Annotated in this window: 48 protein-coding genes, 4 pseudogenes and 1 riboswitch; of the genes and pseudogenes, 32 read left to right on the plus strand and 20 right to left on the minus strand. The window is 28.2% G+C overall.

Annotated elements, in window-relative coordinates; all coding sequences use genetic code 11:
* Window positions 1–67 precede the first annotated feature (67 nt).
* From KGF39_RS00560 to KGF39_RS00575, 4 genes are all read left to right on the plus strand, one after another.
* A complete protein-coding gene (locus tag KGF39_RS00560) occupies window positions 68–223 on the plus strand; it encodes a hypothetical protein (RefSeq protein WP_227820782.1) in 156 nt (51 codons plus the stop codon).
* A 143-nt stretch (window positions 224–366) separates the two neighbouring features.
* Window positions 367–1,302 (plus strand): CDD family class D beta-lactamase, encoded by a 936-nt coding sequence (blaCDD, locus tag KGF39_RS00565; protein ID WP_227820783.1) that lies wholly within the window; start codon window positions 367–369, stop codon window positions 1,300–1,302.
* 347 nt (window positions 1,303–1,649) lie between these two features.
* Window positions 1,650–2,333 (plus strand): ABC transporter ATP-binding protein, encoded by a 684-nt coding sequence (locus tag KGF39_RS00570; protein WP_227820784.1) that lies wholly within the window; start codon window positions 1,650–1,652, stop codon window positions 2,331–2,333.
* A complete protein-coding gene (locus KGF39_RS00575) occupies window positions 2,330–4,990 on the plus strand; it encodes an FtsX-like permease family protein (RefSeq protein ID WP_227820785.1) in 2,661 nt (886 codons plus the stop codon). The genes KGF39_RS00570 and KGF39_RS00575 overlap by 4 nt, the downstream gene beginning before the upstream one ends.
* 191 nt (window positions 4,991–5,181) lie before the next feature.
* Here the strand turns inward: KGF39_RS00575 and KGF39_RS00580 are convergent, their stop codons facing one another.
* From KGF39_RS00580 to KGF39_RS00590, 3 genes are all read right to left on the minus strand, one after another.
* Entirely contained in the window at window positions 5,182–6,363 is a 1,182-nt protein-coding gene (locus KGF39_RS00580; RefSeq protein ID WP_227820786.1) for a sensor histidine kinase, read from the minus strand.
* A complete protein-coding gene (locus KGF39_RS00585; RefSeq protein WP_054272412.1) occupies window positions 6,363–7,025 on the minus strand; it encodes a response regulator transcription factor in 663 nt (220 codons plus the stop codon). Before KGF39_RS00585 ends, KGF39_RS00580 begins: the two co-directional genes overlap by 1 nt.
* Window positions 7,026–7,157: 132 nt before the next feature.
* On the minus strand, window positions 7,158–7,796 hold the full coding sequence (locus tag KGF39_RS00590; RefSeq protein WP_227820787.1) for a TetR/AcrR family transcriptional regulator: 639 nt from the start codon (window positions 7,794–7,796) through the stop codon (window positions 7,158–7,160).
* A gap of 170 nt (window positions 7,797–7,966) precedes the next feature.
* On the opposite strand from KGF39_RS00590, the gene KGF39_RS00595 reads away from it, so the two are divergent.
* The 7 genes from KGF39_RS00595 (at window position 7,967) to KGF39_RS00625 (ending at window position 16,551) form a co-directional block, all read left to right on the plus strand.
* Window positions 7,967–8,530, plus strand: a complete 564-nt coding sequence (locus KGF39_RS00595; RefSeq protein ID WP_227820788.1) for an ABC transporter permease — start codon at window positions 7,967–7,969, stop codon at window positions 8,528–8,530.
* Window positions 8,531–9,125: 595 nt separating this feature from the next.
* Complete coding sequence (locus tag KGF39_RS00600; RefSeq protein ID WP_227820789.1) at window positions 9,126–9,875, plus strand: MurR/RpiR family transcriptional regulator; 750 nt, start codon at window positions 9,126–9,128, stop codon at window positions 9,873–9,875.
* Window positions 9,872–10,636: a MurR/RpiR family transcriptional regulator gene (locus tag KGF39_RS00605; protein WP_227820790.1), complete on the plus strand. Its 765-nt coding sequence runs from the start codon at window positions 9,872–9,874 to the stop codon at window positions 10,634–10,636. Before KGF39_RS00600 ends, KGF39_RS00605 begins: the two co-directional genes overlap by 4 nt.
* Before the next feature lie 98 nt (window positions 10,637–10,734).
* Complete coding sequence (locus KGF39_RS00610) at window positions 10,735–11,556, plus strand: Cof-type HAD-IIB family hydrolase (RefSeq protein ID WP_227820791.1); 822 nt, start codon at window positions 10,735–10,737, stop codon at window positions 11,554–11,556.
* Window positions 11,557–11,569: 13 nt separating this feature from the next.
* The gene (locus tag KGF39_RS00615) at window positions 11,570–13,234 is read left to right on the plus strand and encodes an alpha-glucosidase (protein ID WP_227820792.1); all 1,665 of its coding nucleotides are present in this window, start codon (window positions 11,570–11,572) and stop codon (window positions 13,232–13,234) included.
* Window positions 13,235–13,238: 4 nt separating this feature from the next.
* The gene (locus KGF39_RS00620) at window positions 13,239–15,104 is read left to right on the plus strand and encodes a PTS beta-glucoside transporter subunit IIBCA (RefSeq protein ID WP_227820793.1); all 1,866 of its coding nucleotides are present in this window, start codon (window positions 13,239–13,241) and stop codon (window positions 15,102–15,104) included.
* Between the two features lie 13 nt (window positions 15,105–15,117).
* Window positions 15,118–16,551: a glycoside hydrolase family 32 protein gene (locus KGF39_RS00625; protein ID WP_227820794.1), complete on the plus strand. Its 1,434-nt coding sequence runs from the start codon at window positions 15,118–15,120 to the stop codon at window positions 16,549–16,551.
* A gap of 183 nt (window positions 16,552–16,734) precedes the next feature.
* Here KGF39_RS00625 and KGF39_RS20135 read toward each other — a convergent pair whose 3' ends face one another.
* The 5 genes and pseudogenes from KGF39_RS20135 to KGF39_RS00650 form a co-directional block, all read right to left on the minus strand.
* The gene (locus tag KGF39_RS20135) at window positions 16,735–16,902 is read right to left on the minus strand and encodes a CatA-like O-acetyltransferase (RefSeq protein ID WP_413927057.1); all 168 of its coding nucleotides are present in this window, start codon (window positions 16,900–16,902) and stop codon (window positions 16,735–16,737) included.
* A complete protein-coding gene (locus KGF39_RS00635) occupies window positions 16,856–17,170 on the minus strand; it encodes a CatA-like O-acetyltransferase (RefSeq protein WP_227820795.1) in 315 nt (104 codons plus the stop codon). Before KGF39_RS00635 ends, KGF39_RS20135 begins: the two co-directional genes overlap by 47 nt.
* Window positions 17,163–17,459, minus strand: coding sequence for a hypothetical protein (locus KGF39_RS00640; protein WP_227820861.1), 297 nt, complete (start codon window positions 17,457–17,459; stop codon window positions 17,163–17,165). Before KGF39_RS00640 ends, KGF39_RS00635 begins: the two co-directional genes overlap by 8 nt.
* A 451-nt stretch (window positions 17,460–17,910) precedes the next feature.
* Window positions 17,911–19,701, minus strand: a pseudogene (locus tag KGF39_RS00645) (BlaR1 family beta-lactam sensor/signal transducer).
* 2 nt (window positions 19,702–19,703) lie between these two features.
* On the minus strand, window positions 19,704–20,090 hold the full coding sequence (locus KGF39_RS00650; protein WP_227820796.1) for a BlaI/MecI/CopY family transcriptional regulator: 387 nt from the start codon (window positions 20,088–20,090) through the stop codon (window positions 19,704–19,706).
* 229 nt (window positions 20,091–20,319) lie between these two features.
* Between KGF39_RS00650 and KGF39_RS00655 the strand changes: the two genes are divergently transcribed.
* A complete protein-coding gene (locus tag KGF39_RS00655) occupies window positions 20,320–20,745 on the plus strand; it encodes a MarR family transcriptional regulator (RefSeq protein WP_079739905.1) in 426 nt (141 codons plus the stop codon).
* A 59-nt stretch (window positions 20,746–20,804) separates the two neighbouring features.
* On the plus strand, window positions 20,805–21,584 hold the full coding sequence (locus tag KGF39_RS00660; RefSeq protein ID WP_227820797.1) for an EFR1 family ferrodoxin: 780 nt from the start codon (window positions 20,805–20,807) through the stop codon (window positions 21,582–21,584).
* Window positions 21,585–21,837: 253 nt separating this feature from the next.
* On the opposite strand, the gene KGF39_RS00665 is transcribed toward KGF39_RS00660, so the two are convergent.
* The 4 genes and pseudogenes from KGF39_RS00665 to KGF39_RS00675 all read right to left on the minus strand — a co-directional run.
* The gene (locus KGF39_RS00665; protein WP_227820798.1) at window positions 21,838–22,464 is read right to left on the minus strand and encodes a uracil-DNA glycosylase family protein; all 627 of its coding nucleotides are present in this window, start codon (window positions 22,462–22,464) and stop codon (window positions 21,838–21,840) included.
* Between the two features lie 161 nt (window positions 22,465–22,625).
* A complete protein-coding gene (locus KGF39_RS00670; protein ID WP_227820799.1) occupies window positions 22,626–23,294 on the minus strand; it encodes a sensor histidine kinase in 669 nt (222 codons plus the stop codon).
* Window positions 23,295–23,336: 42 nt separating this feature from the next.
* A pseudogene (locus tag KGF39_RS20140) lies at window positions 23,337–23,423 on the minus strand (hypothetical protein); the annotation flags it as partial.
* Window positions 23,398–23,694 (minus strand): annotated as a pseudogene (locus KGF39_RS00675) (response regulator transcription factor); the annotation flags it as partial. The pseudogenes KGF39_RS20140 and KGF39_RS00675, both read right to left, overlap by 26 nt.
* Between KGF39_RS00675 and KGF39_RS00680 the strand changes: the two are divergent.
* Window positions 23,600–23,959: an EFR1 family ferrodoxin gene (locus KGF39_RS00680; protein WP_227820800.1), complete on the plus strand. Its 360-nt coding sequence runs from the start codon at window positions 23,600–23,602 to the stop codon at window positions 23,957–23,959. The pseudogene KGF39_RS00675 and the gene KGF39_RS00680 overlap by 95 nt on opposite strands.
* A gap of 52 nt (window positions 23,960–24,011) precedes the next feature.
* Here the strand turns inward: KGF39_RS00680 and KGF39_RS00685 are convergent, their stop codons facing one another.
* Window positions 24,012–24,839 carry a carbon-nitrogen hydrolase family protein gene (locus KGF39_RS00685; protein WP_227820801.1) on the minus strand — a complete coding sequence of 276 codons (828 nt, stop codon included), beginning with the start codon at window positions 24,837–24,839 and terminating at the stop codon, window positions 24,012–24,014.
* A 203-nt stretch (window positions 24,840–25,042) separates the two neighbouring features.
* Window positions 25,043–25,149, plus strand: a riboswitch (guanidine-I (ykkC/yxkD leader).
* Window positions 25,150–25,218: 69 nt separating this feature from the next.
* Between KGF39_RS00685 and sugE the strand changes: the two genes are divergently transcribed.
* A complete protein-coding gene (gene sugE, locus KGF39_RS00690; RefSeq protein ID WP_054272443.1) occupies window positions 25,219–25,539 on the plus strand; it encodes a quaternary ammonium compound efflux SMR transporter SugE in 321 nt (106 codons plus the stop codon).
* A gap of 131 nt (window positions 25,540–25,670) precedes the next feature.
* Here sugE and KGF39_RS00695 read toward each other — a convergent pair whose 3' ends face one another.
* Window positions 25,671–26,351, minus strand: a complete 681-nt coding sequence (locus KGF39_RS00695) for a phosphoribosylaminoimidazolesuccinocarboxamide synthase (protein ID WP_227820802.1) — start codon at window positions 26,349–26,351, stop codon at window positions 25,671–25,673.
* 391 nt (window positions 26,352–26,742) lie between these two features.
* Here KGF39_RS00695 and KGF39_RS00700 point away from each other — a divergent pair, with 391 nt between their 5' ends.
* The 8 genes and pseudogenes from KGF39_RS00700 to KGF39_RS00735 all read left to right on the plus strand — a co-directional run.
* Window positions 26,743–27,795 carry a galactitol-1-phosphate 5-dehydrogenase gene (locus KGF39_RS00700; protein WP_227820803.1) on the plus strand — a complete coding sequence of 351 codons (1,053 nt, stop codon included), beginning with the start codon at window positions 26,743–26,745 and terminating at the stop codon, window positions 27,793–27,795.
* Between the two features lie 50 nt (window positions 27,796–27,845).
* On the plus strand, window positions 27,846–28,262 hold the full coding sequence (locus tag KGF39_RS00705; RefSeq protein ID WP_054272446.1) for a PTS sugar transporter subunit IIA: 417 nt from the start codon (window positions 27,846–27,848) through the stop codon (window positions 28,260–28,262).
* 28 nt (window positions 28,263–28,290) lie between these two features.
* Window positions 28,291–28,764, plus strand: coding sequence for a PTS sugar transporter subunit IIB (locus KGF39_RS00710; protein WP_227820804.1), 474 nt, complete (start codon window positions 28,291–28,293; stop codon window positions 28,762–28,764).
* A gap of 43 nt (window positions 28,765–28,807) precedes the next feature.
* Window positions 28,808–29,566, plus strand: coding sequence for a PTS mannose/fructose/sorbose/N-acetylgalactosamine transporter subunit IIC (locus KGF39_RS00715; RefSeq protein WP_054272448.1), 759 nt, complete (start codon window positions 28,808–28,810; stop codon window positions 29,564–29,566).
* A gap of 23 nt (window positions 29,567–29,589) precedes the next feature.
* On the plus strand, window positions 29,590–30,429 hold the full coding sequence (locus KGF39_RS00720) for a PTS system mannose/fructose/sorbose family transporter subunit IID (RefSeq protein WP_227820805.1): 840 nt from the start codon (window positions 29,590–29,592) through the stop codon (window positions 30,427–30,429).
* A gap of 417 nt (window positions 30,430–30,846) precedes the next feature.
* Window positions 30,847–31,494, plus strand: a complete 648-nt coding sequence (locus tag KGF39_RS00725) for a response regulator transcription factor (RefSeq protein ID WP_227820806.1) — start codon at window positions 30,847–30,849, stop codon at window positions 31,492–31,494.
* Window positions 31,487–32,881, plus strand: a complete 1,395-nt coding sequence (locus tag KGF39_RS00730; protein ID WP_227820807.1) for a sensor histidine kinase — start codon at window positions 31,487–31,489, stop codon at window positions 32,879–32,881. The genes KGF39_RS00725 and KGF39_RS00730 overlap by 8 nt, the downstream gene beginning before the upstream one ends.
* A 428-nt stretch (window positions 32,882–33,309) precedes the next feature.
* A pseudogene (locus KGF39_RS00735) lies at window positions 33,310–34,752 on the plus strand (cell wall-binding repeat-containing protein); the annotation flags it as partial.
* 713 nt (window positions 34,753–35,465) lie between these two features.
* Here the strand turns inward: KGF39_RS00735 and KGF39_RS00740 are convergent.
* Together KGF39_RS00740 and KGF39_RS00745 are read right to left on the minus strand one after the other, a co-directional pair.
* Window positions 35,466–36,710 carry a D-alanyl-D-alanine carboxypeptidase family protein gene (locus KGF39_RS00740; RefSeq protein WP_227820808.1) on the minus strand — a complete coding sequence of 415 codons (1,245 nt, stop codon included), beginning with the start codon at window positions 36,708–36,710 and terminating at the stop codon, window positions 35,466–35,468.
* 42 nt (window positions 36,711–36,752) lie between these two features.
* A complete protein-coding gene (locus tag KGF39_RS00745; protein ID WP_227820809.1) occupies window positions 36,753–39,587 on the minus strand; it encodes a sigma-54-dependent transcriptional regulator in 2,835 nt (944 codons plus the stop codon).
* 671 nt (window positions 39,588–40,258) lie between these two features.
* On the opposite strand from KGF39_RS00745, the gene KGF39_RS00750 reads away from it, so the two are divergent.
* The 7 genes from KGF39_RS00750 (at window position 40,259) to KGF39_RS00780 (ending at window position 50,484) form a co-directional block, all read left to right on the plus strand.
* Window positions 40,259–41,020 carry a threonine/serine exporter family protein gene (locus KGF39_RS00750; protein ID WP_227820810.1) on the plus strand — a complete coding sequence of 254 codons (762 nt, stop codon included), beginning with the start codon at window positions 40,259–40,261 and terminating at the stop codon, window positions 41,018–41,020.
* Window positions 41,021–41,515: a threonine/serine exporter family protein gene (locus KGF39_RS00755; protein ID WP_227820811.1), complete on the plus strand. Its 495-nt coding sequence runs from the start codon at window positions 41,021–41,023 to the stop codon at window positions 41,513–41,515.
* Between the two features lie 224 nt (window positions 41,516–41,739).
* Window positions 41,740–42,918, plus strand: coding sequence for a hypothetical protein (locus KGF39_RS00760; RefSeq protein WP_227820812.1), 1,179 nt, complete (start codon window positions 41,740–41,742; stop codon window positions 42,916–42,918).
* A 263-nt stretch (window positions 42,919–43,181) separates the two neighbouring features.
* A complete protein-coding gene (locus KGF39_RS00765; RefSeq protein WP_054272465.1) occupies window positions 43,182–44,789 on the plus strand; it encodes an ATP-binding protein in 1,608 nt (535 codons plus the stop codon).
* Entirely contained in the window at window positions 44,780–45,484 is a 705-nt protein-coding gene (locus tag KGF39_RS00770; protein ID WP_227820813.1) for a response regulator transcription factor, read from the plus strand. The genes KGF39_RS00765 and KGF39_RS00770 overlap by 10 nt, the downstream gene beginning before the upstream one ends.
* A 547-nt stretch (window positions 45,485–46,031) precedes the next feature.
* Complete coding sequence (locus KGF39_RS00775; RefSeq protein WP_227820814.1) at window positions 46,032–49,145, plus strand: bifunctional diguanylate cyclase/phosphodiesterase; 3,114 nt, start codon at window positions 46,032–46,034, stop codon at window positions 49,143–49,145.
* A 52-nt stretch (window positions 49,146–49,197) separates the two neighbouring features.
* Window positions 49,198–50,484, plus strand: a complete 1,287-nt coding sequence (locus KGF39_RS00780; RefSeq protein WP_227820815.1) for a transcriptional regulator — start codon at window positions 49,198–49,200, stop codon at window positions 50,482–50,484.
* Window positions 50,485–50,716: 232 nt separating this feature from the next.
* Here KGF39_RS00780 and KGF39_RS00785 read toward each other — a convergent pair whose 3' ends face one another.
* The 4 genes from KGF39_RS00785 to KGF39_RS00800 form a co-directional block, all read right to left on the minus strand.
* Window positions 50,717–51,823 (minus strand): M20/M25/M40 family metallo-hydrolase, encoded by a 1,107-nt coding sequence (locus KGF39_RS00785; protein ID WP_227820816.1) that lies wholly within the window; start codon window positions 51,821–51,823, stop codon window positions 50,717–50,719.
* 33 nt (window positions 51,824–51,856) lie between these two features.
* Window positions 51,857–53,398 carry an AbgT family transporter gene (locus tag KGF39_RS00790; RefSeq protein ID WP_227820817.1) on the minus strand — a complete coding sequence of 514 codons (1,542 nt, stop codon included), beginning with the start codon at window positions 53,396–53,398 and terminating at the stop codon, window positions 51,857–51,859.
* 574 nt (window positions 53,399–53,972) lie between these two features.
* Window positions 53,973–55,283, minus strand: coding sequence for a M20 family metallopeptidase (locus tag KGF39_RS00795; protein ID WP_227820818.1), 1,311 nt, complete (start codon window positions 55,281–55,283; stop codon window positions 53,973–53,975).
* Between the two features lie 12 nt (window positions 55,284–55,295).
* A complete protein-coding gene (locus tag KGF39_RS00800; protein ID WP_227820819.1) occupies window positions 55,296–55,529 on the minus strand; it encodes a hypothetical protein in 234 nt (77 codons plus the stop codon).
* A 496-nt stretch (window positions 55,530–56,025) separates the two neighbouring features.
* Between KGF39_RS00800 and KGF39_RS00805 the strand changes: the two genes are divergently transcribed.
* Both KGF39_RS00805 and KGF39_RS00810 read left to right on the plus strand, forming a co-directional pair.
* On the plus strand, window positions 56,026–56,949 hold the full coding sequence (locus KGF39_RS00805; RefSeq protein WP_227820820.1) for a helix-turn-helix transcriptional regulator: 924 nt from the start codon (window positions 56,026–56,028) through the stop codon (window positions 56,947–56,949).
* Between the two features lie 200 nt (window positions 56,950–57,149).
* Entirely contained in the window at window positions 57,150–57,650 is a 501-nt protein-coding gene (locus tag KGF39_RS00810) for a GyrI-like domain-containing protein (RefSeq protein WP_227820821.1), read from the plus strand.
* Window positions 57,651–57,671: the final 21 nt, after the last annotated feature.

A 57,671-nucleotide genomic window follows, 5' to 3' on the forward strand; every position in this document is an offset into this window, starting at 1 on the left:
TACTATTGTAATATTTAAATATTACAATAGTAAGTTTTAAAAATGGAATCAATTATTACCTAACAAATTGAAAGGAGGAAGTATAGGTACTATATTTATTTCTAGTACAAGTGAAAAGCTTAGATTTAAACTTTATAAAGAAGACTATAATACAGTAGTTAAAGCTATTTTGAAAGCTTATGATGAAAAAGAGCTGAGTTACAATCTGTTGATGTCATTGTAATTTTTAAAGATTTAAAAGGTGAGAAACCAGAAGTCGATTTTATCAACAGAAATATTGAAGCTCCTAGATTGGAGTATATTATAAATAATGTCTTCTATTTTAAGGATGGACTATAAATTTACATATGGGAGATGATATAAAGTATGAAAAGAAAAAAGAATTTTATTTGGATAGCTATCTTGTTAGTTGGTATAGTTATGGTAATGTATTACGTAGGAAAAAAACATAATGATATAAATCAAAAAACTGATAAGAATTATACAAAATCTGAATTAAATAAATCTGAAATTAAAAATAATGATAACAATAAAAAAGAAAGAGTTAATATAGTTAACTATAGTGATTCTTTTGAGGGTATTAGTGGAGGAGCTATTTTTTATAGTAGCAAAAATCAAGAATATAATATATATAATAAAGATTTAATTGAAACAAGAGCTTCACCTTGTTCTACCTTCAAAATAATTTCAACATTAATTGGTCTAGAAAAGGGGGTAATAACCTCAAAAGAATCAGTTATGGGGTATGATGGTACAAATTACCCAAATAAAAATTGGAATAAAAATCTTACTTTAGAAGAGGCATTTAAAGAATCTTGTGTCTGGTACTATAAAAAATTGATAAATAAGGTTGATTCTAAATCTGTCCAAAGTATTTTAGATGATTTAAAGTATGGGAATTGCGATATTAGTGAATGGGAAGGGGATTTAAAAAATGGAAAGGGACATTTAAATGGGTTTTGGTTAGAATCTTCATTACAAATATCTCCGAAAGAGCAAGTGCAAACAATGGCAAAAATATTTGAGGGAGATACAAGCTTTAAAAAAGAGCATATTAATATTTTAAAGGATATTATGAAAATAGATGTAAATGATAAAAACATAAATGTATATGGAAAAACTGGAACAGGATTTGATGGAAAAAATAAACGTGTAGATGCCTGGTTTGTAGGTATGCTAGAGAGCAAAGGTGATACTTATTATTTTGCTATTAAATCAGATGATTCCAATAAAGAAATTACAGGTCCAAACATAAAGGAAATTGCAATTAATATAATTAAGAAATATTATAGTACAATATAATAAACTTAATTTTATTTGCAAATATTAGTTACTTAGAGTCTGGAAATATTTATTAAATAATTTTAATAAATTGAATTTATATAGAGTAAAATTCCTGTAGTACATAAAATACTTGCTGTTGATTACTAAGTTAAATACTTATAGATATTAAAGTTAATATCTTTTAAAGACTATGCGATATATTAAAAGTATAAATAAAATATATTGCATAGTTTTTATTTTATATTATAATCTTAAATAATATGCAAAAACTAAACAAGATTTTAATAGTAATCGATATTTATATTTATGTCACTATAATGTCATTTTAGGTTGCTAAAATTTAACCATGAAGGAGATGATTATATATGGAAATATTAAAATGTGAAAATCTCACAAAAATATATGGTTCAAGTCAAACCAGAGTGACAGCTCTTAATAATGTAAATTTATCAGTTCAAAAAGGTGATTTTGTGTCCATTGTAGGAGCATCTGGTTCTGGTAAATCTACATTACTACATATGCTTGGGGGAGTAGATAGACCTACATCTGGAAAGATTTATGTTGAAGATACAGAAATATCAAGCTTAAAAGAAGAAGCTCTTGCAGTTTTTAGACGCAGAAAAGTGGGTCTTATTTATCAATTTTATAACCTTATACCTACTCTTGATGTTAGAAAAAATATATTATTACCCATGTTACTTGATAAAAGAAAGGTGGACGAGGATAGATTCTCTGAGATTGTATCCATACTGGGATTATCTGATAGATTAAATCATCTCCCAAGTCAACTTTCAGGTGGACAACAACAAAGGGTATCTATAGCTAGAAGTTTAATCTATAGACCAGCTATTTTATTAGCAGATGAGCCAACTGGTAATCTCGATAGAAAAAATTCAGAAGAAATTGTAGATTTGTTAAACTTATCAAATAAACGATTTAATCAGACAATACTTCTTATTACTCATGATGAGAAAATAGCACTAGAGGCAAATCGTATTGTAACTATGGAAGATGGAGTGATTGTCTCTGAAAAGGTGGTGAAGAGATGAATATTCTCCAAGAATACACCTTAGACTTTGTACGACGCAATAAACGTAGTAGTATAGCTATAATGTTAGCTATATTACTTACTACAACAATGATGTCTTCCTTGTGTGGACTGTTGTATACCATGTGGACTGATTTTATAAGACTTTCAATTGAGAAAGAAGGTAACTGGCATGGTGAATTGTTTGACGATACTTATGGAAGTGATTTACCATTAATTGAAAACTTTTCTTCAGTTGATGATGTAATGGTAAAAGGACAATGGTATGTAGGCAAAATTAATAATGACAAAAGAGATTATATAGTTTATAGAAATGCTACATCAGAGTATTGGAATTCTATGCCAGAAAAAGACACTATAATAGAGGGTCGTCGACCAAATAAAGCTAATGAAATTGCACTATCAAAACAATATTTTGAGAATAATCCAAGTGTAAAAATTGGTGATAAAATTACTCTCCCAATAGGAGATAGAATCCTAAATGGAAATCCTCTTGAACCCATAGCTCCAAAATCGAAAGGTGAAAGTTTTAAAAAGGTTTCAGAGGCTACGTTGACAGTAGTAGGAAAGATAGATGTTACTACTTCATCAGTAGTACCTGCATATACGGCTCTTGGTTATCTTGATAAAACAAGTATAAAACCTAATGATAGTATAACTGTGTACTTGCGATTTAAAAATATAAGAGACACATATAAGGAACTTCCAAAACTTGCTAAATCATTGGGGTGGAAGACCAATGAGTATGGAAAATACAATCTTAAATACAATAGTAATTATCTTTTAAAGATGTTAGTCTTTTCTCCAGAACAGAAAGCATCTATGAGTAGTATATCAAAATTTTCAACTCCTATTATGTATCTCACAATAGCAATTTTTACAGTAGCCGTGTTTGTAATGGTGATTTACAACGCATTTTCACTATCTGCAAATGCTAGACTTACTCAATTAGGGATATTATCTAGTGTTGGGGCATCGCCAAAACAGATTAAAAGGTCTGTAGTGTTTGAAGGTTTTTTATTGACTATTATACCGTTACCAATAGGTTTATTTTTAGGATGGTTATTGTGTAATAGGCTTGTAATCTATATTAATTCGGTTAATTATCATACTGATGCTCCAGAGGTGGTATTTACTTATGGTGTTCCTGCTTTTCTGCCAGCAGTTTTACTTACAATAGTAACAGTATGGATTTCTGCACTTATACCAGCACGAAAAGTATCAAAAATATCTCCTATAGAAGCAATACGACAAGGAGATAGTGTTAAAATTAAAAAGTCACATAGATATTCATTAGGAAAGATATTTGGAATAGAAGGAGAACTTGCATCAAACGCACTGCGTGCTCGTAAAAAATCTTATCGTACTGCAACAATATCCTTAACACTATCTTTTTTATTACTGACAGGCTTTTTGCATATAATTGCAAATCAAAAAGGGGCAGAAGCTGTTTATGGAAGTGACAATTATAAAGACCAAAGAGATATAGCAGTTTATTTAGAAAATAGTGAACCTGTAGAACCTGCTTTTATGGAAAAATTAGATAACACAGAAGGTGTAAAGAGCTCACTATATTATCTGAAAATGTCTGCTACTACTTGGCTGACTGAAAAAGATGCTTCAAAAGAACTTGCTGAAAAAGGAGGATTTAAAAGTATAGTTTCATCTAAAAAATACTCTCCTATAGAACGTGATGGCAAGTTTCGTATAATTTCAAATATAATTGGGCTTGATGATGAGAGTTTCACAGAATATTGCAGACAAATTTCTGTAGACCCAAAGTTATTTTATGATACAAAAAATCCAACTTCAATTGTATACAATAAGGAAGAAGATGTTAATCGTAGCACACGTAGAAATAAAGTATATATAGATTATTTAAATCTTTCAATAGAAGATAATATTAAATTAAATGAAAAAGTATATGATGAAGATAAAGGTGATTATACTTACAACATGAAAGTGGGAGCTATTACAAATACACTTCCTCAAATAATAGATACTAGCTCAAGATATACATTAATGCAAATAGTACCAATGTCTGTAGTGCAGGAAATATCTAAAAATTATGATGAAGTAGGTAGGTTACGTTCAAATAGGCTGATGGGATTATTTAAAGTAGATAATCGTGATGATATTCCTAGGGTAAGAGAAAAATTAGAGTCCATTTGTAATAAAGATTATGGGTCAGGAGACTATAGTATTGAGGATGTTTTAGAAGGTAAAAAACAAAATGCTAGTGGAAGAAAGACCATGAATTTAATAGTAGGCTTTATTACAGGTTTATTGGCTATGATTGGATTATCAAATGTACTTGCTACAGTGTCAGGAAATATTAGAAGTAGACGACAAGAGTTTGCTATGTTGCGTTCTGTTGGATTATCCCCAGATGGTATAAAAAAGATGCTTGTTTTGGAAGGTTTATTCTTAGGAATCACACCATTATTACTTAGTATTCCTGTGCAAATAGGAATAGTGTATACTTTTCTACGTATAAATGAAATATATTTTATAGAGTACTTACCATTTGCACCTATATCTACAATAATAGGTTTTACTATATCGATACTTTTTATTGTAATAGCATCATATATGACAGGATACAAGCAGTTGAAGAATGAAAATATAGTAGAATCTATAAAAAATGAAACAATATAAACAAAAACTATCTGAACTTATTTAAGGGTTTTAATTCAAGATTACTTACAAGTACAGGGATAGTTAAGTTGTTTATTTAATAAAATCTTAAATATAACTTAAATATAAATAGAGGTATATTACTAAAATAATAGATAATATAGAATATAGATATGGCTGGATTATAGGTATTTTACCTATAATCCAGTGTTTTATGTGTAAAACTTAATTATGAATCTTGCACCACCATTATGGCAATTTTCTGCATGTAGAGTACCATTTTGACGTTCTATAATAGACTTTGATAGAGCAAGTCCTATACCAATACTGTCCTTATTAGCGTTTTTACCACGATAAAATCTATTAAAAATATATGGGAGTTCTTCTTGAGAAAATCCTTTACCATTATCCTCTATAATAATCTCAACATATAAAGGATTTTGACTGTAATAAGCAACGATATGCCCACCATCTTCTATATGCTCACTGCAATTTTTGAAAATATTTAAAAGAGCTTCTAAGGTCCAATTAATATCAATCTCAAATTCTACTGAAGGAGAACCTTCAATAGCAAATGTCTGATGTTTTTCTCTTAAAGAACCTTCTATAGGCTCAATTGCATAAGTAAGAAGAGAATGTACATCTATAAGTTTGCTTTCAAATACTAAAGTACTTGCATCCAATTTTGATAAAGTAAGTAAAGATGAAACTAGTCTCTCAAGTCTTGATATTTGATTTGTAAGCCTGTTAATATAATCTATTTCTTCATCTGGACAATTTTCTGAAAGTAATTGTGCCATAAGTGACATAGAAGTAATTGGAGTCTTAAGTTGATGCGCAATATCTGCAAGGTTATCTGAAAGAGTTTGTCTTTCTTTTAAAGCAAATTCTTTTGAACAACGAAGTTCCCCAACTGTCTTATATATCTCATCTTCAAGATGAGAAAATTCATCTTCACATCGTAAAAGCACAGACTCTTTTCCTGAATTTACTTTTTCTAAGTATTGAGTAAGCTTGTTTATTCTACTCAGTTTTTGTCTATTTGCTCTATGTTTGATTATATATACAACTAGAGCCATTGTTGAAATTATACTAAACGATACTACTAGAAAGTAAAAAAAGTTTTTACTCCAAAATGTACTTTTAGAATATCCATGCTTTAATAAAATTTCATTTCCTGTATTAAAGTCATTATCACTAGAATTTTTCATGGATTTTAGTATACGTTCTGTAGATTTAGGATTGTACTCATATGATGTACCAAGAGCTTTAGACATCATCTTGTATTCATCAAAAGAAGTTACAGTTGTTAGAATTACACTTAATAAAACAGTTGCAGCTAAGCAGAATATTATAAAAACAACTGTATTGTTGATATTTCTTGGAGTTTTCACTAGCTATCCTCCATTCTATATCCTATGCCTCTTAATGTCTTTATACAAGGTGGATTTTTTAATTTTTCTCTAAGACGCTTTATTGTAACTGTAAGAGTGTTGTCATTTACGAAATTACCATCTACGTCCCAGAGCATTTCTAGTAATTTTGTACGAGTCATAGCTCTATTTTTATTTTCCATCAGACTTAGAAGAAGCCTATATTCTCCTGCTGTCAAAGGTACTTCAACATTATCTAAATATGCTTTGACTTCAACTTTATTCAAGCTTATATTTCCACATGTAATAGTATCGTTAGTATTAGAATGAGTTCGTCTAAGAACTGCATTAATTCTAGACTGAAGCACTGAAAGTAAAAATGGTTTAACCACATAGTCATCTGCACCCATATCTAATCCACGGATAATATCTTTTTCATCATCACGGACTGTCAAAAATATCACTGGAGTGTTTTCTATACTTTTAACGTATTGGCAAAAGTCATATCCAATACCATCAGGTAGATTTAAGTCAAGTAGAATTAAATCAATAGTTTTATCAAAATTTTTTTTAGCCTCAGCAATCGTATTATAACAACATACTGTGTGATTTTTCTTTTCAAGGGAAGTCTTTATCCCAAATGTAATTGTATCATCATCTTCTAGAAGAAGTATTTTAGCCATTTACTTTTAGTCCTTTCGTTAATTTAGTTATTTCATTAATTTAAATTATTAATTTTATATTTAATATTTTTTATATTATAGATAGAAAAAATTATCATTTAAGTATATAAACTTTAATTTATAAACTTAAGTCTATGCCCTAAGTGAATCTATAAAAAGAGCAAGTATTGTTTCAATAAATTTTTCCTCGTCTATATTAAAATTGTTTAGGTATGATTTTCCTGTTACAGATAATAAATTAAAAAATCCTGTAAGTGTAAATATTGATGAATACATAAGAGTAGGTATGTCAATATCATTCCTAATACTTCCATCATTTTTTCCAATTTCAAACATTTCTTGTATTTCATCAAACATAAATTTATTAAAAGAAAAAAACTTTTCTTTAAATGATATCTCAGTATATGAGTTTTTAGATTTTACAACCCCAATCATTCCCATAAGTGACAGTAGAGAGGGTTCTACACAGTAAAATTTATGAAAAGCAAAGTATGAAAATTTTATTTTTTCAAACCCTGTTTTACCTTTTGCACTTTCTATTTTAACACTATGCCAAAGTTTTTTATATCCTCTTAAAATGACAGCAAAGAATAAATCTTCTTTACATGAGAAATACTTATATATGGTACGTTTAGTGTATTCAACTTCCTTTGCTAATTCATTCATAACTGTATTATCAAATCCATTAAGACAAAATAATTTTTCTGCTTTATCAATAATCTCATTTTCTCTTTGTATTTTTTCTTTATCTCTTTTTGATAATTCTGACATATAAATTATTCCTTTCTATTAATAATAAAGTATACCGATGGTATACTTGTGTAATTATAATATATTTGTATACAATTAGTATACTTTAATAAAAAATAAAATTAATATTAGGTATTATAACTTCACTAATTAATTATATAGGCAAAATACCAAATAGGGGGAATTTATTTATGAAAATAAAAGAAAATGTATTAATGTTAGACAGTACTCGTGGCTTAAATTGTTTTATTGTTTTTCCAGTAATAATCATAGTGCTATTAGGATATTTGACATCAAAGTCCTATGGGGAAGAATTTACATCATATAATTATTATACTATTGTTACAATACCATTTTGTGTTCTTATGGGAATCATTAGTGTTTCATATGTGGCACAAGATGAAAAAATTTCTAACACATCATATCGTTATATGATTTCTCCTATTTCAATAGCAGATTTAGTTCTTTCAAAACTTTTCTCTTGTACAATAGTACTTTCGATATGCAATTTGATAACTTTAGTGGTGTTAAGAGGAATTTTTCATATGAGTTTTGGTGGAAAATTTTTAGCTGTTATTTTTCTTTTAATGTGTGAATCTATTGCAGTAGTATCTATAGGTTTGTTTTTGGGTCTTGTTTGCAAAAATTTAGATATGTTACGTAATATCATTAATATACCAATAGTTATTTTTGGTTACACTTTTGTTTCCTATAATTATAGTAATTCTGGGAGTACTGGCAAATTATATAAGTAAACCATCTTTTAATATTGGTATTTTAGATGAGTACAAAAATGAACGAGTTCTAAAGGAATCTGAAAAAAGAACTAATGAAAATACAATAATGGCTTTAGAAAATACTCAGGGGATTAATACAGAAATTGCAGACCTCAAAACAATTAAAACTGATATTATAACAGGAAGTATTCAGCTGTTATATATTTTAATAAGAATGACCTTAAGTTATATTCTATAAAAGATAAAAATACGAATGATGCATTAAAGTATTTAATAGAAACATATAAAAAAGAGCCAACTCCTATAGATATAAGTAAATTACAAGAAAATACCTTAGGAGTTTTACAAAGAATAATTGCATTTATCGTATTATAGTAATAGTTTTAGCCTTGTTAGCTATGAAATTTACTCAAAGAGGTAGATATTCAAGAAATAGTAATTATTAAATAAGATAGAAAATAGATGATGTAATTAAAATAAATCAAGAGATAAAATTATCTAGTGTAAAAAAATGCTGTGAGAATTCTTTTTTTATTTTATCATTATTATTTAAGTCTCTTATCTAGAAAAACCAACTAATGTATATTAAAATGATATGTAGGGAGTGGAAAAAATGAGATTAGAATCGTTAGTTAATCAAAATTATAATAATTTAAATGAAAATGATAAAATTATTATTAAACAAATATTGATTTTTCAAAGAGAATATCGCAATTTTTCGTGTGAAAAAATTGCAAATGAATGTAATGTTTCTAGAGCAACTTTATTAAGGCTTTGTAGAAAAATTGGATTAAACTCATTCTCTGATTTAAAATATTTACTTAAAAATAATCAACTAGAATTTGTTAATAATGATAATAATTTTCATGATGTTTGTGAGAATTATCGACTATTAATGAATGAATTACAAAAAATATCATTTCAAGATATTTGTAAAATAATATACAATGCAGAAACAATTTATATTTATGGGACAGGTAACGAACAGAAAAGTTTAGCTCAAGAAATAAAAAGAATATTTCTTTCAGTAAATAAATGTGTTATTGATTTGTTTGATATAGGTGAAATTGAGTTTATGAGAGAAGCATTTCAAAAAAGTGATTTGTTTATTATCATTTCTTTATCTGGAGAAACGAAAGCAGGAATTGAAATTGTAAAATTTATCAACAATCATATACATACGATTTCTTTAACTAGGCTTGATAATAATACAATTGCGACACTTTGTGAATATAATCTGTATGTGGCAACGCAAAAACTCAATACATTGCAAACTATATCTTATGAAGTCGTAGGCGCATTTTATGCTCTATTAGATTTGCTTTATATGAATTACATAGAGTATAGAAGGAGAAAAGTATGAAAATAGAAGAACTTTTGAATAAATATTATAATTCATTTACAGCAAATGATAAGTATATTTGTGAGTGCATTATTAATCATAAAGAAGATTGTATTAAACTTTCTATAGATGAATTTGCAGACAAATATCATATATCTACAAGTACACTTTCTCGTTTTGCTCAAAAACTACAATTACCTGGGTATAGTGAATTAAGAGTTATTATACGATTAAATGAAACAGAAACAGAATATAAAAATCAAAGTAAACAACAATTAATGAATTGTTATAATAAGGTTATAGATGATATAGAAAAGAAGGATTGTTCGATTATGTTCGAAAGAATGAAAAAGGCAAATCGTATAATCGTTTTTGGAGAAGGTTATTCTCAAGAAAGAGTTGCTAAAGAGATGAAAAGAATTTTCTTACCAACAGGAAAGATTATGTATGATGTTTATGGTTATGATATGATTCAGGCACTTAATCATTTTATAAAAACAGATGATATGATTTTCTTTATCTCATTAAATGGAGATGCTTCTACAATTATTGATTTTGCTAAAGAAATGAGAATGAAAGGAATTTATATGGTTTCCATTACAAAAATGATAAGTAATCCTTTGGCAAGATTATGTGATGAAAATTTATATATTCAATCTATATCTATTTCTGTAGATAAACAACTGGAGTACGATGTAACAACACCTTATTTTATTTTAATTGAACTGCTTTATATTAAATACAAGATGTATTTAGAAAGTGAACATATTCCCACGAAATGAAAAATTGTGCTAAAAATGAACATATTTTTTAAAGGATATCAAAATATTGATATCTTTTTTTTTGAATGATATTATGGTTTTGATAGCAAGAAAGGAAGATGAAATTGTATAAATTATTAATACTTGATATAGATGGTACGCTTAGAGATGAGGTATATGGAATTCCAGAATCTGCAAAGCATGCTATACGCTTATGTCAAAAGAATCATTGCAATGTTGTTATTTGTACTGGAAGAAGTATGGGTACAATACAAGACGATGTTCTATCATTAGGGGTTGATGGATATATAACAGGAGGAGGTAATTACATTCAATATCATGGTGAATTACTTTATAATCAATCTTTTAATCAAAAATTGATAAAGGAAGTAGTTTGTTTGTTAAAAAAGAGAGGAGTTGCTTTTTCTATTGAGAGTCAGGAAAAAGTTTTCATGAATCAAAAAGCTAAGGAAATATTTGAAACAATGAATCAGTTGAAAGGAACTAATTCTTGTATAAATAAACAGCACATCCAAGAAAAGATAACATATGAAAATAACATTGAAGAGTATGAATCACAAGATATACATAAAATTTGTTTATGGTCAAATGAAAAGGTGTTTGATGAAGTAAAAGATATATTGCAAGACAAAATGGAATTAGCACAAATGGATATTTATAGTCAATACTATGAAATTATTCAAAAAGATTTTCATAAAGGAAAAGCAATTCAAAGGTTACAAGAAAGATTAGGAATAACTCAAAAAGAAACTATATGTTTTGGCGATGGTCAAAATGATGTTGTCATGTTTCAAGTATCGGATATTATAATTGCAATGCAAAATAGTCATCAACAACTCAAAGATATAGCAACATCCATATGTGAAGATATATTCGATAATGGCATTTATAAAGAGTTAAAAAGAAGAAATATAATATAAAAAGGAGTAATTTATGGAAAAGAAATGGTGGCAAAAAGAAATCGTTTATCAAATTTATCCAAGAAGCTTTCAAGATAGTAATAATGATGGAATTGGAGATTTACAGGGAATTATTTCTCGTTTAGATTATTTAAAAGATTTAGGCATTACATCATTGTGGTTATGTCCAATTTTTAAATCACCTATGGATGATAATGGATACGATATTAGCGATTATTTGGATATTGCAAGTGAATTTGGAAGTATGGAAGATTTTAAAGAGTTAATTAAAGAAAGTAAAGATAGAGGAATTAAGATTATATTAGATTTAGTTCTCAATCATACAAGTGATGAACATCCTTGGTTTCAAGAAGCATTAAAAAATCCAAAAAGTCCTTATTATGATTATTATATTTTTAAAAAAGGAAACGATTTACCAAATAACTGGAGGTCTGTCTTTGGAGGAAGTGTCTGGGAAAAAGTAGAGAATAGAGACGAATATTATTTTCATTCTTTTGGAAAAAAACAACCAGACCTTAATTGGGAAAATCCAATATTAAGAAGTGAACTTTACAAAATGATTAATACTTGGTCTCAAATGGGAGTCGCAGGATTTAGAGTTGATGCTATTACGTTCATCAAAAAGAATTTAAATTTCCAAAGCTTAGAAAGTGATGGTGTTGATGGTCTTGTTAAATGTACAAAAACAGTTAGAAATCAGCCTGGAATAGAAAAAATGCTTTATGAATTAAAAGAAAATACATTTAAAAAATATGATTGTATGACTGTTGCTGAAGCAGCAGGTATTAGTTATGACCAACTAGATGAATTTATTGGAGAAGATGGTTTCTTTTCAATGGTCTTTGACTTTAAACATGCTGATTTAGATGTTGCTTCTGGTAGTGAATGGTTTAAAAGAATTCCATGGACAATCGCAGATTTAAGAAAATATATTTTAGATAGTCAAATGTATGTTCAGGAATATGGGTGGGCAGCTAATTTTATTGAAAATCATGACCAACCAAGAGCTACAACAAAATATCTTTTGCGATATGAAAGAAACAATGATGCAGTAAAAATGTTGGGAGCAATGTATTTCTTTTTGCGAGGAACACCATTTATTTATCAGGGACAAGAATTAGGAATGACAAATTTTAAAAGAAATACTATAAATGATTTTAATGATTTATCTAGTATTGACCAATACTATCGTTCAATAAAGGAAGGATACTCAGAAGAAGAAGCGTTAGAATTTGTGAATTTAAGAAGTCGAGATAATGCAAGAACGCCGTTCCCATGGACTGATAAAGAAAATGCAGGTTTTTCAGATACAACACCATGGTTAAAGGTTATTGAAAATTATCAAGACATTAATGCACAGAATCAAATTAACAATCCAGAAAGTATTTTAGAATTTTATAAAAAGATGATAAAGTTGAGACAAAATAGTGAGTATTCTGATTGTTTGATTTATGGATTAATAGAACCTATTGAGATAGAAAGTGATAATGTTATTGCGTATAGAAGAAAATTAGATTCGGTAGTTATTGATTGTTATTATAATTTTTCTGATAAACCTGTGGAAATAAAAACAGAAGAAAAATATGATATTATATTCCAAAACTTAGATGATATAAATCTATTAAATAAAACAGTGAGTTTGAAACCATTTCATGCAGTATTATTGAAAGTGAGGTAGAAAAATGGATAAATATAATAAAATAGCAAATGAGCTTATTGAAATTATTGGTGAAGATAATATTATTTCTATTACACATTGTGCAACAAGATTAAGAGTGATGGTTAAAGATAGGGAAATTATTAATGATAAGAAAGTGGAAAAGATTGATGAAGTTAAAGGCGTTTTCTTTACTTCTGGACAGTATCAAATTATTTTAGGAACAGGAATTGTCAATAAAGTTTATGCAGAAGTTGAAAAGATGGGATTAAAAACCTTATCAAAAAAAGAACAAGATGAAGTGGTTAAAAATAATGAAACTGGATTTAAGAAAGTTATGAGAACTCTAGCAGATATATTTGTTCCTATTATTCCAGTTATTGCAGCAACAGGATTATTCTTAGGGTTAAAGGGTTGTTTATTTAATGATAATGTACTTGGATTATTTGGAATGTCTTCTGCAAATATTCCAGTGTATATTCAAACACTTGTTTCGGTTCTTACAGAAACAGCATTTGCCTTTTTACCAGCAATTATTGTATGGTCGGCATTTAAAGTATTTGGAGGAACACCTGTTATTGGGCTTGTTATTGGACTTATGTTAGTTTCTCCAATACTTCCTAATGCATATTCTGTTGCTGACCCATCAAATGAAGTTGAAGCAATTATGGCATTTGGATTTATTCCTATTGTAGGTTGTCAAGGAAGTGTTTTAACAGCTATTGTTACAGCATTTATTGGAGCTAATCTTGAAAAATGGTTCCGTAAACATATGCCTAATGTCTTAGACCTTATTTTTACACCATTTTTTGTTATGCTAATAACAATGTTAGTTATTTTGTTAGGTGTAGGGCCTATCATGCATACAATAGAATTAAAAATGGTTGATATTATCAGTTTATTGATTGGTTTACCTTTAGGAATTGGCGGATTTATTATTGGATTTACATATCCACTAGCTGTTATTACCGGTTTACATCATACTTATGTAATGATTGAAACATCATTATTAGCAAATACAGGATTTAATGCTCTTATTACTCTTTGTGCAATGTATGGATTTGCGAATGTTGGTACATGTTTAGCATTTATGAAAAAATCTAGAAATAATCAAGTTAAACAAACTGCAATTGGAGCAATGTTATCTCAACTTTTTGGTATAAGTGAGCCTGTTTTATTCGGAATTCAGCTTCGATATAATTTAAAGCCTTTGATTATTATGTGTGCATCTTCAGGTTTGGGAGCAGCAATATTATCAATTTTACATATTCAATCTAACTCATATGGATTAGCGGTTTTACCTTCTTATTTAATGTATATCTATGATGGATATAATTTAATCACATATTTGTTAGTATCAATATTTGTAGTTGTATTCTGCTTTATTGCAACATGTTTGTTTGGAGTACCTCAAGAAGCTATAGATGAAGATGAAGACGAAGAATTAGTGTTTGATGAAAACTTTGTGTCTCCAGCTCAAGGGAAAATTGTTGCATTAGAAAATGTACCAGATGAAACTTTTTCTAAAAAAATGTTAGGTGATGGCTTTGCTATTGATATTATAGATGGAAAAATTGTTGCACCTATTTCAGGTAAATTAGAAACAGTATTTCCAAGTGGACATGCATTTGGAATTAAAGGAACTCATGAAGAAGTATTAATTCATGTTGGAATTGATACAGTTGCATTAAATGGAGATGGTTTTGATGTTTTTGTTAAACAAGGAGATATGGTTAAACAGGGAGATGTTCTTGTTAATGCTGATTTAAAGAGAATTCATGAATTAGGAAAGTCTACTTTTACAATGGTATTGTTTACAGATGGTAAGAAGGTAAATATTTTGGATATAAATAAGGAAGTAGAAATAGGTGAAAAAATATGTATTGAGTAGTAGGTGACATGCAATGATGACAAAAGAAGATTATAAAAAGCAATTCAATATTTTTCAAAGCATGAGAAATAATGTAAAAAAAGATAAAAATCGTTTGCATTATCATCTTATGCCTCCTATTGGATGGTTAAATGACCCCAATGGATTATGTCAAAAAGATGGGATATATCATATTTATTATCAATATTCACCATTTGATGGTCAAGGTGGAGTTAAATTGTGGGGACATTATACTTCCAAAGATATGATTACATTTAAAGAGGAAGAACCTTTTTTATTTCCTGATACAATGATAGATAAAGAAGGGGTATATAGTGGCTCCGCTTTTGTAGAGGACAATACAATCTATTATTTTTATACAGGAAATGTCAAACTAATTGATAAAAAAGATTATGATTATATTCATGAAGGAAGAGAACAAAATACGATTTGTTGTAAAAGTCAAGATGGCTTCTTTATAAGTGAAAAGAAACTCATCATGTCAAATGAACAATACCCAACAAATATGTCAAAACATGTTAGAGATCCAAAAATATTTAAAAAAGACAATGATTATTATATGGTCTTAGGTGCTAGAACGAGTGATGACCAAGGATGTGTATTACTTTATAAAAGTCAAGATTTAAAGAACTTTCAATATTACAATACTATAAAAACACCCACGAAATTTGGATATATGTGGGAATGTCCAGATTTGTTTGAATTAGATGGACACTTATTTTTAGTTGTATGTCCTCAAGGACTTGAACAAAATGGGTACAATTATGAAAATATTTATCAATGTGGATATTTTGAAGTTAACTATGATTTTTATAGAAATACTTATACATTGAGTGAATTTAAGGAGTTAGACCATGGATTTGATATTTATGCACCACAAAGTTTTGTTGATGAAAAAGGAAGACGTATACAGTATGGCTGGATGGGTATTCCTGATGCTGATTATCATAATCAACCTACACTTAATTATGATTGGCAACATGCATTAACAATACCAAAAGTGATTATTTATAAAGATAACCAACTTTTTCAACAGCCTATAGAAGAGATGAAACTATTAAGGGAAAAAGAATATCAGATACAAATCAATGAATTTAATAAATTAAATATACAAGAAATAAGTTTTGAAATGAATATTAAGTTTGACTACTCAGAAGATTTTAATATTCAATTAAGAGAAGATGTCCATTTAAAATATCAAAATCAAATTTTAACATTATCATTAGGGTCAAGTGGATGTGGAAGAAATAAAAGGCATCTTGCTATATCTTATATTTTATCTTTAACTATTTATAGTGATACATCTTCATTAGAAATATTTATTAATGAAGGTCAGGAAGTCATGACAACACGTGTATATAGCTTAACAAAACAACAGCCACAGTTTATAACAAAACATAAAGGAAAGATATCTTTTTATAGTCTAAATGGATATAAAATAATATAAAAAAATAAATCCCAAGTTCAAAAGAGCTTGGGATTCTTGTATAATAATTGTATGCTAAAATAGAATACTATACAAATTGATTAGACTGTTTATGATTATAATTATCAATCTATTAAGATAAGTAAAAAAGAGCTCTCTCAGAATAAGTTTAATTTGATAGCTCCTTTTATATTGCATAAATTTTTAGTATAGCCATATCTTAGTATCAAAGCACATTTTCTGTATGTCATCAATAAAGCAACTTACATGGTATCCATCAGTAGTTGAATGATGCACTGTGATAGAAAGAGGAAGAAGTATTTTTTCATCTTTTTGATGAGAAAGTTTTATTATCATCATGGAAAATCGCATAAAATGGTGTTAATGTGTTCCAATATCCAAGTTCATCTTCATCATATGCGATTTTTAGCTCTTTATATCGATTTAAGCAAGTCGTTATTACATATAAATACGCTGGATAAAATTTAATATTTCTTTTTTTTGTTTCCTTAAGCAAATTAGTAATATCTATTTCTATAGTCAAATCAAATCCTACATTTGTCATTTTTGAAAAATAGTAAAAATGTGTATATCGTTCCCAATTTTGTAAATCAATTTTGTGGAATTCTTGTTTATTCATATAAAATCACCATATCCTTTATAATATTTATTTGATTATCAATGTCTTCATTTGTAAGTTTCAAAACGGAAGCAGATGTTTTCATGCTATCAAATAAGAACATTATGTGTATTGCAACTGCTTTAGAATCACATTTTTTAAATTCATCTTTATATTGTCCATAATCTATTAAATTTGAAAGCATTGTGATAGCTGAACTGTATCTTTTATCCATATAATCATGTTGGTCTTTTTCTACAAAAGCAAATTCGTGTATTACAAAGTCAAATCCACAATATTTTCCATTTATGTCGTTTTGTCAAGTTAAAGTTATCTACTATAAAATGATTAGACAATATTTTCTAAATAATCTGTAAAAATTATTTATGATGACTTACTTCAGGTTGTTGAAAGTCCTAATGGGAGAGGTCATAGTACTAAGATTAAAGGAATTAGTATTGCTGGTAAAACTGTTACAGCAGAAATTAAAGCATCAAAAGATGATGTTACAGGTGCAATACAGAGAAGTCTCTTTTTCATTGTTGAAGTGATGAAAATATATTTTATTTTGTACAAAAAATTAAATAGTGGCAACAATTGAGGATGTGAGGGAGAGTTGCCACTATTTGTATAGGGTATTATATTATGTTTTTAAGCTAGTTTTACTATCTTCTATGTTTATATATTAAACCTTGTATATGAATTTAATCGATAATTAATATGAAAATTATATGAATTTTTTAGAATATATAGTAAATATATTAGGGGTTATAGATTTTTTTGTCATTTAATATAGATAATGTTATCTTAGATGCTGAACTACCATTAGAATAATCTTTACTCTGAATATTTGTAGCAAAGAGGTAAGTATTTTCATTTTTTTCTACATAACCTATAAACCAACCATTTACATCTTTTCCATTTATATTAGCAGTGCCTGTTTTACCAGAAAGTGATACCCCATCCTTTTTTGATATTAACAATGAATCTTTTACAGTTTCTATATTTTTATCTTCAAATTTAAACTTATTTGTATAAAAACTTTCAAGTAATTTTACCTGTTCCATGGGTGAGATTTTTAGTGAAGATTCTAGCCAAAAGTTTGATACACCACCTGAAACATCATAATTACCATATCCAATTTTTTTAAGGTAAGTTTGTATGCTTTTTATACCTGTTTTTTTATCTATATCCTGAAAATACCAGTTTACAGAGTTTTCCATAGCAGAAAATAAGTCTTGACCTACATTCCAAGAACTATTAGAATGATGTTTACCATCCCAAGGAATATATGAATTATTTCTTGTTATTATCCCATTTTCTAATCCTAACAAAGCATTATAAATTTTATAAGTAGAATTTGGAGAAATTCTTGTTTTACTTTTTTCTTCATTGTAAATATGATATTGCTTAGATTTTAAATCATACATAACAAAACTTCCATCAAAACCTTTAAAGTACTGACTTAAGTCTTCATACACAGTTTGGTTATTTGTAGGTCTATATTTTTCATTGACATCTGCCATAATAGATAGTGCTGGGCTATTTCCAAATACAACTAAAGCTAGCAATGTAAAAATTAAAATACTTTTGAATTTTAAAGTTTTTGATTCAGTATGAAAATCCATTATCTTTAATAATCGTTTTTTTATTTGTTTTTTTGACCCACCAATATCTGATGTAAGTGTGAGATTAGATTGCCTTGAAATATTATCTACAAAGTTTATTAGCGTTTGTCCATATTCTATATAATTGTCTTTATCAAGTTTTTTTAAAACTGAAATATCACATGCAATTTCACGGTCTATTCGAATTTCGTTAAGTGCATGCCACACAAGAGGATTAAACCAATATAATATTTGAAAAAAGCACATTATATAATTCACCAGTACATCTCTATTTTTAAAATGTTGCAATTCGTGAAGTAAAATATATTTTATATCTTTTAAAGATAATTTAGATATAGATTTATCTGGTAATATAATGTATGGCTTAAAGTATCCAAATGTAATAGGTGTATTTATAATGGGTGATTTACATAGTATAAAATCCTTATTTATGCAAATATCTTTTTTACATTGTTCAAATATTAAAACTATCTCTTAATCTTTTAAAAGTTGTGACGATTTTTTTATATTTACTATTTTAAAATTGCAATGGGTAGTAATAACTATCATAATTAAAATTCCAATTATCCATAATGTTAGTAATAAAATATTAAAACTATCAAAGTTAGATTGGTTTAGAGATACTGAAAAATCATTTAATGCATTTGAGTTATTGATTATAGAATTTGAGTTATTTTTTATTATAGAAGTATTAGCATTACTGTTTTCAATTTGATTAAAAGCATACAGATAGTTAAAAAGATTAATATATTTAAGGGGGATAAATGGAATTATTAACATTATAAGCAATATAAATCCAATATTGTATTGATATTTTGCAGAAATATGTTTTTTAAATACTTTTTTTGTAAGTAAAATTACAACAATTAATACTGATAAGGTCAATGTACTGAGTAAAAATCGGATAGAAAATGGGGCATACATATTTACTTATCCTCCTTAGTCGTCCTTTTATTTAAGATTTCTCTCAACTCCTCAATATCATCTTCAGATAGTTTATTATTTTCTAAAAAGTTTAGTACCATAGAATTAAGAGTACCATTATAAAAACGATTTAAAAAAGAACGGCTTTCTGTAGCTACATATTCTTCCTCTTTAACAAGTGGAGTATAAACGAATACCCTACTATTTTTTTCATACGTTAAAGCTCCCTTTTTAACTAATCTCAACAACATTGTTTGAATTGTTTTAGGACTCCATGTGCTTGTTTTTGCTAGTTTTTCAATTACTTCAGTAGTGCTAATAGGAGCATATTGCCAAATAATCTTCATAACTTGATATTCTGCTTCCGAAATTTGTGGTAGTTTTTTCATACTATACCTCCTTATACTTACATTTGTAATATATAAAGTATATTATCATTAATTTAGTTTGTCAATTCTTAAAAATAGTTCATTTGTACTTATTCAAATAATCTTATCTAGTTAAATAGAATTTTTAATTAAGTTGTATATACTTTAAACCAAATATATGGTTTATATTGACAGTAGGAAATATAGTTGATATACTGATTATTGATATAACAACTAAAATGGAGGTAAAATGAAAGATTTTGAGAAACTATATGAAGCTACAATTAAGTTAGTAAGTACTTCATTGAAAGTAAAAGATGACTTAAAAAAGATGTTTAAACAAAATGGATATGATATAACAACTGATCATTATGCGTTATTAAGATTTCTATGGGAACAAGATGGAATTTCTCAGATAGATTTATGTGAAAAATCATGTAAGGATAAATCTAACACGACAAGAATCTTAGATGTTATGAAAAATAAAGGATTGATTGTGCGTAAAGTTGATGTTAAAGATAGACGTAAGTTTCAAATATTTTTAACAGATTTAGGGAGAGAATTAGAAGAACCATTAAATGAAATTGCAAGTATATATGCAACAGAGACATTTAAATCTATCTCTGATGAAGAATTGCCTTTGTTTACTGAGATTTTAGATAGAATTGGAAAGTAAATATAAATCCTATTTTAAGAGATTTTTTAACTATTGATGATGCAGAAAGAGGGATAAGAATGAATTCTAAGATTTATTATTTTTCTGGAACAGGGAATTCGCTAGTAGTTTCAAAGATTTTAAAAGAAATGTTAAATGGAAGTAAAGAAGTTATACCTTTAGCTATACATAGAAAAGAAAACAATATAGATATAAATGAAGATATATTGATAATTGTTTTTCCCGTTTATTTTGCTAATGCTCCTGATATAGTAAAATCTTTTATAGAAAAATTAAATTTTAATAGTAAGACTAATATATATGCTATTGCCACTTGTAATGGGGTGGCTGGACATAGTTTATTTACTATAGATAAATTACTTAAGAAAAAGGGTAAAAAGTTATCTGCTGGTTTTTTAATTAATATGCCTGGAAATGCTTTGATAACACCTCCAGATGTTGAAGAAGAAAGATTGAGAAATCAAACTAATAGAGTAGATGAGATTGCAAAATGTATCAATAACTTGGAGGTTGGAAATATAGAGGGAAAAAACAATTTAAAGTCACATATAGAAAGTGTTGTACTTCGCTTAGTAGGCAAGAATATGCAAATTGCAACTACTAAATTTTTTGCAGAAAATAAATGTAATGGATGTGGGACATGCAAAAGGGTTTGTCCTGTAGAGAATATAAGTATAGTTGATAAAAAGCCAAAGTGGGGTAGTGAGTGTGAAAGATGCCTAGCTTGTTTTCACTGGTGTCCAAAAGAGGCTATTAATGTAAAAAAATCATTCCTAACAGATAGAAAGAAGTATCATCATCCAGATGTTACTGTGAAAGATATATTTTTAGATAAATAGATATATTTAAATTATATTAATAATTGTTTTATTAAATAAAAACTTTAGAGTTAAAAAAAGAAATATAAAGTAATATTATAAAGACCCGTAATGTTACCTATACTAAATGAAGTAGATATTAAAAATAACAATATAAATATATAGTTATGTTAATAATATATAGTTACATTAATATAAAAATAAAAGTGCCTCATAAATAGAAGTTTTGAGGCACTTATTATTTGTTTAAATTAATATTTATCATTTTGTAATCTCAACCATTTATAATCTCAATCATTTTTTTTATATCCTCTGATGCCATTTCAAATTTTGATTTTTCAATCAATATGTTTCCGCCAGTCATAATATATGAAGGAAACACTCTTAAATTATCATAATAAAGTTCACTGTTACGAAGTTTATATGTTGATATAGAAGGGATAGCATTCTTTTTTGTGTGCTTTTTAGTAATCATATTAAAAGATTTTTTTGCAACATCTCCCATTAACATTACTACTTCTAGGTTTCTAAATAATTTAATTTCTTCTTCTAAAATAGGCATATGTAATTTAATTGTGTCGCGAGTTATTGTATATTCTAATTTAGGAAGTTTTACTGCGTTAGTTATATAGATACCCATATCTAGGATATCATTTATATTAGATACTTCTATACCTGCATTGTTGAATAATGGAAGAGTAGTTTTTAAATAGTCAGCATCTTTATCTACACTATAAAAATCGTCGTTAGGGTTAGTTGGTACAACTTCATTAATCATTATAGTCTTTATTTTGTCTGTATCTATTGTTATATTAGGAATATATGATATTATTTTGTTGTCATCAAAAATATTATTCTGTTTAATAAATTCATTTAATGTTGATTTTATATTTATTTTCATATAACGAATCTCCTTAGTTTTAAGATTTAAATACTATAAAAAAGTAATTCTAAAGCATACAATTTTGAAAATATAATAATATATTTGAAAGTATAATAACATATAAAACATGACAACAGAATGTCATGTTTTATTAATAATCTATTTCAATTTAGAATTTATTAAAGCTTCTGCCTATTCATAATCGTCTTTATGAACATAAAGTACTCATAAGAGAAATCTTCTTTTTGCCCTAAATTGCCAAGAATTATTTCATTAAAAAAGGGTCTTAAAGCTGATTTTAGAGATTCTTTACTAAATCCTATACCATTATCTTCAATTACAAAGGTAAGGAGTTCTTGTTCAAGATATATAAGTATGGATACATTATGTTTCGCATATCTAAAAGCATTCGATATTATATTTTCAACGACTCTAAGAATGATATTTTTATCAAATAATAGATTCATATTATTTATTTGGCTTTTAAGTGTAAAAGATTTTCCTTCTTGTTTAGCAATGATAGATATATTTTTATCTAAGTTTTCTATAAACTTGTTTATATTTGATATAGATTTTGAAACAACTAAATCTTCTAATCGTTGAGCATTACTCATATTTTCTACATAGTATTCAATTCTGTCAATATGTTCAGACATAAGTTGTGTGGTTGATAAAATCTTTTCATCACTGAGTTTGCCTGTTGGTATGTATTTTGTCAAATAATTTGAGTAACCTTTTAGAACTGTTAGAGGATTTCTCAAATCATGAGAAAAAGCAGCATTAAGCTGTTTTCTATCGTTAATCATAGTCCATATCTTTATGTTGTTTTTATTTAGTTCAAACCTCATTTTTTCAAAAGCATTACATAGATTACCTAATTCATCATTATTCTTATATTCTAAACAAAAGTCTAAATTGTTGTTGGATATTTCCGTTGCACCTTTATTGAGTATTTCTATAGGTGTTTTTAGTTTGATTTGACTTTCTTTGTTCGCGTCTTAAATGGGCAGATACTCTAGCTCCAAGTTCGTCTAAATCAAAAGGTTTTAAAATGTAATCATCAGCACCAGCACGAAAACCATTTATCTTGTCAGCATTTTCAATTCTAGCTGTAAGAAATAGAATAGGGCATGATACATAATCTCTAATTCTATTGCAAACTTCAATTCCATCTATTTCCGGCATATTTATATCAAGTAAAATAATATCTGGGTTTTTAGATATTTTTTTTAATGCATTTTTTCCATTTTACCCAAACCAAGATAGTCACTTCTCTATTGATGATATCTTTATAGAATGTGGTATTTGTTCAAAAGTATGTCCTGTAGATAATATCAATATTGAAGAAGGTAGACCAAGATTTTTACATAATTGCGAACATTGTCTGGCATGTGTGCATTGGTGTCCTAAACAAGCAATTCAATGGAAAGATGTGACTAAAAATAGAAAGAGATACCATAATCCCAATGTAAAGTTAGAAGACATGATAAGTAAAAAAAGTAAGGGTATTTAATAAAAACCCCATAAATGTCTTAAATACTTAATTTATGGGTTTTTGTTATGTTTTATTTCAAAGTGTTAAGTTCATATAAATCTGTTCTTCTGTGTTTAAGAAGTGGTAACTGTTGTCTTATGTCAGGAATCAAATCTCTATCAATATTAGCATAAATAATACATTCTTTTTCATCAGCTTGAGCAATGATTTTTCCCCAAGGGTCTGAGATTCTTGAATTGCCAAAAGCTATGTAGGAAGCATCCGTATTTCTAGCAGGTGCAGCACCAACATAGAATATCTGATTATCTAAAGCACGCATTCTTATAGATAACTCCCAATGAGCAGGACCAGTAGTCATATTAAATGCAGCAGGTAAGATAACGATTTCAGCGCCTTTAAGAGCCATTAAACGTGATAATTCAGGGAAACGAATATCATAACAAATAGCTATACCAACTTTTCCATATTCAGTATCTATTACAGTGACATCATTTCCAGCTGTAAGAGTATCTGATTCTTTAAAGCTAACCTTTCCTGTAACTTCAATGTCAAATAAGTGCATTTTACGGTGTTTTCCAATTAGAGTTCCATTTTTATCAAATACATAGCAAGTATTATAGATTTTTCCATCTTCTAACTCAGGAATACTACCAGAAACTAGATAAATTCCATGTTTCTCAGCTAACTTACTCAATACTATTGTTGTTTCACCTGGATATTCTTCAGCAAATTTAGGAAAATATTGATTTTCATATGGGCAGTTAAACATTTCTGGCAAAACTACAATTTTAGCTCCTTTGGTGGCAGCTTCTGTTACCATATCTACAGCATGATTAATATTTTCGGTTTTATTTTCTGTAGTCATCATCTGACAAACTGCAATTTTATAGGAATTCATAGAAATTACTCCTTTCAATATTTTTATGTTATTATAACATATTAAATAAAAATTAGATATTGTTAGATTTCCCTAAATAGGTATGAAGAGAGTCTGATAAACATATTAAAAAAGTAAATAAATATTCTTATGACTATGGAATGTATCCATATATTGACTTTCTCTATATATATTGATAGTATTATATATAAAATAGAATAATTAATAGAGTTTTATAGGGTTCCGCAATTATTAATGATTGGTCTGGTCCAAGATAAAACCCACAACATAGTTTTTGTTGTGAACACGGAAGGATAAAAACCTGGGAGATATTTTATAATATTTCTCAGGTTATTTTATTGGTAAAAAAAGAAATATATTTGAAAAGAGGGATTATTTTATGAAATGGTTATTTTTATTTATTGCAGGTTTATTTGAAGTATTTTGGGCTTTTCAACTAAAAAACTCACATGGATTTTCTAAATTGACTCCAAGTATACTTACTATTGTTGGAATGATTGTAAGTTTTTATTTTTTATCATTAGCACTTAAACATCTTCCACTTGGAACTTCGTATGCAATATGGACTGGAATTGGCACAGTTGGTACAGCTATTGTAGGAATGGCTATCTTAAATGAGCCTATCAGTATGGCTAGAATTACGTGTATAGGCTTTATTGTGGTGGGGATTGTAGGATTAAAGTTACTATCTACTAATTAGAGTATATTAATTTAAATAAGCTATGAAATTAAAGGCGAGAAAATGTTTTAAATAATCAACATTTAAAAAGTCTTTACTTCATAGCTTATCTTATTTATAAGTTTATTGTATTTGAAAATTATATGTATATATTATTTAGCTAATAAAATAGCAGTTAAATCCATAGGGTCAACTATTACACCGTCTTTATAAACACGCATATTTCCAGATGCTATTTCATCTATTAAGATTACTTCATTATTGTAGAATCCAAATTCAAATTTGATATCATAAAGCTCAAGACCTTTTTCAGCTATAGTTTCACGAACTATGTTAGAAATTTTTTGAGTCATGTTCTTCATTGAATCAAATTGAGCTTGAGTCATAATATTTAAAGCTTCTAAACCTTCAGATGTTATAAGTGGGTCACAACGGTCATCATCTTTTAAAGTTGCTTCTACATAACAATCTAGTTTAGCTCCTTCTTCAACACATGAACCATAACGACGTAAGAAACTACCAACAGCTCTATAACGACAAATAACTTCTAAGCCATTACCAAAAACTTTTGCTGGTAGAACTTCCATAGTTGCTTCTTCTAAATTAGCACTTACATAATGAGTTTTAATTCCAGCATTGTTTAGAATTTCAAAGAACTTAACAGATGTCTCTAAATTAGCTCTACCAATTCCATCTATACTTAGACCTACACTATTTTCGCCTGGGTCAAATACACCATCTTTGCCAGTTACGTCGTCTTTAAATTTAAGTAAGTAATTTCCATTATCTAATTCAAAAACATCTTTAGTCTTTCCTTGATACACTTTTTTCATAAACAACCTCCAAAAAGTTAAATTATTATATTGAATAAGGCATTAGTGTCAAAAAAGTTCTGATATTCGCATGAAAATTTATATTGATACCTTATATTTAATATTATATCACAAATAGAAGGGAAATTTCCGAACGATTTTGTAAAAATAACAAAAAAGGTACATTTTATAAAAGTTATAATAAAAAAACTAGTATAGAATGTGAGTGTCATTTATATTGACACACATAAGTTTTTATATAAAAAAGTCTTGACACACTTTAACACACATTTAATGATAATTTTATAATACGCATGAAGACAGTACTTACATATATTGGCATGAAAGTTGCTTTATATATCTGACATATAAAAGATAAATATATTCAAATAAAAATTAGGGGTGGTTAATAATGAAGTCAGTTAGATTCTATGGTATAAGAGATACAAGAGTAGAGGATGTGGATGTACCAAAAATATTAGAAAAAGATGATGTAATAATTAAAGTAAAGGTAGCTGGAATATGTGGTTCTGATATATCAAAATATTCAAAGACGGGTCCACATATGATTGGAGAAATTCTAGGGCATGAATTCTCTGGAGAAGTAGCACAGGTTGGTACAGGAGTAAAGTGTTTTAAAATAGGAGATAGAGTTGCTGTTTGTCCAGCTATGCCATGTTTTGAATGTGATGAATGTAAAAAAGGATTCTATTCAAGATGTAATAATGTAGCGATAATAGGAAATAAAGAACTTGGAGGTTGTTTTGCAGAATATACAAAGGTAAAAGAGAGAAATTTAATAAAAATACCAGATGAAATAAGCTATGAAACAGCAGCTGCTCTGGAACCAGTGTGTATAGCAGGGCATGGTCTTTTTAGGTCACAAGCTAAAGTTGGAGATACTGTTGTAGTACTTGGTACAGGTCCAATAGGATTATTTTCAATACAATGGGCAAAGATATTTGGTTCTACAAAAATAATAGCTGTTGATGTATTTGATGAAAAGCTAGACTTGGCAAAAGAGTTGGGGGCAGATATTTGTATAAATGCAAAGGAAAAGAATCTTGTAGAAGAAATAAAAAGTTTAACTGATGGAGCTGGTGCAGATATTGTTATTGAATCGGCTGGTACTCCAATGACATGTGGTCAGGTATTGTTGCTAGCTAAAAAGGGAGGGACAGTATTGTATGCAGGTATACCATATGGAGATGTAGCTTTGACTAGAGAACAATTTGAAAAGATAGTAAGAAATGAGCTAACTGTAAAGGGCACTTGGTTTGGAAATTCCTTTCCATTTCCAGGAAAAGAATGGAGTACTGGATTGTATCATATGCAGAAGGGTGATATGAATGTTGAAAAATTAGTAACACATAGAATAAATTTAGAAGAAGTACCAGCTTATTTTGAAAAGGTATACAAAAGGGATATTTTCTTTGGTAAGATAATGATTAATATAGCTAATTAGATTAGAGTACCAAATAATAATCTATACAAAAAAGTTTAGTTAAGAAAGGTATGATTCATATGGCAGGAATAATTATAGCTGCACATGGAAATATGGCTAAAGCGATGTTAGAAAGTGCTGAATTAATAGTAGGCAAACAGGAAAATGTAGAAACTTTAGGATTAAACCATGGCGACAGCATAGATGAGTTTAGTAGAAGATTAGAAGAAGGAATTGAAAAATATAAAGGTGAAGGTGTTTTAATCTTGCTTGATTTTTATGGTGGAACTCCATTTAATACATCTGCTGTTGTAATAAATAAGTTTGCTAAGGAATGTGAGTTAGAATGTTTAACAGGTGTAAATTTACCTATGCTTTTAGAGTTATTTTTAAACAGAGATACTATGAAGTTAAAAGACTTAAAGAATTTATGTACACAAGTGGGAATGTCAGGGATTAAAGATGTGAAAACAGCTTTAAATATATAAAATAAATTAAAAATCTGGAGGAATTATTATGAGCAATATAGCATTAACAAGAATTGATGATAGATTAATACATGGTCAAGTTATTACTGCTTGGTGTAAGATTACATCAGCAAAAAGGATAGTAATAGTAGATGATTTAGTTGTAAAGGACCCATTTATAGTTCAAGTTTTACAAATGGCAGCACCATCAACTGTTAAGGTTGAGGTACATGATGTAGAATCAGGTGCTGAAGTACTAAAATCACATAATGGGGATGAAAATTTAATAGTATTGGTCAAATATCCTAAAACTGTTTTAGGTCTAGTAAATAATGGTGTAGATTTAAAGGAATTGAATGTTGGGGGTATGGGAGCTGGGCTTGGTAGAAAAAGTTTTTATAAAAACATATCTGTGTCAGATGAAGAAAAAGAAATATTTAAAGAATTAATATCAAAAGGTGTTAAATGCTTTATACAAATAGTGCCAGATGCAAAGAAAATTGATGTAGGAACGTTATTATAAAGACTATCTTGTAAATCTTTAAAATTAAATAAGGAGGAAGAACATGCAAATTTCACTAATTCAAGCAGTATTAATAGCAATTTTTTATTATCTTTCTTGGAGTCCATGGTTGACTTATGTTGGATTTTTTACATGGAATAGACCTTTATTAGCTGGATTTGTAACGGGAATTATATTAGGAGACCCTGTTCAAGGAGCAATTATAGGAGCAGGTATAAATATGATATATTTAGGTTTTATATCAGCAGGAGGAGCTCAGATGGGAGACCCAGCTTTTGCAGGATATGTAGGTACTGCTTTAGCTATAGCCTCTAAACTAGATGTAAGTACTGCAATGGCAATAGCTGTTCCATTAGGCACTGTTGCAACTGTACTTTGGATTGGGAAGATGACAGTAAATTCTTTTTTTGCACATTGGGCTGATAGAGAAGTTCAAAAAGGGAATGTTGATAGGGTAGCATTTATAAATATAGTACCACCACAGATACTGTTATTTGCAATGAGTTTTATACCAGCATTATTAGTTGTTTATTTTGGTCCAAATGCGATAGATGGTATGTTGGAAGTAATGAATGAGAATGTATTACATGTATTTAATGTAATTGGGGCTATGTTGCCAGCACTTGGAATTGCTATGAATTTAAAGTTGATTGGAAACAAATTCACTATGCCTTTTTTCATATTAGGAATATTAATGGCTGTTTATTTTAAAGTAGATATAATAGTAATATCTGTTATTGGAGTAATACTTGCTCTTACAATTACTTCAATCAAATATGGAAAAGATAGTGCTACATCTTAAATACATGTGAGGGGGAATTTATTATGTCAGATATAAAAAATGAAGTGATTAAGAAAACGTTAAGCAAGAAAGATGTAATAAAATCATGGCTGAGATGGTTTTTCTTTGCACAATCTAACTACAATTATGAAAGATTACAATCAACAGCTTTTTCGCATTCAATGTTACCAGTACTTAAAAAATTATATCCAGATAAGGAAGAATTAAAGCAAGAAGTGGAGACTCATCTAGCCTTTTTTAATACAGAGCCTATATGTGGATGTGTTATACATGGAATAACAATAGCAATGGAAGAAGAAAAAGCTAATGGAGCGGATAAGATAAGTGGGGATGGAATGAATGCTATCAAAACAGGCTTGATGGGTCCACTAGCAGGAATTGGTGATACATTAACTCAAGGGGTTATAACACCTATAGTATTAGCTGTTTGTATTGGTTTAACTGAAGGAGGAGCGTCAATCGCAGGACCTATATTATTTGTAATAGCTCAATATATAATAATGACTTCAATTTCTTTTGGAATGTGGACAAATGGATATAAATATGGGAAAAAAGCTGTTGAGAGTATACTTCAAGGTGGAATAGTAAATAAGGTTATAGAAGGGGCTTCTATACTAGGGACTTTAGTTATGGGAGGACTGGTAGGTAGATTTATCAATTTATCTACACCAATAAGTTATACTAGTGGGGATTTTAAATTTAGTCTTCAAACGGATTTACTTGATAAGATATTTCCAGGATTAATTCCTTTGGTACTTACTTTATTAGTACTCTTTGCTTTAAAAAAAGGTATTTCTCCAATAAAAATAATGTTTATATTAATAGTTGTTGGGGCTATTACAGGTATTTTGGGATTATTTTAAATAAATATATATGTTGTTGTGCAAATTAGGATTCTAAATTGAATGATTGTATTTGTAGCGTGTAGTAAAATGTATAGTAAAAAGTCTCGTAATTAGGATATATTTAGGGTGAATTAAAATTATAATAAATTAAAATTTAATATTGTATAAGCTATATAGAGTATATAGTCTTTTAAAAAGTATCTCAGAAGGATTTTTAATCAGGATGAGGTACTTTTTCATTTGTATATAAAGTCTTAAGTAGTTTCAAAAATATATAAATTCATGTAATCAAAATATTATAATGTATAACCAAAATGTTATAATATGTAACCAATATATTATGAATAGTTGTAAACTTCCTGTAACATATCTTTTATATAATTGAAGCAATGGATATAATATGAAATATAATAAGAATTTTAGGGATGTGAATAGATGAACATATTAATTGCTGATGATGAGGTTAGTATGCTTAAGATACTTTGTGCATATTTTAAAAAGGAAAACTTCAATGTATTTACTGCAAAAAATGGGGAAGAAGCTTTAGATATTTTTTATGAAAATAAAATAGATTTAGCAGTATTGGATTGGATGATGCCAGTAATTGATGGAATAGAAGTATGCAAAGAAATAAAGGAAAGTAGTAATACAAAGGTACTTATGTTGACAGCAAAAAGTCAAAGTGAAGATGAAATAGAAGCCCTTAGTATAGGAGCAGATGAATATATAAAAAAACCATTTGACCCTAGAGTTTTAATAATAAGGGCTAAAAAACTAGTAAATTATAAAGACACAATTAATATCAAAGATTTAAAAATAGATTTTGAGTCAAATAAGGTTTTTAAAGGTGATAATGAGCTGTTATTGACTAAAAAAGAATTAGAATTAATGCGTTGTCTAATCGATAATAAAGGGATTGTTTTGTCTAGGGAAAAACTTTTAGATTTAGTATGGGGATTGGATTATGAGGGCGATTTTAGAACAGTAGATACTCATATAAGAAGGTTAAGGGTAAAAATAGGTGAGGATATAATAAAAACTTATAGAGGATTAGGGTATAGTCTGGAGGTTTTTAATGACTAAACTGAATAAAAAATTGTCCATAAGTATATCGATAGTAGTTGTAGTTGTTTATGTAATGTCTATAACTATAAATAGTATGTTTATTCATAGATATTATTTGCATGAGAAAAGAAATGTATTGAATAATATTGCAGATGAAATTAAACATAAAGATATAAATAAATTAAAAACAGATATTGGTTTAACTGAGGAAAAAAACAATACAGCTATTGTATATGTAGAATTAGATAAAAATTACAAAGATAAAGGTAATATAGATAAAATAAATCAAGATTTATTAAGTGAATTTTGGAAGAAAGGCCTAAATTTAAATAAGTTTTGGATTGAAGAAAATAGCTTAAAAAATATTGACAATAAAAGTATAAATAAAATATACAATCAAGGTAAAACGAAATATAGTTTACTTGTAAAGTTTATGAAGAAAGATAATTACTTGTTTGCTATATCTATACCTATAGAACATTCTGAAGAAACTATTGGTATCGTAAATAGGTTTAATATAATTATGGGAGTCTTTTCAGTAGTCATAATGACTATACTTATATTTATATTGTCAAATAGAATCATAAGACCTATGGAAAAGTTAAAGCTTTTATCTAAAGATATCTCTGAATTAAATTTTAGGACTGAAGATATAAAAACGAATGATGAAATAGAGGAGTTAGCTTATAGCATAAATATAATGAGTGTAAAGCTTGAAAAAGCACATAATGAATTGAATAAGAGAAATGAGAATCTAAAATCTTTTATATCAGATGCATCTCATGAAATGAAAACTCCAATAGCACTTATAAAAGCATATGCTATAGGTATGAAAGATGGTTTAGATGATGGGACTTATACAGATACGATAATTGAGCAGGCAGAAAATATGACCAATACAATAAATGCCCTTTTATATTGGGCGAAGTATGAGAAGAGGGAGAGAAATCTATGTAAAGTGGATTTAAAGGAAAGGTTGTATAAAAGCTTAAAAAACTATGAGTTGTTGATAGATAGAAGTGGTATAAGTGTTAAGTGTAGTATAGATGATAAAGAACTTATAATAAATTCTGATGAAGATAGTATAGATATGGTATTTAATAATTTGATTAGTAATGCAATTAAGTATACTAGTAATAATGAAATAGAGATTAATCTTTTTGAAGAGAATGAGAGAATTATGTTATCAATAAAAAACGGTATAGATTATGATATGGAGGATGATATAGAGAATATATGGAAGCCTTTTTATGTTTTAGAGAAGTCGAGAAGTAAAGAGCTTTCTGGTACTGGTCTTGGTCTTACTATAGTTAGAGCTATACTTGAAGAAAATAATTTTAGATACAGGGTTGAAATTTGTGATGGAATGATAGAGTTTTATATTATCTTTATAAAAGTAATTTGAATTAAAATGTAAATATAAAGAATAATTAAAAAAATATCTCAATTATTTGTTTTCATATGGATAAAATTGGTTATTTAACATATAATTACAAGTATAAATAATAAAATTTATTTATAAAAAGAGTAGCACTTTTTCTAAAGGCTACTTTTTTTATAAAAAACCTTCTTTTTTACTACAATTCATTAACATAAAAATCAAACTTACTTTAAAATCTAAATTTACAAATTTTTCAATTAATAAGAAAATTTCCTTATTCCTTTATAACGACTACAATATAAAAAAATAATAAAATAATTATAAATTAATTATGAAATCATTATAGTTAAAAAAACTCTTTAAAATTAGATATTAAGTATCCATTAGAATTAGAACGGGAACAAAGTTAAAAAATTAAGTAATATCAAATGGACAAGGGGGAAGAAAATACAATGAAAATACCAAAGAAGATTGCTGCAATACTTACAGTGACAATGATAGCTGGAAGCTCAACAGCAGGCATAGCTAGTGCACAAACTGTAGCAACAAATTTAACAGGACAAGAAAGATATGAAACTGCTGTTAAAATAAGTCAAGATGGATGGAAAAATGCTGATGAGGTAGTAATAGTAAACGACTCATCTATAGCAGATGCTCTATCTGCAACACCATTTGCAAAGGCAAAAAATGCTCCAATACTTTCAATAGCTAAAGATAAATTAAATGATAAGACGAAAGCAGAAATACAAAGATTAAAAGCTAAAAAAGTATACTTAATAGGTGGAACTTCTGTATTAAGTACAAATATAGAAAAAGAAATAAAAGATTTAAAAATATCTTTTGAAAGAATCTCTGGAGCTAAAAGATACCAAACATCCTTAGAATTAGCAAAGAAATTAGGTGTTATAAGTGATGTTAAGAAAATAGCTGTAGTTAATGGTGAAAAAGGGCTTGCATATGCAGTAAGTGTAGGAGCACCAGCTGCACAAAACAACATGCCAGTAATACTTGCTGATTCTAAAAATGGAACAGCAGTTGCAGACAAATTTATAAAAGAGGCTGGAATAACTCAATCTTATGTAGTGGGTGGAGATAGTTCAGTTTCTGAAGCTGTTAAAAATAAACTACCAAATAGTACAAGATTGGGTGGAACAGATAGAAATGATACAAATGCAAAAGTAGTAAAAGAATTCTATAAGAAAACAGATTTAAAAAATGCTTATGTAACTAAAGATGGTATGAATAAACAAGACCAACTTATAGATGCATTAGCAGTAGGTGTATTAGGTGCAAAAAATCAATCACCAGTAGTTTTAGTTGGAAAAAATCTATCAGCTTCACAAAAATCTCTAGTTAATTCTAAGAGTTTTGATAAGATAACTAAAGTTGGTGGAAATGGTAATGAGACAGCATTTAATGAAATAAAGTCATTACAAGAAGTAAGAACAGTTGAAGCTAAAACAATTTCTGAGTTAAAATCAGCTGTAGATAAAGCTACTGCTAATGATGTTATAAACTTTAAGCCAACTAGTGAGGTTAAAGAAGCATTTACAATACAAACTGATAAAGCAGTAACAGTAAACTTAAATGGTACATATACAAAGACTGTAACTATCAATATGCCTAATGGGGATGTAAATAACTATGCAAAAGTGGATGATGTAGTTATAGATGATGTAAAAGATGGAACTTTTGTTAACTATGGAAAAATAACTAACTTAAAAGTTAATGATAAAAATGGAGCTAAGATAGAGAATAATTCTAAAGGTGAGATTGGTAGTTTAACAGTAGCATCTGGAGCAAGTCAAGTAAAAAATAATGAAGCAGCAAAAATAACAAGTGTTCCTACACCAGAAAAAGATGCTACTAAACTAACTATGCCAACAGTATCAAATGGATATAAAATAGTGATAAAAACATCAAGTGATGAAGGAGTTATAAAGAAAGATGGAACAATAGTGCCACCAGATGCAGAAACAAAAGTAACATTAGTATTTACAGTAACACAAGAATCAAGTGGTAAAACAGCAGATACAATAGGAATAGAAGTAACAGTACCAGCTAAAACAGCAACAACAGTATCATCTTTAATTAGGTAGAATAGCAGTAAATATTTTTAATTTTAATAAATAGAATTAATTTGTAAAAGGGACTGTGATTAAGTTTGCATAAAAGTAAACTTACCTACAGCCCTTTTGGTATATTAAATCAGTAAGCTTAGAATAATATTTATATAAAAAACTCACATAAAGCTTCACATAAATATTTCCAGACTAGACTAAGTTAATAGTATCATTTATAATGGTTTTTATAATTATTGGTACATATCCAGTAGAAAAATTATAATATTTGTAGAATATATTACAAATAAATCAAAAATTTCACATAATTTTCATATTAATTATCAATTAAATTCACACACAAGAGTTATCATATAAACATAGAAGATAGTAAAACTAGCTTAAAAACATAATATAATACCCTATACAAAATAGTGGCAACTCTCCCTCACATACTCAATTGTTGCCACTATTTTAATTTTTTGTATAAAACAAAAAACTCCACCATAAAGTGGAGTCTTCTATAAATCTCATCTAACCTTTAAACACTAAGCTTTAAAACAAATAGAATTTTTAACCTCAAGCTTTCTATTTATCTTAGCAACCTTAATCTTAATCTTATCCTTCAAAGGAATACATCCTATATTACTTTCACTTTTCACATTAACACTTCCAACAAACTTACCAGAATCATTATAATACTTTGCAACACCAACAATATCTCCCTTGTGAATAGGATAATTCATATTTTTAAACACTATCTTAGGATTGATATTCTCGTTATCTGAAACAATGCCATACAAATCTTTATCAACCTTAACCGTTATTTTAAAATCATCAATACCATCAACACAAGGAGTCTCTATAATATCACCCTTATTAGCTATCTTTTTAGAATGAAAATTATCTTTACCATACTTCAATAAACTAGCAGAAGAAGAAATTCTATTCTTATTATTACCATCACCAAGTACAACACCTATCAATCTATGTTTTCTTTCATTTTTAGCATCTTTAGGTACCATCATAGAAAATGCAAGACAATATCCAGCATTATCTGTATAACCTGTCTTTATTCCATCAACGCCAGGTACTGAAACAAGTAGAGGGTTTGTGTTATAATGTGTAAAATCTTTCTTAGTATCATTATATACTTGCATAGTAGTTATTCTAGTAACTTGATTTTCATAATGGTCATACATATACTTTCCAAGTGTAACTATATCATGAGCTGTTGATATATTCTCAATAGGAGGTTCTTTATGTTCTGGGTCAGTATATATAGGAAGACCATTTGGGTTAAAATAATACGTATCAAGCATTCCTATTTCTTCAGCTTTTTTATTCATCATCTTTACAAAACTCTTTTCAGTTTTACCAATATGTTTAGCTATAGCAATAGCAGCATCATTTCCAGATACTAACATAAGACCTTGCATAAGTTCTCCTAGAGATATTTCATCACCATCTTTAAGTTTACAAGTAGAACCTCCTACTGAAGCTGTAGACTTGTCTATTTTTACCATATCAGTCTCTTTTACTTTATTTTTATCAACTGCTTCTATTGCCAATAAAAAGGTCATCATTTTACTTAAACTTGCTAGAGGCATTTTTTCATCGCTGTTTTTTTCAAATAATATTCTTTTAGTTTCCTGGTCTATAAGCAGTGCTGCTCTTGAAGAGTTTGGTACTGGTGGAGTATCTGCAAATGCAAATCCAGGAGTTATAAATATAAAAATTAATGCAAGTATTGTTAACTGTTTTATTTTTCCTTTCAAAATCTCATCCTCCATTTCATATATTAATTAACAGGCACAAAATAGGTGCTGTAAGTTTTATTTATTTAGATATTCATTAATCATATCTATTATATAGGCAATTTCTTCATCTGGTATCGAAATATTAAAATAAGCCTCTGTTGACTTGAAGGCCTCACGTATTAAATTATAAAGTTCATAATTTTTACTAATTAACGCAGTAATGTTATTATATGGAAAAGTTGTATTTTTAAAACATCTTTCTATCATAAAAGAGCAATGTAGTATATAACCTAGTTTAAATTTGCTTTTTAAGTCTTCATCTATTAATTCTATTATTGAAAATAAGGATGAATTGACATAGTTGAATAATTTAACAGAGTCCAAAAGTTCTAAGTTTTGAGACATAAAGTTTATTATTAAGCTATTATATGATAGATTTGTTTCTTTTATATTGGTAATACTATTGGCATTAAATATACCTTCTATTATTTTGTTTAACATATCTAAACCATATCCATTTAGTAGTTCTTCTATGTGTATAAATGGGGTATTAGCTACATTAAAATCTACACTGCCAACAACTGCCAAAATTTTAGTATTACTAAATTTATTTCTATACATTTTAAAACTCTCTATATTATGAGGAACTAAATTAATACTATATTTATTGATACTTTTAAGTGAAGAATTTATAAAATCTGCTATCTTCATAGCTGAACCATAACCTGTTATACAAGTCGTTATTATAGCATACTCTCTTGACTTTTCAGGATAATTTATTTCTGTTGAATCAATTGCTGCACGTCCAATATATGGATTTAAAGAACTTAAAGAATTAGCTAATTCATCCAAAGTCATTTCTGGTAGTGTACTTTTTCTTACTGCTTCTAAAACTATTGGAGTAGACACCATTTCAATTGAACGAGTTTTAATTTTTGTTTTCTCCGAAATAAGTTCTCCAAAAGCTATAAGAGAGCCCATATCTGTTAAAAGAAGTACACCCTTACCTTCGTCACATTCTTTTACCAATTCTATAGCTTTATCAAGTATAGTACTTACCTTTACATCAAGAGGCATGTCAATTGCATTACAGTGGTTTGTACCAAGCAATGAATTTGCTACATCACACATACTGCTTGCTGTTGAATTTCCATGAGCAAGTATTATGACCCCTATACTTTCAGATTGATTATTTTGTTCAAGATATGTGCTATTTAAGAACATAGATATAAATTTTACCTCATCTTTAGGTAAAGATGTTTGTAAGTCATTTTCAATTATACTTAAAACTATTTTAGCTATATTTAAATCTTTCTCTAAGAAAATTTTGTCATTATATAAATTGTACTTAGGATTATATGTGTCTTGATTTATATTTTCTATAAGTGCACTTATATGCATTGAAAGAGCAATATAAGTCTGTTTTGTATATTTGTTTCTCGATATTTTTTCAGCCTCTTTTAAAGAATGTTCAACAGCATAGTAAATCTTTGGATTGATTACCTTAAAAATTTCATTACTTGTATAATCAGAATTAGTTACTGAAGATATTGAAAGTAATTTTGTAGAGTACTTTTCCATGTAATTTATAAACATACTCCTTATATCATTTTCCAGATAAGGAATCTCTGTAGAATATTTAAACCCATTGTTTTGTACATCTATATTGTATTTAGATAGTTCCTTTGTATATTCAACCTCTAAGTTGTTACCATTAAATTCATAAAAAAGCATATAATCAAGTTCTGATAATTTATTTAGATTACCACGATTTTCATTCAATTTTAAAAGACCAGTATAGATGTAATCAGGAACAAGAGACAAATCTATTTCTATATTATCTTTGAGCCCAGTCTTGTAATTTAAAAAGGCTCTTGCACTCATAAGTTGTATGTCAGATTTAAGTTGACCTATGTTACCAAAACAATCATAAAGGAGTAATGATTTAATTACATCTTTGTGAACTCTTATCGTTGCATTGGTGTATTTTGACTCTATAATAAAGAAGTATTTAATAAGAGATAATCTTTCTTTTAAGGACCTATCCTGTAAAGCAGGTAGGTTAATTGTAACAGGTATTCTTCTTAAAAAAGTCCCAAGTAGGGAAGAATGTATATCTTCTGTTGTGGCACACACAATAAAAACAGTAGCTTTGTGTACAATATCGGATTCTCCTAATCGTCTGTATATGCCTTTGTCCATCAAAAGAAAAAGCATCTCTTGACCTTCTGGTGGTAATCTGTGTATTTCATCTAAGAATAATATACCTCCATCAGCCTGTGTAACTATCCCGAATTTATCTTTATTAGCACCAGTAAAAGAACCTTTAACATAACCAAATAAATTACTTAATAGTAGACTAGCATTTTCTGCATATTCAGCACAGTTAAATACTACGAATTTACTTTTAGAGGAAAAGACTCCACTTTCTACAGCATATTTATACATTGTTTCGGCAAATGTACTTTTTCCAACACCAGTAGGTCCTATGAGTAATGTATTAAGACCTTTTGGAGGGTAGAGTATAGCAGATTTAGCTTTTTCTATAGCTAGCTTAAGACTAGAATCATGTCCAAGTAATGTCGAAAAAATATCTTCTGAGGCATTTTTTCTTGATTTAAATAGTTCATTACAATTGCTTATAGAAAATTCAGAGCTGTTTAAAGTACGACCAATTAAATTTTCAATAACACCAGCATGTAAAAATAAAATGGGTTTGCCAGGTATTTTTATAACTTTTTTCTCATTGTATAGGTTATTTAATTCTTTACTGGTATTACTTCTATCAAGAGATGAATGGTTAGCAATTTCTATAGTAGTGAATCCTGCTTTCTCTGATTGAAGGTCTTTTAAAGTTATATTTTCACATAATTTATGTAGTGATAATAGAACTTTATCTTTTCTTAACATATGCTGTCTCCTTTCTTTATATTTAAGTTATATTAAATATATTATAATATATCTTCAGTATTAAAATAAGGTTTATAGTGGATATTTTACTTTTTAATATGTTGTTTTGTGTAATGTATGGTGTTAAAATAAGAGTTACATTATATTAGACATAGATTTTTATGAATTTAAGTAAGGTATTATGTTGTTATACAAAGAAATATAAGTTTTTTAATATGTTTCAATATATGTAGTATCATTTATTAATGTATAATTGATATATATTAAGAGAAATAAAAGTGAATAATAAAGTTGTGTACAGCTTAAATATATACTTTTACACACATTTATAATTATCTTCTATATTGTAAAATAATATTTTGTGTTGTAAAGATTTAGGTATTAAGTTGCTGTAAAGATTAGAAATCAAAAAACGAGAAATATAGATAATTTTATTAGAATAAAATGCTGTACAATTTAAAAGGTTATATAAATGGTTGAAAGTGTTTGTAAAGTATTAATTCAGCCATTTTATGGTGTAAATAACTTTAAAGTTTGGTTTTGACAAGCATAAAAAACAAGTTTTTTCATAAAATGTAAATATTGGATATTGTTTATTTAAAATAGTTTAAATAAACAATATCTTGTAATAAAATATGAATAACACTATAAAAGAATGGGAGATATGTTTTGTGGATATAGATAGAATTTTAAACTTTTCCTCAAACGCAGGTAAAGCCATGTTGCAAAGTGGAGGAGAAACTTATAGAGTTGAAGAAACGATAACTAGAATATGTCAATCTTTTGGAATAAACCATGTAGACGTATTTGCGACTCCGACAGCTGTAATGGCATCTGTGTTTGTAGATGGGAAATTACATTCAGCAATTAAAAGAATAAGCTCAAGGAGAGTAGACCTAAACTTGGTTCATGAGGTTAATTCATTATCAAGAGCAATAAGTATAAACAATCTAGATATTGAATTATGTGAGAAAATTTTAGATGAGATAAGTGAAGATAACTATTACTCAGATTTAATAACAATATTTTTTGCAGGTATTGCAGCAGCGACTTTTTCGATATTATTTGGAGGAAATATAGAAGAGTTTATAGCTACATTTACTGTGGGAATTCTGACTAAGTTTGTTACTATGTACTTAAGTAAATCCTCCCTCAATGATTTCTTTGTAAATGCAATAGGAGCAGTTATTATAGCTTTTTGTTCAATTGTAATTTTGAAGCTCGGATTTATAAAGACACTAGACCATCTAATAGCAGGAGCAATAATGCTCTTAGTTCCTGGGCTCGCTTTGACTAATGCACTAAGAGATTTATTAGATGGACAATTAATTTCTGGTCTTGCAAAATTAGCAGAAGTATTTTTTATAGGTGTGTCTATAGCAGTAGGAATGTTCTTGGTACTTGGATTGTACTTCAAATTAGGGGGGATATAAATGCATTTGTTTATAGAAGTAATAGCAGCTTTTTTTACAGCCTTAAGCTTTGGAGTGCTATTTAATATGAAAGGAAAGAATTTGATACTGTCAGGTATAGGTGGTAGTATAGCTTGGTTTTCATATAAATTTTGCTTAAATATAGGAGTAACAGAAAATCTATGTTTTTTTATAGCTACAGTTTGTTTTGCAATATATTGTGAGTTATGTGCCAGAATTTATATGACTCCAGCGACTACATTAAGTGTTTGTTGTTTGATAATATTAGTACCTGGTTATGGAATATATAATACTATGTACTCTGTATTAACTAATAATTATATCAAAGCAGTAGAGTATGGTGTGAGTACATTATCATGTGCAAGTTCAATCGCATTAGGATTGGTATTTATAACTACTGTATTTAGAAAAGTCAACTTATATGGAGTGATTACAAAAATAAAAGAAAATGAAAAATATAAAAAGAATATAAATAAAATTAAATCGCAAAAATAGAAAAAATTGACTTTTAGATAAAAGGATGATAATATAATAACATAAAATAGAATAAGAGTATCCAAATTAAAGGAGATATTCTTATTCTATAAACGTAATTTTTTTTATTTCAAAAAACTGACAACTTGCATTACGAGTGTAAGTTTTAGTGTTCAGTTTGCACCAAAAAATTTGTACCAATGTTAGGAACCTTAATTTAAAATTAAAAGGGGGAAGATTTCAAAATGGAAAAGCTGTCGGATAAGAGAAGAGTCAAGGCAGTAAGTATGGAAACCTTCGTATTTATTGTACTATTGGCAGTAGGATTTGGATATGTAGGAAGCATCATGGGTGCAGGAATGATGTTTAAAGTAATAATGAGTACAGCGCATGCGCTTTTATTAGACACAGTATTTTTAATAATGGCGATGGCAGTTCTTGCAGGTGCACTTAGTGCATTGCTTTCAGAATTTGGAGTAATATCTTTAGTTAATAAGATATTTAAGGGTCTTATGAGACCTATATGGGGCTTACCTGGTGCTAGTATAGCAGGAGTAGTTGCAACATATTTATCTGATAATCCAGCTATTATACCATTTGCTAAAGACAAAACATTTACACAATATTTTAAGAAGTATCAAGTACCTGCTCTATGTAATTTAGGAACAGCCTTTGGTATGGGACTTATTGTAACAACTTTTATGATAGCTCAAGGTAAAGAATATGTACTACCAGCTATAATAGGTAATGTTGGGGCAATAATAGGTAGTATTATTAGTGTTAGAATTATGTTGACTTTTACTAAAAAGTATTATAATTATGACCCTAAAAATGATACTGAAAAGCAAGTAAATGATAAAGGTGCAAAGATTGAAGAGTTTAGAGAAATAAGAGATGGTAATGTATTCCAAAGAGCATTGGATGCTATACTTGAAGGTGGTAAGTTAGGTGTTGAAATGGGTATGGCTATAATACCAGGAGTTTTAGTAGTTTGTACATTAGTTATGTTATTAACTTTTGGGCCATCTACAGACCCTGCTACAGGTCAAGCTGTTTACACAGGAGCTGCATATGAAGGTATAAAATTATTACCTGCTATTGGTGATAAAATTAGCTTTATAATAGAGCCATTATTTGGATTTACATCACCAGAAGCAATAGCATTCCCTGTAACTGCATTAGGTGCTGTTGGAGCAGCAATATCTTTAGTACCAGAATTTATAAAATCAGGTGCTATAACTCCTAATGATATAGCAGTATTTACAGCAATGGGTATGTGTTGGAGTGGATACCTAAGTACACACATAGGGATGATGGATGCTTTAGAGGCAAGACCATTAGCTGGTAAAGCTATACTTTCACATACAATAGGTGGTTTATGTGCAGGTATATGTTCCCACTTTATATTTATGCTTGTTGGATAGAAATATTCTATAAATCAAATATTAAGATATTATAATTTATAAAATTGAATAAAACTAATGATTTAAGTATGTAAAAATTAAATTAGTAATTTAAATATATAGAGGTGCTGTTTTGAAATAGAGATTTATTTTCATTTTAAGACAGCACCTTTTAGTAATTTAAGTACATTAATTAAATGTATTGATTGAATTTATTATGATAAAATTGTATTATATACAATAGAGCCAATTTAAACAGTAACAATAAGGAGGAATTGTAGTAAATGAAAAAGGAACGACTACAACATGAAGACTTAAAAGAGTACGATTATGACGAAGATGACTATCTCAGTAGAAGAGTAATTATTAAGGACTTCATAAAAACTATATTGGTTATGATGGTTGCTACTGGAATATCAGTAGTTTTTGAAAAAGTAGGTTTTAATGAATCTAATATTATACTAGTATACATATTAGGTGTACTATTTGCTACAAGCATAACATATGGGTATTTTTTTGGAATACTTTCTTCAGTAATAGGAGTGCTATCATTTAACTTTTTCTTTACACACCCATTATATACTTTTTTAGCTTATAGAAAAGATTATCCTATGACTTTTTGTATTATGCTTATGGCAGCGATTATAACAAGTACCCTAACTTCTAGGATAAAAAGAGAAGTAAGACTTTCTCATAAAAGAGAAAAGATGATAAGACTACTTTATGAGAATAACAAAACATTACTTAAAGCAAAAAATAAAAATCAAATTATTGAATTTTGTGGGTCTAATTTAGTGAATATATTAAATAGAACTGTTATAGTTACCATTGCAGATGGTAATAATAATCTAGGTAAGCCAAGTATTTATATTTGTAATAATGATGGAAGTGAGAATATATTCCATTCAGTATTAGAAAAGGAAGCTATAAAAGAAGCTTTTAGGACAGGTAATCCAGTTGGAATTGGGACAAAATATTGTAAAAATAGCAGTGCATATTACTTTCCTATAAAAGGGCAAGAATCAAATGTTCTTGGTGTTATAGGTATTGCATGTTTTAAAATAGATATTATTACAGAAAATGAAAAGATACTATTAGAAGCAGTTTCGACACAGGTTGCGTTGGCAATTGACAGAGAAAATTTATTTGAAAAGAATAAAAAAGCAAATCTCGAGGCAGAGAGGGAACGTTTAAGAGGAAACTTGCTTAGATCAATTTCTCATGACTTAAGAACTCCACTTACAAGTATATTGGGGTCATCTTCAACTATGCTTGAAAATGATGATGTAATAGATAAAGAAACTAGAGTAGAATTATTGAAAAATATATATGAAGATACGAGTTGGTTAACTCATTCTGTTGAGAATATACTTAGTATGACCAGAATAGATGAAGGAAAATTGGATATTGAAAAACGACCAGAGGTTGTTGATGAAATAATAGCTGAATCCATATTAAGAGTCAAAAAATTTGCCAATAGCAGAGATATACAAACTAATATTCCAGATGAGATAATAATAGTTCATGTAGATGTATTATTAATAGAGCAAGTTTTAGTAAACTTAATTGATAATGCTATAAGGCATACACCTAAGAATTCTAATATAGAATTAACTGTAAGAAAAGAATCAAAGCAAGTACTATTTGAAGTTTCAGATAATGGAAAAGGAATACCAAATGAAGATATCAATAATATATTTAATAGATTTTATACTAAGAATAAGTCTAGAAATCTTGAAAGAAGAGGTATTGGTCTTGGATTAGAGATATGTAAATCTATAGTAGAAGCTCATGGTGGAGAAATTGTCGCCTTTAATAATCCTTCTGGAGGAGCTACATTTAGATTTAGTATACCTATATATGAGGAGGAGGCGAAAGACGAGTGGAAATAAAGCCATTAGTTCTAATTGTAGAAGATGATAAACCAATTTGTAAATTTATAAAAGTATCTCTTGAAACTCAGAATTATAGGTGTGTAGAGACGGATAATGGAGGAACAGCCATATCGCTTATACATTCTCTTGACCCAGATTTAATAATTTTGGATTTAGGACTACCAGATATTGATGGAATTGAGGTAATAGGACGAGTTAGAGCTTGTGCTAAAACTAATAAAATAATTGTTGTTTCAGCAAGGGAACTTGAGAGGGATAAAGTTGAAGCTTTAGATGGAGGAGCAGATGATTATTTGACTAAACCTTTTAGTGTAACAGAGCTTTTAGCTAGGGTACGTGTAGCCCTTAGAAATAAAGTTCAACAAGACAATATGAACAATGATGTTCCAAAGTCTTTTGAAGTTAAAAATCTAAAGGTAGATTATGAAAATCATATTGTGTCAATTAATAATGAAGAAATACATTTAACTCCAATTGAATATAAGATTATTGAATTGATGTCTAAGTATTCAGGAAGAGTCTTAACTCATAAATTCATAATAGATAAAGTTTGGGGAAATTACTATGAAAGTGAAAACCAGTCATTTAGAGTTTTTATGGCAAGCATAAGAAGAAAAATTGAAAAGAATCCTGCTCAACCAGAATATATTTTAACAGAGGTTGGAGTAGGTTATCGTATGGCAGATGAATAGTTACTAAATGAAGATGAATAGTAAGCATATAGAAATTATTTATTGTATGAGAAAATATAAGTACTTTAAATCAAATAGAAATAGTTATGTATATTTTATAATGAAGGGGGTGTCTCAAAGTGAACTTTTTAGTTCATGAGGCACTCTCTTTTGTATGAAATAAAATATATTTTTATTATTTCAACAATGAAAAAGAGGCTTATCTCTATTTTGAGACACCCTCATCTTGAATTCACATAGCTATTTTTCTAAAAGAACGCTAAGCATTTAATTATGGGACTCCATGATTTCTATATCACCAATGATATATTTTCAGTAAATTTTCTTGTTTAAACTTATATAATTATTGTTAAATATATCATTTATGTGTATAATCTCAATTTAATATCTTTTTTTTGATATAAAAAAATTGCCCTTTTTTATCTTTTTATGTTAACCTTTATGCTATTATATAATATATCAAAAGAATAATCTGAATAATTTATTATGACTGGAGAGATTTTAAAAGCTTTAAAAATTCAATCTGGATAAAAGGAGATATACATAAATGGATGTGATAAATTTAATAGATGAGTTGGATGAAATTGTATATGTTTCTTCTTTGGATACATATGAGCTTTTATATATTAATAAAATTGGGAAAAAGGTAATGGGGATTAATGATATCTCACATAGAAAATGTTATGAAGTATTACAAGAGAAAGATTCTCCTTGTGAATTTTGTACAAATTCTATTTTAAAAGAAGATGAATATTACATATGGGAAAATACAAATACTCGAACAAATAGACACTTTATATTAAAGGACAAGCTAATTAAATGGGAAGGCAAACCTGCACGATTAGAAATAGCTCTTGATATTACAGAAAAGGAAAATATAAGTAAATCAATAGCAGAAAAATTAGAAATAAAAGAGTTATTAGTTGGATGTATTAAACATCTTATAACAGAATCTAATTTTTCTGATGCTGTAAATCTTGTATTAAGCAATATTGGTAAATTTCACAAAGCTGATAGAGCATATGTTTTTGAAGTATCAGAAGATAGAAAAAAAGTAACTAATACATATGAATGGTGTAATGAAGGTGTTGGTGAACAAAAACAGTCACTAAGAAATCTTGATATTGAAGAGTTGAAAAATTGGTTTTTGTTATTCCAGCAAAAGGGCTTTATAATACTTGACAACATAGAAAATATAAAGGAAACACAGCCAATGGAATATGAAATTTTAAAGCCTCAAAAAATTAAAAGTTTAATGGCTTCTTCATTAAAACAAGATGATAAAATAATTGGATTTATTGGAGTAGACAATCCACATAAGGCTATTGGAGACACTTCTCTTTTGACATCACTATCTTATTTTTTGTTAACTGAGATGAAAAAAAGAAAAGTAGAAAATAAATTGAATTATATGAGCTACTATGACTTCTTAACTGGTGCATATAATAGAAATAAATATATTAAGTATATAGAAAGTTTTCACAAAGATAAAGTTAAATCTATGGGAGTTGTATTCATAGATATAAATGGATTAAAAGACATTAATGATAACTTTGGGCATGCTAATGGGGATTCTGCCATTATGTCAGTCTGTGTAATAATAAAAAAATACTTTAATTCTCACAATGTTTACCGTATTGGAGGAGATGAATTTGTTGTATTATGTGAAGATATCTCAAAACAATTGTTTGAAGAATTAGTAATTTGGTTAAGTGAAGAATTTAAAGAAAATATGGTGTATAGTGTGTCAATAGGAGGTATTTGGAGTGAAGATAATATTGACATAAATAAATTGATTAAAATTGCTGATGAAAGAATGTACCAAGATAAGAAAAGATATTATAATAAGAATAAACTTAGAGATAGTAAAATAGAGGTAATTAGCGATTTAACCGATTCAACGAATAATGTTTTATTTAAACATAGAGATTTAAATAACGAGGTGTATTTTGAATCTTTAATGATAGAGGGGTATTCTAAGGCTTATGAAAAACTAGCTTATAATACATATGATATAATTTTGTCTATTTGTATAGATAAAAATTTAATTACCCCAATTTATCAATCAGAGAACAATATTTTTAATTTTCCTATAAAGGAGAATTCTGAGAAAACTTTCTCATACATCAAGAAACATTTGATTCATCCTGATGATAGAATATTATTTGATAGTAACACCCATCTAAAATCTATTGATAGTTTTAATAATAGTAAACAAGACGATTTAGAACTAAATTTTGAGTATAGGCGTTTAGGAACAGATAAAAGGTACTATTGGGCATTAATTTATATGCTGAAGATGAGTAGTAAGAATAAGTTAGGTGAAAAACAGACACATATTTTAGTTGCTATTAAAAATATAGACCATCTTATGCAAATACATAAAAATCAAAAGGATATATTGACGGGGTTATATAATTATGAAGGTTTTTGCGAACAAACAAGTCTGTTACTAAAAAAGTACCCTGACAAACGCTATGTTATTATAATGATGGATATAGATAAGTTCAAGGTAATTAATGATATTTATGGCATTAGAGGAGGAAATAAAACTTTAATATATATTGCAGAATTGATTCAAAAAAACACTGGTGCTAATAGTATATGTTGTCGTATGTATGCAGATGTATTTTGTATCTTCTATGAGAGTTACTCTGATAGAGATGTTCATAGAGTAATTTATAAGATTACAAATAGCTTAAATAGGAAACAATTTGAATATATGTTAGTACCATGTTTTGGGATTTATAAGATTTTAGATAATCATATCTCAATTACAAATGCGTGTGAAATGGCCGGGTATGCCCATAAAAAAGTAAAGAAACAGAGTATGAATCATTATATGTTTTACGATGAAACTATAAGAAATGATGCACTTGAAGAAAAACAGATGGAAAGAGAAATGGAATCTGCGCTTGAAGATGGGCAATTTCATGTATATTTACAACCTAAGTATAATCTTAAGACAAATAAAATTGTTGGGGCAGAGGCACTAGTTAGATGGATTCATCCAGAAAAAGGTATAATACCTCCTATTAAATTTATTTCACTATTTGAAAAGAATGGGTTTATTATTAAATTAGATATGTATGTATGGGAACAAGTGTGTTCTTTAATTAAAAAATGGATACATTTAGGTGAAGAGCCAGTTCCTATTTCTGTAAATGTATCGAGATTACATTTGTATAATCCACACTTTAAAGATATTGTTTTGAATTTAATAAATAAATATAGTATACCAAAATCATTTTTAGAATTAGAGCTTACAGAGAGTTTATTTATTAAAAATATAAAGCTATTTGCTAAAGTAATAGCTGACCTTAGAATGGATGGCATTATTTTAAATATGGACGACTTTGGTTCGGCATATTCTTCATTGAACATGTTAAAAAATATTAATATTGATACATTAAAGATAGATTGTGGTTTCTTTAATGAAGAAGGAATCACAGAAAGAGAAAAAATAGTTTTAAAGCATACTATATCTATGGCAAAAGATTTAGATATGGATGTAGTTGCAGAAGGTGTAGAGACAAAAGAGCAAGCTGAATTTTTAGTTAGTTTGGATTGTGTAGTAATTCAAGGTTATTACTATTGTAAGCCTATTCCAAGTGATGATTTTGAGAAATTACTTTATCAGTTAAATAAAAGTAGAAAATAATGAGGATATAATTTTTAGAAAGTATAATATTTATGGATTAGGAGCGAAGTTTATGATAGTGGGTATTATAGGTCCTTCAGACTCTGGGTTGAAGATAAAGGATGATTTAAAACAGATAGACAGTGATTTAAAAACTAAAATATATGTAAGAGAAAAAGTTGTAGATACAATAGAAGTTATTTCTAAATGTGAAGATGAATGTGATGCTATTATATTTACAGGATGTGCGGTTTATGAGTTTATAAAATCTAAATATGAGATAAGTAAGCCACATTCATTTGTGCCAAGAAGTGGGACAAGCATAATGAAGGCATTTTGGGCAATAGAAAGTGCAAATATAAAGATAGATAAATTTAGTATAGATGTAGTTGATAGATATGTTGTGGAAGATGCACTTAAAGAATTTGATATTAAGGCAACAAGTGTATTTTGTAATCCATTTTCTTTGGAAGTAGGGGAGTCTGAACTTGTAGAATGGCATATAAAATTATTTGAAGAAAAGAAGAACGATATAATGTTAACTGGCTTTGGTGCAGTATATAATGAATTAAAAGAAAGAGGTTATCCTGTATTTCGTTTACAAGCTACAATACAATTAATCAAAGAAAGTTATGAGAAAGTAAAGAGTGAATATGCTCTAAGTAAGGCAAGATTTTCTCAAATTGCTGTTGAAATATTGAGTCTAATAGATTATAAAGAGAAGATAGATAACTATTATTCTGACATGATAAAAAAATCAGATATGGATAAGCTTGTAGTAAACTATGTGAGGAGTATTCAAGGTTCCTTATTTTTACTTGGAAGAAATGATTATGTTGTATTTGTTCATAAAGGGGTAGCTGACAATGAGTATAATTATGATAAGTTATTTAATTTAAAGAGAGAGATAAAAGATATGGGCTTTTCTCTTAGTATAGGAATTGGTACAGGAGTAACTGCGTATCAAGCTGAGAATAATGCACATAAAGCATTAAGACACTCCATAGATTCAAAAGAAATTGGTATATATTTAGTAGATGAAGATGAAAACATAAGAGGACCTTTAGCTTCAGAAAACGAATTAAATTATTCTTTAATGTTATCTGATGAAAAGGTAATAGAAATATCTAAAAAGACTGGAATGAGTTGTGAATCAGTTGCAAAAATTATTGCTATAAGTGAAAATAGAAAAAGCAAAATTTATGATTCAAAAGAATTAGCAGAATATTTAAACGTAAGTGAAAGAAGTGCAAGACGTATATTAAATAAAATAGTGAGTGCAGGTCTGGGCAGAATATGTGCAAAAGAAACTAGTATTGGTGGAGGAAGACCAAAAAATATTACTGAAATACTGTTTTAAGAGATTTCATGAAAATGTATAAATTACTATACTATAAATTACTGCAATAATTTACTATATAAAATACTAAAATTTATTATACAGAATGCTACAATAAGTTATTATATAAAATTACTAAAGTTTATTATACAAAATACTAAAACCTATGTAAAACAACTTTTAAGATATAACTTATAAAGTTGAAGATACATAGGTTTTTATTTTTATAATTTAAAGAGTTATATTATGATATTTATAATTTAATCATATGATAAACTATTTTAGCAGTATCATATAATTCATCTATATTTACATATTCATTAACTGTGTGCACATCATACATACCTAGACTTAATATAGCACAATTATATCCAAGATTAGCTAATATATTTGCATCACTTCCACCACCAATTACCATTGGTTTTGGGACAACACCAACTTGTCTTATTGCTTCTTCACTTAACTTGAAAACATGACTATCTCTACTAAGTTCAAAACTAGGATAAGACATATTATGTTCAAAAGTATAGGTAGTATTAAATTTAGATGCAGCATCTTTACAACATTTCTCCATATGATTAAGCTCATATTCTAAAGTTTCAGGTATATGAGACCTAATTTCAGCAGTAAATGTAACCTTATCAGTTACTATATTTGTAGCCCCACCACCTTCTATTTTACCTATATTTGAAGTAGTTAATGAATCTATTCTGCCTATGTGCATATTGCTTATTGCATGAGATGCTACCAATATAGCATTTAAGCCTTTTTCAGGCTCTATACCAGCATGTGCTTTTTTCCCATGAAAAGATATTTTTATAGATTGTTGAGCAGGAGCTTTGTATGCTATCGAACCAATAGCCCCACCAGAATCTAAAATCACCATATCTTTACAAGGTAAGTTGTCAGGATTAAAGTTTTTGACACCATGCATACCAGCTTCCTCACAGATTGTAAAACAAAGATAAATATCTCTATGTGGTATTTTCTCTGTAATGACATGTTCTAAAGCTTCAAGTATGGCAGCTATTCCAGCCTTATCATCTGCACCAAGTGTAGTAGTTCCATCACTTCTAACTACATTACCATCTAGTACTGGTTTTACACCTAAGCAAGGTTGAACTTGGTCCATATGTGCACATAAACAAAGCGGTCTACTTCCTTCTTCACCTTTTATATACGCAATTACATTACCTGTATTACCACCATATTTTTCACCAGCATCATCTATAATGGCATCTATGTTTCTTTCTTTTAAATAGTTTACCAACCACTTAGACATTTCTAATTCTTGATTAGATGGGCTATCAATTCTAACCATGTCCATAAAATTATTTATAAGTCTATTTTTATCTAACATAAGTTACTTCTCCTTTTAGAAAGATTTAAAAAATTACATACTATATGAAGGTAGTATTCCAGGTCCTAATGGAATATTAAACACCATAAATAATATAAGTAATATAGTCCATACTATTAAGAATGATATAGAGTATGGTATCATATTAGCAATTACAGTACCCATACCAGCATCTTTATCGTATTTTCTAGTGAATGCTAGTATAATAGGGAAGTACGGGAATAATGGGCTAAGTGGATTTGTGATACAATCACCTATACGATAAGCCATCTGAGTAAGTGCTGGATTGTATCCAACCATCATAAACATTGGTACAAATATAGGTGCAAGAATAGCCCATTTTGCAGATGCACTACCTATAAATAAATTTATAAAGCATGATAATATAATAAATCCTATCAATAATAAAGGTCCATTTATTCCTGCTGATTTTAAAAATTCTCCACCTTTTACAGCTAGTATCAGACCTAGATTACTATTTGTGAATAATTGTAAAAATTGTGAAGCAGCAAATGCTAGTATTATATATCCACCCATATCACCCATTGCACTAGCCATTATAGAGACAACATCCTTATCCTTCTTTATTTTACCTATAGTCTTTCCATATACAACACCAGGTATAAAAAATGCTAGTGCTATTATAGGTACCATACCTTTCATAAGAGGAGCATTGTTTGATAGCAAATCTCCTGTTTCTGGGTCAGCTAAGAATGGTTTTTTACCGATTACACTAAGGACTATTATAATAGCTACATATATTAATATGCTTATACCAGCTTTTTTAAGCCCTTTTTTTTCTACATCATTAAGACTCCCATCAACATCTAATTCTGCATTTCCTTCATATTTACCAAATCTAGGAGCTACAATTTTTTCTGTTACCCATGTTGCCAATAGTATTAGAACAAAAGTTGATGCTATCATAAAAAATAAGTTCATTGTTGCATTAGCTTGAAAACCAGAGTCAATCATTTGAGCTGCTGGAACTGTAAAGCTTGCAGCAAGTATATCATTGACACTTATCATAATGTTTGCGGCAAATCCTAGACAGACTGCTGCATATCCAGAAAATAAACCTATAAGTGGATGTCTACCAACACCAAGATATACAAGTGCAGCTAATGGTGGAAATAGTATTGTACCTGCATCAGATGCTATATTGGCAAGCATACCTATAGTCATTACAACAAGAGTTACTTTTGTTTCAGGAATCTTGCTTACTGATGCTTTGATTGTTGCTGTCATAAGTCCTGTTTTATCACATACACCAGCACCTATCATAGTTACTAAAACTAGACCTAAAGGAGCGAATCCCTGGAAATTACTAACTATGTTTCCTAAAAGAATTTGAAGCTGTTCTACAGTCAATAAATTTACAGCAGTTATAGTTTCGCCAGTACCAGGATGAACTACTGATATACCCATAGAACCAACTAGACTAGATAGTATAAGTAAAAGTACACATAACCCTAGAAATATTGTAACCGGGTCTGGTAATTTATTACCAACAGTTTCTATTCTGTTTAATGTCCTGTCAAAAAAGTTTTTCTTCTTAACTACGTTATCATTCATAATATCCTCCCTAATGTTTAAAAATATAATTAAAAAATAAGTATTGTGGTTCAATTTATAATGTAAATTCTGCTTGTCGATTTAAGACGTGTCCACAATATGTCCTAAAGAAAGTATAAAATAAACTTTTTACTGTGTCAATGCAATTTTCTGAATTTTCTGGTTGAGTAGTGTTAATTAAATATGTTTCAAGTAGATTAATGGCGAAAAATATCTGATAAATTTGGACAATATATATACTTTAAAGTTAATTTTAAAATAAAATTTTATAAAAAGCTAGTGGAAGATTAAGTTATTAAAACAAATAGTGTAACAAAATGTTGGGTTTTTGGAATAGCTAAAACTATCACTATACGTGAGGGTAAATATCTTTATCATATTTTTTATAAATAAATATCAAGGAGATTTTATAGAGGATAATATATTTTAGTAACTATTTATTGTTTATGTTTAATCTAAAAACTAAACGGAGAGAAGTATCCTGTTACAAAAATAAAGTGAAAGATAACAAAGGATGGTATAGCCTTTACAGCATATACCACCCTTAGTATTATGAAAATAATCTTTAACAGACTTATAAAGTTTTATCGTGTTTTTCTAGGAATGTTAGATATTCTTCCTTAGTCATAACTGGAGTAAAGGCATCTAATATATCTTTAGCATCCTTAGCATTATCAAAAAGAAGGTCTACAACTGTAAGTGCCATTGCTTTAGCAGGAATTATGTACGCTAAATCTTCATCAACTATTTCAAAATCTCTTGTATGAAGAGCACCTTTTACACCACCAATCATAGGGTGAAGAGTAGGCATTATATGAGATACATCTCCAAAATCAAAAGAACCTGTAAAGTCTCCACCATCAATAACTTTTCCTTTTAGACCTAAATCTTCAAGATTGTTTCTAAATAAATTATCAAGATTTTTATATCTTAATATTGGAAGATATCCAGGAATTTCAGTTATTTCAACATCAGCTCCGACTGCCATTCCACCAGCCATCAAAGCCTTATTTATTCTTTCATTAGCATCAATCATACCGTTTATAGTTCTAGCTCTAACATATGATTCCATATGAACATCAGCAGGAACAACATTTACTATATCTCCACCTTTTGTTATGATAGGGTGGAATCTAACTCTTTCAGATTCTTTAAAAGTTTCTCTAAGTGCATTTACATTGTTTATAGCAAGCATTGCTGCATTTAAAGCATTTATTCCATCATGTGGAGCAGAACCAGCATGAGATTCTTTACCTATAAACTTAACTTTTTTGCCAACGAATCCATTACTCTCAGGACCAACTAGAGCCTTATCTTCTCCTAAATCAGAAGAGTGAAACATCATAGATATATCTATATCATCAAAATAACCTCTTTTTATTAACTCTTGTTTTCCACCAAAGTAAGTTATTCTTCCTTCTTTTTTTAGTTGTTCTCTGTATTCCAACTCAATGAATTCTTCTGCAGGAGTAGCCATAAAAGATACTTTACCATCTAAATGTTCTAAAACGCCACTTTTTACTAAACCAACAGCAGCACCTAACATTCCAGCTATCTGAATATTGTGACCACAAGTATGAGATGCACCTATTTCATTAGCATCTTTATGTTCTTTACATGATATACCATCTAGTTCTCCAAGTATAGATATATGAGGACCTTCTTTACTAGAATTTGCATCTGCCTTACATCCTGTTACAGCTATATTTTTTTCTACAGATAAGTTTAATTCTTGTTCAAAGAAGTTTGAAACAGCTTCTGTAGTTTTAAATTCTTTATATCCATATTCTGGGTTCTTGTATATTCCTTGACCTATTTTCAATATTTTTTCTCTATTTTCATCTATAGTCTTTATTACTAGAGATTTTAATTGTTCTTTATTCATAATAAATTCCTCCTATATTTTACCTTGAATACTTAAAACTATATGAGCTATACTTGCACATGCAAAGAATATAGTTGTAAAGACAATAATTGAGATTATAACTATTTTCCATGACATTTCTTTTAAAGCTTCTATTTTATTTCCAACAGAAATTCCTGCAAAAGCTAGTAGTGGAGTAGTTATAGCCATAAAGTTAATATTATTAGTGTTAGTTAAAAATACTTCAGATGTTGGGCTATAAGGCATACTAAGTAAAAGTCCTATTATAGTTGCAAATCCAAAGGCTGGAAAGATTGATTTAGGAAATAAATCTTTAAATATTGTACTTATCTAAAATAAAAAATACGTTTTCTTAAGCATAATACGTTTTCCTATATAAAATAACAAAAACTATTTCAGATAAGTTTTAGAAGTGTCATTAACATGTCCTTAACTAAGGATAAAACAAAAATTTAACATTGTCAACGAAAAATATCTAAAATATTACATATTTTGAATATATTGTAATAAGGCTTTATTTATCAAAAAATTGTTTAAATATTGTAGGAATAATAGGTAAAAAGCTTTAAAATTAATAATATAAAATTAAAAAATAGTAAATTAAAATTTTAAAATAGATGGATGAAAGTAGCTTAGAAAATATAGAAATGAATAGTACAATAGAATATAATACAGAAGCAGTCTTAATTAGTTGTAAAAATAAAGATTAAATAAATTTAATGACTTTAGTAGGTGGTAGTGAATGAAAATAAATAGATTAACAGAAATAATAGTAATACTATTAAATAAAAAACTAGTAACAGCTAAAGAGTTGGCTAAGAGATTTGAGGTTTCTACAAGAACCATATATAGAGATATAGAAACTTTGTCTATGTCAGGAGTACCAGTATATACGACGAAAGGCAAGGGAGGAGGAATATCTTTAATAGAAGAATATTCTATAGATAAGACCATTTTGTCAAAAGAAGATAAAGAGAGTTTAATAGTGGCACTGAAAACATTACAAGCAACAAAGTATCCAGAAATAAATTCAGTAGTAAATAAAATTGGTTCAATATTTGGAGAGCAGAACTTTGCAAACTGGATTGAAATAGACTTTACTGAATGGGGAAGTAATTTTAATGAAGATGATAAATTTACAAAAATAAAAGAAGCTATTTTAAGGCGTAATACCATAAGCTTTGATTATGTAAATAGTTTCTCAAGTCAAACAAACAGAACTGTCGAGCCTATGAAGCTTATGTATAAGAGTAAGACTTGGTATTTGTATGGATTTTGTAAATTAAAGGCTGATTTTAGGATATTTAGAATTAGTAGAATAAAGAATTTAGTTGTAAAAGAAGAAGTATTTTCAAGAAAGGTTATAGAGGATGTATGTTTGAATGATTCTAAGGTAATTAAGGAAAATACTATAACTTTGAAATTGAGGTTTAAAGAAAAGATGCTTTTTAGAGTATTTGATGATTTTAATAAAGATTTAATAACCAAGAATGAAGATAATACATACGATGTAATTACAGAATTTCCTGTTGGGGAGTGGATTTATGGATATATTTTATCATTTGGGGATAATGTTGAAGTACTTGAACCTAGAGATGTTAGAGATAATGTAATAACTAGGTTAAAAGAGTTATCTAGAGTTTATTTATTAGAAAATAATGACTAGACTAAAGATTTTATCTAGAATTTATTTATTAGAAAATAATAGCTAGACTAAAGAAGTTATATAAAGTTTGTTCGTTACAAAATGTCTCACTAAGTTTAATTATATTAAAAATATGACATAAAGGTGTCGTATATTATAAATTATAATTAAATAAGTTCAAGACTAAAATAGATTAATAAAAACAAAGTGAGGTATAAAGTATGGATTATGAAATAGTAAATATAAGTAAAAAAATAGTTATAGGAATATCAAAAGAGACTACAAATAAAGATGGACAAGCGATAAAAGATATAGGTGAATCATGGAAAAAATTTATGGGGAAAGGTATATACAATGCTATAAAAGGCAAAAAAAATGAAAAGACAATAGGTTTATATACAGATTACCAAGGTGATTTTACAAGTCCGTATAATTTTGTTGCATGTTGTGAAGTAAATACTGATGTGGATAAATATAATAATTTAGACGAATTAAATGCTAAGGATAGTGTTGGAGAAATTGTTGTGAGTAAAGTTATACCAGCAGGTAAGTATGCAAAGTTTATTATAGTAGGAGATGCTCAAAAAGCTTTGGGAGAGTTTTGGGCTAAATTTTGGGAAATGGATTTTGATAGGACTTATATAAGTGATTTTGAAGAATATCAAAATAATATGTATGATATGAATAAACAGGAAATTCACATCTACATAGGTATAAAGTAAATTTATTTGTAGGATTTAGTA

Origin of the sequence: Clostridioides sp. ZZV14-6345 (assembly GCF_020657775.1) — a bacterium.
Lineage (GTDB): Bacteria > Bacillota > Clostridia > Peptostreptococcales > Peptostreptococcaceae > Clostridioides > Clostridioides difficile_D.

Bases quoted from the DNA above. Each gene is read 5' to 3' on its own strand.
- blaCDD (WP_227820783.1), top strand. From the start codon at position 367: ATGAAAAGAAAAAAGAATTTTATTTGGATAGCTATCTTGTTAGTTGGT.
- KGF39_RS00570 (WP_227820784.1), top strand. From the start codon at position 1,650: ATGGAAATATTAAAATGTGAAAATCTCACAAAAATATATGGTTCAAGT.
- KGF39_RS00575 (WP_227820785.1), top strand. From the start codon at position 2,330: ATGAATATTCTCCAAGAATACACCTTAGACTTTGTACGACGCAATAAA.
- KGF39_RS00585 (WP_054272412.1), bottom strand. From the start codon at position 7,025: ATGGCTAAAATACTTCTTCTAGAAGATGATGATACAATTACATTTGGG.
- KGF39_RS00590 (WP_227820787.1), bottom strand. From the start codon at position 7,796: ATGTCAGAATTATCAAAAAGAGATAAAGAAAAAATACAAAGAGAAAAT.
- KGF39_RS00595 (WP_227820788.1), top strand. From the start codon at position 7,967: ATGAAAATAAAAGAAAATGTATTAATGTTAGACAGTACTCGTGGCTTA.
- KGF39_RS00600 (WP_227820789.1), top strand. From the start codon at position 9,126: ATGAGATTAGAATCGTTAGTTAATCAAAATTATAATAATTTAAATGAA.
- KGF39_RS00605 (WP_227820790.1), top strand. From the start codon at position 9,872: ATGAAAATAGAAGAACTTTTGAATAAATATTATAATTCATTTACAGCA.
- KGF39_RS00610 (WP_227820791.1), top strand. From the start codon at position 10,735: ATGAAATTGTATAAATTATTAATACTTGATATAGATGGTACGCTTAGA.
- KGF39_RS00615 (WP_227820792.1), top strand. From the start codon at position 11,570: ATGGAAAAGAAATGGTGGCAAAAAGAAATCGTTTATCAAATTTATCCA.
- KGF39_RS00620 (WP_227820793.1), top strand. From the start codon at position 13,239: ATGGATAAATATAATAAAATAGCAAATGAGCTTATTGAAATTATTGGT.
- KGF39_RS00625 (WP_227820794.1), top strand. From the start codon at position 15,118: ATGATGACAAAAGAAGATTATAAAAAGCAATTCAATATTTTTCAAAGC.
- KGF39_RS20135 (WP_413927057.1), bottom strand. From the start codon at position 16,902: ATGCGATTTTCCATGATGATAATAAAACTTTCTCATCAAAAAGATGAA.
- KGF39_RS00635 (WP_227820795.1), bottom strand. From the start codon at position 17,170: ATGAATAAACAAGAATTCCACAAAATTGATTTACAAAATTGGGAACGA.
- KGF39_RS00650 (WP_227820796.1), bottom strand. From the start codon at position 20,090: ATGAAAAAACTACCACAAATTTCGGAAGCAGAATATCAAGTTATGAAG.
- KGF39_RS00655 (WP_079739905.1), top strand. From the start codon at position 20,320: ATGAAAGATTTTGAGAAACTATATGAAGCTACAATTAAGTTAGTAAGT.
- KGF39_RS00660 (WP_227820797.1), top strand. From the start codon at position 20,805: ATGAATTCTAAGATTTATTATTTTTCTGGAACAGGGAATTCGCTAGTA.
- KGF39_RS00665 (WP_227820798.1), bottom strand. From the start codon at position 22,464: ATGAAAATAAATATAAAATCAACATTAAATGAATTTATTAAACAGAAT.
- KGF39_RS00670 (WP_227820799.1), bottom strand. From the start codon at position 23,294: ATGAGGTTTGAACTAAATAAAAACAACATAAAGATATGGACTATGATT.
- KGF39_RS00685 (WP_227820801.1), bottom strand. From the start codon at position 24,839: ATGAATTCCTATAAAATTGCAGTTTGTCAGATGATGACTACAGAAAAT.
- sugE (WP_054272443.1), top strand. From the start codon at position 25,219: ATGAAATGGTTATTTTTATTTATTGCAGGTTTATTTGAAGTATTTTGG.
- KGF39_RS00695 (WP_227820802.1), bottom strand. From the start codon at position 26,351: ATGAAAAAAGTGTATCAAGGAAAGACTAAAGATGTTTTTGAATTAGAT.
- KGF39_RS00700 (WP_227820803.1), top strand. From the start codon at position 26,743: ATGAAGTCAGTTAGATTCTATGGTATAAGAGATACAAGAGTAGAGGAT.
- KGF39_RS00705 (WP_054272446.1), top strand. From the start codon at position 27,846: ATGATTCATATGGCAGGAATAATTATAGCTGCACATGGAAATATGGCT.
- KGF39_RS00710 (WP_227820804.1), top strand. From the start codon at position 28,291: ATGAGCAATATAGCATTAACAAGAATTGATGATAGATTAATACATGGT.
- KGF39_RS00715 (WP_054272448.1), top strand. From the start codon at position 28,808: ATGCAAATTTCACTAATTCAAGCAGTATTAATAGCAATTTTTTATTAT.
- KGF39_RS00720 (WP_227820805.1), top strand. From the start codon at position 29,590: ATGTCAGATATAAAAAATGAAGTGATTAAGAAAACGTTAAGCAAGAAA.
- KGF39_RS00725 (WP_227820806.1), top strand. From the start codon at position 30,847: ATGAACATATTAATTGCTGATGATGAGGTTAGTATGCTTAAGATACTT.
- KGF39_RS00730 (WP_227820807.1), top strand. From the start codon at position 31,487: ATGACTAAACTGAATAAAAAATTGTCCATAAGTATATCGATAGTAGTT.
- KGF39_RS00740 (WP_227820808.1), bottom strand. From the start codon at position 36,710: ATGGAGGATGAGATTTTGAAAGGAAAAATAAAACAGTTAACAATACTT.
- KGF39_RS00745 (WP_227820809.1), bottom strand. From the start codon at position 39,587: ATGTTAAGAAAAGATAAAGTTCTATTATCACTACATAAATTATGTGAA.
- KGF39_RS00755 (WP_227820811.1), top strand. From the start codon at position 41,021: ATGCATTTGTTTATAGAAGTAATAGCAGCTTTTTTTACAGCCTTAAGC.
- KGF39_RS00760 (WP_227820812.1), top strand. From the start codon at position 41,740: ATGGAAAAGCTGTCGGATAAGAGAAGAGTCAAGGCAGTAAGTATGGAA.
- KGF39_RS00765 (WP_054272465.1), top strand. From the start codon at position 43,182: ATGAAAAAGGAACGACTACAACATGAAGACTTAAAAGAGTACGATTAT.
- KGF39_RS00775 (WP_227820814.1), top strand. From the start codon at position 46,032: ATGGATGTGATAAATTTAATAGATGAGTTGGATGAAATTGTATATGTT.
- KGF39_RS00780 (WP_227820815.1), top strand. From the start codon at position 49,198: ATGATAGTGGGTATTATAGGTCCTTCAGACTCTGGGTTGAAGATAAAG.
- KGF39_RS00785 (WP_227820816.1), bottom strand. From the start codon at position 51,823: ATGTTAGATAAAAATAGACTTATAAATAATTTTATGGACATGGTTAGA.
- KGF39_RS00790 (WP_227820817.1), bottom strand. From the start codon at position 53,398: ATGAATGATAACGTAGTTAAGAAGAAAAACTTTTTTGACAGGACATTA.
- KGF39_RS00795 (WP_227820818.1), bottom strand. From the start codon at position 55,283: ATGAATAAAGAACAATTAAAATCTCTAGTAATAAAGACTATAGATGAA.
- KGF39_RS00800 (WP_227820819.1), bottom strand. From the start codon at position 55,529: ATGCCTTATAGCCCAACATCTGAAGTATTTTTAACTAACACTAATAAT.
- KGF39_RS00805 (WP_227820820.1), top strand. From the start codon at position 56,026: ATGAAAATAAATAGATTAACAGAAATAATAGTAATACTATTAAATAAA.
- KGF39_RS00810 (WP_227820821.1), top strand. From the start codon at position 57,150: ATGGATTATGAAATAGTAAATATAAGTAAAAAAATAGTTATAGGAATA.